Here is a 57,671-nt window from a genome sequence, read left to right on the forward strand (position 1 = left end):
ACCGTCACTCAAGCCATACCATGTACGAAGAAGCTCGGTCTTGAACAACACAAGGCTGTCATAGCTTGGACGACCAGTGGGACGGTTGCCTTTGGTGTAAGCAATTTCAATAAGTCCACGAATGGGATTCCAGTCGATTATCTGATCAATTTGAAAGAAAAAGGTCTGTTTAACCTTACGATGACCAACTATTAGGTCAGCAAAACTCGGAGAAGAAGGACGTTGTTTCATACTATAAAGGTACAAAAATATGATGAAATGAGCAAATTTTGAACAATGAGTTTTGCAGAGGTCTCACCATGTAGATTGTGCGCCAAAGTGATGCTTTTAATGCACCAATCTCATTGCTTTTCGGTTAAAAGTCGATAATTCTTCTCAAAACAACTCATTTTTGCATCCTGCCGGCCTATTGATTTTTTCTATTTTGAAAGTTTTCAAGTGCCGTTTTTGGGGCATTATTCGGTAAAAATAATACACATTCTATGGGTGAAAAATCATGTGGCGAACGTTCTGTGGAGCGATGGTTTTTACATTAAATCCCATGAAGGGAACGAATCGCAGGAGGGCTCGATGAACACAGGCATTCATGGTCTTGTTTACTTCCTCCGCATCATCTGTCGTTCCGCAACAGGCCCCTTCCGTGAATGAGCTGCGCCAGGATTGGATGAAAAATATGGAAAAAAGTTTGGCGTTTTCACAAAAACAAACTACCTTTGCACCCACATTCTGGATAAAGAATGGGCGTTTAGCTCAGCTGGTTTAGAGCATCTGCCTTACAAGCAGAGGGTCGGCGGTTCGAATCCGTCAACGCCCACACCGAGAGTCTTGTTGTTCTGAGTAATAACGAGGCTTTTTTTTATAAACCCATCTGTAGAACGTTATGGTATGTCAGACGTTTGTCATTTCTTCCAACTTCATCCCGCTGTCTTGACAATAAAACGTAAAAATGTACGTTATGCAGACGTGCAATGCAAGAAAATCACATTACTCTGTCTGCTGCTGTGGATGGTTGGGACGGCAAGGGCGCAATACGATGTGGCGTTCAGTCATTATTTTGACATGCAACCCTCGTTCAATCCTGCTTCTGTGGGCAAACAGAACAAACTCAACATCAATGCGGCTTACGCCATGAGTTTCGTTGGATTTAAGAACAACCCACGAACGATGTATGCTGCTGCTGATATGCCTTTTTATTTTCTCAAGGCATATCATGGGGGAGGTGTGCAGCTGATGAACGATCAGATTGGCCTTTTTACCCATCAACGTTTGGCTTTGCAGTATGCCCTTCGCTTCAAATTGTTCGGAGGTCGACTTGCGGTTGGCGCGCAGGCAGGCTTGTTGAGTGAGGCGTTTGACGGCACCAGGCTCAATTTAGGTGATGCCAACGACCCTGCCTTCATCAATACAAAGGCCGAAGGAAATGCCCTCGATCTCGGTGCGGGCGTGTATTATTCGCATCGGTCATGGTATGTAGGCGTGTCGGCATTGCATCTAACTTCACCACTCATTGAGTTTAATGAGAAAAATCAATTACAAATCGATCCTACATATTATTTAACAGGTGGATACAATATACACTTGAGAAATCCGTTTCTTACAATACAACCTTCTGTGTTGGTTCGCACAGACGGGGTAGCCTACCGTGGCGACCTTACAACCCGCCTGGTGTATCAGCATGAGAAGAAAATGATGTACGGGGGTATAGCCTATAGTCCCACCAACTCTGTCACGTTCTTGGCAGGCGGTAGCTTTCATGGCATCGTGCTGGGTTATAGCTATGAGTTGTACACCTCGGCCATCCAACCGGGCAACGGCAGTCACGAACTGTTTGTTGGTTACCAGATGGATGTCAATCTGGCTAAGAAGGGAAGAAACAAGCACAAAAGTGTAAGACTTCTATAATGACCATCGTGGAAAAATGAAATTCAGGTATATGAAGAGAAACATGATATTCGGCTTGGCCGTGTTAGGCTTGATGATGCTGACAGGTTGCTTCGGTAGCAAGTCTGCTTCTTTGGGTAAAGGCGGCGAAGTAGTGGGTGTCGGCGGAAAGGCCTTCACCGAACCCACGCCATACGGAATGACACGGGTAAGCCGTGGCTATTTGAAGATGGGGCTTGAAAAGCAGGATAGTCTTTGGGGCAAACAGTTTTCGCAGAAAGATATCTCTGTAGACGGGTTCTGGATGGATGAAACAGAGGTGACAAACTCTGAATACAAACAGTTCGTCGCCTGGGTTCGCGACAGTATCTTGCGTACCCGTTTGGCCGATCCGGCTTATGCGGGTGATGAGACTTATCTTATTACCGAGGACAAAAACGGTGACCCTGTCAAGCCTCATCTGAACTGGAAAAAAGCACTTCCCCGTAAGATGAATGAGGATGAGCAGCGCGCCTTGGAGAGTATGTATGTCACCAACCCGGTGACGGGCGAGAAGTTGCTCGACTATCGGCAGCTCAACTATCGCTACGAGGTGTACGACTATACGACCGCTGCCTTGAGAAAAAACAGAATGTTGCCTCAAGAGCGTAATCTGAATACCGACCTGACCGTTGATCCTGACGAAGTGGTGATGATTTCCAAGGACACCGCTTACGTTGATGACAACGGACAGATTGTGAGCGAAACCATCAACCGACCACGCTCGGGTCCATGGGATTTTCTCAATACTTATATCGTTAACGTGTATCCAGACACCACCTGTTGGGTGAATGATTTCCAAAATTCGGACAACGAAACTTATCTCCGTAACTATTTCAGCAATCCGGCATACAACGATTATCCTGTCGTGGGCGTTACTTGGGAGCAGGCCAACGCCTTCTGCGCGTGGCGAACCGATTATCTGTTAAAAGGATTGGGTGGCGAGGCTCGTTACATTCAACGATATCGTCTGCCAACAGAAGCAGAGTGGGAATATGCTGCTCGTGGCAAGGACGGCACGGAGTTCCCCTGGGAAAATGAGGCGGTAGCCACGGGTGAGGGCTGCTTCTATGCCAATTTCAAGCCCGACCGTGGCAACTATACCAAGGACGGCAACCTCATTACCAGTAAGGTCGGCATCTATGGTGCTAATTCCAATGGCTTGTACGACATGGCGGGTAATGTGGCTGAATGGACGAGTACCATATATAATGAGGCGGGTGTCGATGCAATGAACGATTTGAATCCGCAGTTGGAGTATAAGGCGGCGTTGGAAGATCCGTACAAATTGAAGAAAAAAAGTGTACGCGGCGGATCGTGGAAAGACCCAGAATCGTACATCAGAAGCGCTTGGCGTACGTGGGAATACCAAAATCAACCTCGCTCGTACATCGGGTTCCGATGTGTACGCAGCTTGGCAAACACAACCAGTACTAAACAGAAGAAAGGCAAAAGAAAATGAGTGGATATAGCAAATTCAATATGATTTATCGTCTGCAAAAGTGGATGGACAGTGTTCCGGGGCAGACGTTCTTGAACTATGCTTACAGTTGGGGTGCGTCATTGGTTATCCTGGGAGCCTTGTTCAAACTTACTCACTTGTCTGGTGGCAACCTCATGTTGTTCATAGGAATGGGAACTGAGGTCTTCGTGTTCTTTCTCTCGGCTTTTGACCGTCCGTTTGACAAAACGGCTGACGGTCGTGACATCCCGACGCGAGTGACGGAAGAGTATTTGGAAACGGGGCAGGTAACGTATGACTATGATACGACTCCCGCACAAGCTGTGAATACATCAAGGCCTGTTGCCTCAGCCCCACGACGCGCTGTTGTTGGACATTCGTCTGCTGCAGAGCAGTCTGTAGGGGAAGTATCTGCAGAGGTTCCCTTGGGAAGTCAAGTTCAACAGGTTGAGAATGGACAGCAATTGCAGACTTTGGCCGAAGCACAAAACAACTATGTTGATGCGCTGAAACGATTGACGGAGACGTTAGGGAAGGTATCAGAGCAGAGTGTAAGACTGACCCGGGATAGTGAGGAAATGGAAAACCTGAACCGTACGTTGACGGGTATATCCAAAGTTTACGAAATGCAGTTGAAAGGTGCCAGTCAGCAGATAGGCACCATTGATCAAATCAATGACCAGACCCGGAAGATGGCACAACAGATTGAGCAGCTCAACAAGATATATGCTCGCATGATTGAGGCCATGACCGTGAACATGCGCGCAGCCAATCCTGGGTTAGAGCCGTCGCAAGAGTAAACAACTCATCAACTCAGGAACTCAAAAACTTATCAACTCACGAACTCACCAACTTATAAACTCAAGAACTCAAGAACTCACCAACTCACCATGGCAATAAAGAAAAGACCGTTATCTCCGCGCCAAAAGATGATTAACCTCATGTATGTCGTCTTGATGGCAATGCTGGCTCTGAACGTTTCCACCGAAGTCTTAGAAGGATTCGCCGTGGTAGAGGAGAGCCTGAACCGTACAACGGACAACTCATCAAGGGAGAATGTGTCTATCTATCGTCAGCTCTCAGAGCAGTTCAAGTCAAATCCAGAGAAGGTGCAAGCGTGGTTTGAGAAGGCTACGACGGTGAAACGTATGAGTGACTCGCTGTATGATTTTGCGCAACAGCTCAAGGAAAACATCGTCAAAGAGGCTGACGGTCCCGACGGAAACGTGTTCGACATCAAACACAAGGATGACCTTGAGGCCGCCTCGCACGTCATGTTGGCCCCTGGGACAGGCAAAGGAAAGCTGCTTTATGAGCGAGTGAATCATTATCGAGAGCAAATTTTGAAGATGATAACCGATGAACACCAGCGCAAGACGATAGAGAGCAACCTCACAACGCAACTGTCCAAACGCGCCAAGGCCATGGGTAAGAATTGGCAGGAATATATGTTTGAAGACATGCCCGTGTCGGCTGCCGTTACGATGTTATCCAAATTGCAAAGTGATGTGCGCTATGCCGAGGGAGAAGTGCTGCACGCACTCGTGGCCAATGTCGACGTCAAGGACATTCGTGTCAATAAATTAAGTGCCTTTGTCATCCCCGAGTCACGCACCGTTGTCAGTGGTGACCGGTTCTCTGCACAGATTGTTATGGCGGCAGTGGATACCACTCGCCAACCCGAAATATATATAGGTGGACGAAAAGTAAACTTACGAAACAATACTTACCAGTTTACTGCTGGTGGTGTTGGCGAACATTCGTTCAGTGGTTACATCACAATGCGAAATGGAAGCGGCGATGTGATACGGCGTGATTTCACGCAAAAGTATTCTGTTGTGGCGCCCAGCGCAACCGTGTCGGCCGACTTGATGAACGTATTGTACGCTGGTTATGAGAATCCCATCAGCATTAGCATTCCTGGTGTGCCATTAACATCCGTTTCAGCATCGATGACTGGTGGAGGATTTAGGTCAGTAGGAGCTGGTAAGTACATCGCTCGTCCGACCGCTGTTGGTAAAGATGTCACCATTCAAGTGTCGTCCAATTATAATGGTGTGTCACGACAGGTGGGCAAATTCACGTTTCATGTGCGCAAATTGCCTGACCCTATTGCATACATTGCCATGGGAACCGATCGGTTTAAGGGCGGCGGTTTAGCCAAAGCCTCCTTGATGGGAGCCACGGGTATCAACGCTGCCATCGATGATGGCTTGTTGGATATCCAGTTCAAGGTGGTTAGTTTTGAAACCGTTTTCTTTGACAGCATGGGTAATGCCGTTCCCATGACTTCCGATGGAGCACGCTTCTCGGCTCGCCAACGTAATGAATTCCGTAAACTGTCTCGTAATCGTCGGTTCTATATATCACATGTCACGGCAGTTGGTCCTGATGGGTTAACCCGTCGACTGCCTGCGTCTATGGAAATTATCGTCAAATAAATAGGGGTGACATCACCTCGACAAGCTGTATAATCAGAAATAAAATGAAGAAGAAATTATTATTCATATCCCTGTTATTGTGTGTCGTTCAGTTCGCCATCGCACAGCCACCGGCTCGAAGAGCGCAGCAACAACGCGCACAACAGTCAAACGCCAATACGATTAGCTTGCGTGCACAACTGTCATATCCTACTGAGGCTAAGATGACTGAGGATGTGGTATGGCGGCGCGACATCTATCGTGAGCTTGACTTAACGCAAGACGCTAATGCGGGTTTGTACTATCCTGTGGAGCCTATGGGTACGCAGATGAACCTGTTTTGCTACATTTTCAAGTTGATGATGACAGGCAATATTCGTGCGTATGAATATCGATTGGATGGTAATGAAACGTTCGAAGATTCTGCCAGGGTGAAACCCTTGGCGTTTTTGGACAACTATCATGTCTACTATGAGCGCACTGATCGTGGCATTCGTATCGATGATAGTGATATTCCTTCGCGTGAGGTGACCGCTTATTACATCAAGGAAAGTGCTTATTATGATCAAGCTACGGCAACTTTCCATACCAAAGTCTTGGCCTTATGTCCCATTATGAAGCGGGTAGATGACTTCGGTGATGGTGCTACATCCTATCCCTTGTTCTGGGTGAAGTATGAAGATTTGGCTCCATTTCTGTCCAAGCAGACCATCATGACGAGCAACCTCAACAATGCAGCCGTGATGAGTGTGGACGACTATTTTACCAAAAACCTATATAAAGGAAAGATTTACAAGACCAACAACATGTTGGGACGAACATTATCTCAAGAATATCCCACCGATTCGGCCATGGCGAACGCACAGAAGCGCATTGAGGCGGAAATAAAACTCTTTGAGAAAAACATGTGGGGAGACCAGGCTCGCAAGGACTCTTTGGACAGCATAGCCAAGCTCAATCCTAAAGATGTCAAGTCGAAGCGTGTGAAACGTAATCGAAGAGCGGCCGGCAAGAAGACGACTGTCAAGAGTAGTAGAAGTCGTCGTACTTCCTCTTCGTCAAGCAGTTCGCCTGCACGTGTAACCGTTAGGCGACAACGTCATTAAATGATTGATTATTTTTTCTTATTTAAATAAATACACAAAGAAATGAAAAAAAGTATTATCTCACTCATCATGGTTATGGCCATGGTAACAGTTTTACCAGTTAGTGCACAAGTAAAGTTAGGTATCAAGGGAGGTATGAACCTCAGTCAAATGTCATTAGACAAAGATGTTTTCAACACATCCAATCGTGCTGGCTTCTTCATTGGTCCGACTTTAAAAATGGGTTTGCCTGCTCCTGGCCTTGGTTTGGACCTGTCTGCATTGTACAACAGGCAAGAAGCTAAGGTTGAAGGTGTTAACAACAAGTTCAATACCGTTCTGAAACAGCAACAACTGATAGTTCCTGTGAACGTAAAATATAGTATTGGGATGGGCAGCGCAGCCAATATTTTCGTGTTTGCAGGTCCGCAGATTGCTTTCAATATTGGTGATAAGGTGAAGAAACTCTCTGATTTTGAAGATCAAGCAGCTGAGTGGACATTGAAGTCATCTAACTTCAGTGTTAATGCAGGTCTTGGTTTGACCATCGCCACGCATTTCCAAGTTACAGCCAACTACAATGTAGGTGTCGGTAAGACGGGTGACATTACATGGAAAGGTGTGAAGGAAAGCGTAGAAAACCACAAGACCCAGGCCAACTCTTGGCGTGTAGGTGTGGCCTATTTCTTCTAAGAAAACCACGCATCAGCATAGATTGCTGATGACAATTGAGGCAAAAAGGGGAAGTTGCCAACCAGCAACTTCCCCTTTTTGCTTCTTTTATTGTTGTTTTATCTTAGTGATTCATCATCTTATATATTCTTGTCTATCACGTCCTTCATGCGTTTCAGTCCTTCAAGCATGAGGCTGCGAGGCATGGCAATGTTGATTCGGATGTAATCTGCTCCTGTGGTTTTACCGTACATGGTGCCGCGATTCACAAAGACTTTCCCTTCTTTCAGCAATTTTTCAGTCAGTTCATCGCCAGTCATGCCGGTTGCCCGAACATTTACCCAGACAAGGTATGTCCCTTCCAAGTTGATGACCTCGAGTTGGGGGAGGTTGTCCTTGAAGAATGTTTTCAGTGCCTGGTAGTTCTCCCAGAGATAGACATTGAGTTGATCAATCCAATCCTCGCCCTCGTTGTAGGCTGCCTGCAGGGCGATTACACCGAACGGATTCACGTCGCACACCTCATTGATATTGATGGCGCGGTCAATCTTTTGTCGGTCTTCCGCATTGCTGGTGATGATGTTGGCGATTTGTAATCCAGCAATATTGAACGATTTAGTGGGTGAATTAGTTGTGATGCAATTGTCCTGACACGCTTTGGAAACAGCGGCAAAGGGTGTGAATACGTGACCTGGCATGACGAGTTCGCAATGAATTTCGTCAGCAATTACCTTCACGTTATGCCTGAGACAGATATCGTTCATACGGCTTAGCTCCTCTTGTGTCCACACTCGTCCGGCTGGGTTGTGAGGATTGCAGAGCAAGAACACTTTTGTCTTCTCATCTGCTGCCTGTCTCTCAAAGTCGTCAAAGTCGATTTCATACGAGTTGCCTTTGCGCACCAGCGCATTCTCGGCGATCGTACAACCATTGTTTCGGATAGACGAGAAGAAACAATTGTATACCGGTGTCTGCACCAGTACCTTGTCTCCAGGCTCCGTTAGTGCCTTGATGATGGCCGAAATGGCTGGTACCACCCCAGATGTATAGATAATCCAATCGCGCTCGATGTGCCATTGGTGGCGCCTTTCAAACCACGAAATGATGCTCTCGTAATAGCTGTCAGGCACGATGGTGTAACCAAACACGCCATGCTCTACACGCTTTTTCAGTGCTTCAAGGATGCAGGGTGCAGCCTTGAAGTCCATGTCGGCCACCCACATGGGTATCACTCCCTCTTCTTTCGCCTCGTCCCATTTCACCGAGTTGGTGCCGCGGCGGTTCACAATCTCGTCAAAATCGTATTTCATCTTTATTTGTTGTTTGATGGTTTGTTGCGTACAATAATCTCGCAGTTGTTGGGTTGCAACACATGTTCGTCGATGGTCACCGAGCCGATGGCGTCGGCCACGATGCGTCCCGATGTGGGATTCTTGATGTTGGTCACCGCTCCGCGGATGTCGGCCACGAGGGTCGTCTCCTCAAACATGCGGTCGCAATCTGCCCCAAACGTACAGTTTTCCAAGACGAGGTCCTGGCAATAGCACAAAGGCTGCTCGCCCGTGATGTGGCAATTCACCAGTTTGAGATTTTTGGAGTGCCATCCGAGGAACTCACCGTTCAGCTCCGAATCGTACACCGTGACGTTCTCGGTTTCCCAGAACGAGTCCTTGGTAGTGATTTTGGCGTTGCGTATCACGGCGTCCTTCACATATTGAAACACGTATTTGCTGTCACTTTCCAGTCCGTCTACATCCACATGGTTGCAGAACATAAACGGATAGGTGCCGTCGTGCAGCTTCACGTTGCGCAGGGTAAGGTGGTCTACCTTCCAGAAAGTCTCGTCGGCATCGTTAATCTGCACGTTAACCAGCTTCAGTCCGTTCATTTCACGAAATAGTTTGGGTGCGTCAATGATGGTGTCGCTCATCATCATGTCGTTTGAATACCATATCGCCGAGCGCGATCCGGTCTCAAAATAGCAGTTGGTAATCACCGAGTGATCCACATGCCACCATGGATATTTGCCGATGAAGCGACAGTGGTCGGCCTCTATGTTGTGGCATTTCTTGATTCCCGACTCGCCCTCTGTTATCGTAACATCTTCGAGTCGTGTGTCGTGAATGCCGAAGAGCGGCCGTTCGCCTCCAAACTTTTTACCTTTTATCAATTCCATTTTCATCTATCATGTTTAGTTTCAAGTGCAAAGTTACCAATAATTAGCCGAATAGCCCCTGCACTCCTACTGTTTTCTTCCCGTGCGTGTTCGTCAGCCGAGATACAAATAAAAAGAAGGATGCAGCATCTTCACGGCTGCATCCTTCTGTGATAAGCGTTTGTCTGTCTGTTCAGACGATAGCGTTTAGAGATTCGGGTTGATGCTCGACCATTCCGAGATAGCCGGAACGATGTTCAGCGTTACCAGCTCGTCGCGCATCTTGCACAAGTGCTCATAGCTGGCATCCAGCTTGGCGTTCTCCTCATCTGTACCCTGTGGAACCTCATAGTGTGCGCCCGTCTTGTCGAGCGTTGTCTTCATGGCCATCATGATATGGTCATATTTGTCAGTGCTTACATAGGTGCCGACGGGGAAACGGAATGGCTCACCGCCCATCACCGAGCGAATCATCTCTACCGACAGGTAGGCTGGGCTCTGGAAAGAAGAGCGTCCGCGGAGCTCAATAATCTTGGCACCACCCTTGGTCACGTCCTTCTTCATCTGCTCCCACTCCTCGTTGGTGAACTCGGGTGTGCCGATAATCTCTGTCAGGGGCTTGCCTGAAATGGTAACATGACTGCCATAAACGGCCATCTGCTCGCCGTGTCCACCATAGGTAGCGGCTCCCTTCACCTCTGTTTGCATCACGTTGAACTTCTTTGCCAGTGCGCTCTGCAGGCGGGTAGAGTCAAGAGCTGCCAAGGTTGTAACCTGTGAAGGTTTCAAACCTGAGTAAAGAAGCGTTACCAAACCAGTGAGGTCAGCTGGGTTAAAGATAATCACAACATGCTTCACATCAGGGCAGTACTTCTTGATGTCCTTACCCAAACCCTCTGCAATCTCGCAGTTACCTTTGAGCAAATCCTCGCGTGTCATGCCTGCTTTACGGGGAGCACCACCTGAAGAGATGATGTACTTGGCATCGGTGAAAGCCTCTTTAACGTCTGTTGTCGCAACGATGTTCACTGAATCGAAGCCGCTTTGGCGCATTTCCTCAGCCACGCCCTCTGGTGAGAATACGTCATAAAGACAGATGTTGTTTGTAAGACCCATAGACAATGCTGTCTGAACCATGTTGGAACCAATCATTCCGGCTGCGCCGACGATGGTCAATTTTTCGTTTGTCAAAAATGCCATAATTTAATTTGAATATTTATAAATGTTACTATATATGTCCTATTGCTTGTGACCACAAAGTTAATAAAAAGTGGGAACATACTGGTCTTTAATTGCTTTTTAATTTGTTATTTATTCTAAAACTGGCTTTGTTTGTCATCCGTGCTTGACAATTTGAAGAATTTTATTTGTTGCTGTGCCAGCAAAAAACTATCTTTGCGATAGAATAAACAAAACAGAATGACTATGAAAACAGAGATTGCAGACCGACTTTCAGCGTTGCGAGAGGTGATGAAACGTGAGCGACTGGCCGCGTTTATCTTTCCAAGTACCGATCCCCATAACAGCGAGTATGTGCCCGATCATTGGAAAGGGCGTGAGTGGATATCAGGCTTTGATGGCTCGGCCGGCGTGGCAGTTGTCACAATGAACAATGCTGCGCTGTGGACCGACTCGCGCTACTTCATCGCTGCGGCCAACCAACTGGCTGGAACGGAGTTCCAATTGATGAAGCAAGGCTTGCCTGAGACGCCCACCATAGCTGATTGGCTGGGTACCGAACTTCAACAAAGCGACAGTACCGAAATCGGTATGGACGGTCAGGTGAACGCACACCAATTTGTGATGCAGATGAAACAGGACATGCGTGATCGGGGCGGCATCACCATTCGGACGAACCTGGACCCACTGGCAATCATCTGGAAAGACCGTCTCGACATCCCGAAAGACACGGTGCAGATTCAGCCCTTGCGGTATGCAGGCGAGCGAACTGCTGACAAACTGACCCGCATTCGTCAGGCCCTGCGCCGACAACACGCTGATGGTACCCTAGTTTCTGCCCTCGATGACGTTGCCTGGACACTGAACCTGCGCGGCACCGACGTGCATTGCAACCCCGTGTTCGTGGCCTACCTGCTGATTAGTACCACGAAAGCCACCCTGTTCATCGACCCCGACAAGCTCACGCCCGACGTGAAAGCGTACCTGAAAGGTGAAGGTGTGGAGGTGAGTGGCTATGACCAGATCAAGGATGAGCTGGCTGGCTATGGCGAATATAACATCGCATTGGATCCGCAGCAGATTAACCATCATCTTTTTGAAGGGGTGAGCGGCCCCAAAATTCTTCCTCTTACCAGTCCCATCCCCCTGTTGAAAGCAGTGAAAAACCAAGCCGAAATTGCCGGCTTCCGTGCCGCCATGGTGCGTGATGGGGTAGCGATGGTGAAATTCCTGCGATGGCTCAAGCCGGCCGTTGAGGCTGGTGGACAGACTGAGATGTCGCTTGATGAGAAGCTAACCGGCTTCCGTTCCGAGCAAGATCTGTTCAAGGGTGTGTCTTTCGACACCATCGTGGGCTACGAGGAGCATGGCGCCATCGTACATTATGAGGCTACACCCGCTACCGATGCACGCATAGAGCCGCGGGGATTGGTGCTGATAGACAGTGGTGGGCAGTACCAGGACGGCACCACCGACATCACCCGAACCATCGCCTTGGGTGAGCTGACCGACGAACAGCGTCGCGTGTACACGCTAGTGCTGCGGGGACACATCCAACTGGAGCTGTGCAAATTCCCCTCGGGGGCGTGTGGCTCGCAGCTCGATGCATTGGCACGGCAGCCCATGTGGCGCGAGGGAATGAACTTCTTGCATGGCACCGGACATGGCGTGGGCAGCTATCTCAACGTGCATGAGGGCCCTCACCAGATTCGTATGGAATGGCGACCAGCTCCCTTGCTTGCTGGCATGACCGTTACCGATGAGCCGGGCATCTACATGGAGGGCAAGTTTGGCGTGCGAATAGAGAACACGTTGCTCGTCACCCCCTACAATGAGACCGAGTTCGGCACGTTCCTACAATTCGAATCGCTCACGCTGGCACCCATCGACACCACGCCCATTCTCATGGACATGCTGCTCGAGGAGGAGAAGGCATGGCTCAACGCCTATCATGCCGAGGTGTACCGGCAGCTCTCACCCCATCTTTCTGACGAGGAGAACGAGTGGCTGGCAGAAGCCACCAAAAATATATAGGGCAAGAGGAGTGCCGACAGCCATCAAAAGTTTTGACCAACTCGTTCTTCTGCATGCGTTGTGATGACGACATGTTGTTGGCAATTATCGGTCATTCAAAGCACTGAGAATCGTGATTTGGAATCTGTGTTTTTGTCAGATTTTATGGTCAAAAAACAGGTATCTCAAAAAGTTGATTCTAGAAAATGCTGGTACTTTTCATGCAATTAAAATGCGCTATATTCGCCACTTTTAGGTGCTGAAATGATCATCGTATTGACTTTCCTGCACAAAGGCATTGAGTTTGATGTTCAAACTCAATGCCTTTGATAGGACACCTCATTGCTTTTGCAGCCGAAAAATGGACAGTTTTCGTACATTTACATAGCTTTTGATGCTTCTCGAAGGTGTAGTTGTTCTGTAAAGAGCTATCAGTCAACGATATGTATTTTTGGCGTATATGCGGCCATGTGATGGACTCGTGCAAAATATTTGAGTATTCAGAAGGCGATTGTCAAGATATTTCAGTGAAAATCGACAGTGCGGGGTAATCAAAATCCATGCCCCACTAATCGTAGTCATCTATCTCATATTCTGTGTATGTTTTTGAAATTATTTGAACAAATCTTTTTCATATTTCAAATATTCTATGTATATTTACAGCGTGGATACTATGGGATGCACTATTTGATCATAACAAGCACAGTTAAAATTAGGTTGTGCCCTGTTTGGCGTAAGTCAGTATAAACGTGAAACCTAAACATTCTTAAATTAATACGATATGAGTAAACAAAAGTTTTTTCGAGGAGCTACGCTCTTCTTGTTTAGTCTGCTTTGCACACTGAGCAGTTATGCTCAGTCTACGGTTCAAGGAACTGTGAAAGACGAGGTAGGTGAACCCTTGATTGGAGCCACCATCCAAGTGAAAGGAGAGCAGGGTGGTACGGTTACCGATATTGATGGTAACTATCGCTTGACTAATGTGAAAGAAAGCGCAACACTGGTATTTACCTATGTGGGTTACGCAACCCAAGAGATTGCCGTGAAAGGTCAAACACAAATCAATGTGACCATGGAAACTGACAGGCGCGATCTTGACGAGATTATTGTCGTGGGTTACGCCGTTGGAACCAAACGAAATGTTTCGGGTGCCATTGACCGTGTGGGAGAAAAGGATATGAACAAGGGCGTTGTGACCGACGCAACCGACGCATTGAAAGGCAAGGTGAGTGGCGTGGTGATCAGTAGTGCAGGTGGCGACCCCATGGGAACAGCCAATGTACGCATCCGTGGAACCTCTTCTCTTTCAGGTGGTAACGATCCGTTGGTCATCATTGACGGAATATTCTCTGACATGACGATGTTCAATGCTTTACAACCTAACGATATAGAGAGTATGACCATCCTGAAGGACGCATCTGAAACTGCACAGTATGGTTCGCGCGGTGCTGCCGGTGTCATTGTGGTAGCTACGAAGCGAGGCAAGAGCGGATTCTCGAATATCAGCTATAATGGAACCATTGGTATCAATTCTGTATTTAAAAATATAGAAATGCTTGACGCTTCAGCTTATCGTAACTTAGCGAAAGAACGCAACCTTACCTTTACCGATATGAAGGCTAACACCAATTGGCTGGATGCTGTAGAGCGTTCGACGGGTATAACTCAGAATCATCATGTTTCATTCTCATCGGGTAATGATAAGGGAAATTATAGAGCGAGCCTGGGTTATATACAGCGTCAGGGTGCCGTTCGTGGGTCGGGAATGGAAAACTACACTGCTAAATTAGATGCTACCCAGTTTGGGTTTGACAAGAAACTAAAGTTGGAATTAGGGCTGCAAGTTGGTGAGCGTAAGGGTAAGCAGCAGTACGACATGTACCGCATGTTTTACTCGGCAGCTGCTTATAATCCTACTTATCCTACAAGCAAGAACGAACAGGGCATCTGGGATGAGGATTACTTGGCCAATGAAGTATATAATCCCCTTGGGCAGTTGGAGATTCTGAATAAATATAGTGCGAGTAATCAGAATGTACATGGCAAAGCAACATGGACATTGCTCGATGGATTGTTCTTGAGTGCGTTCGGCAGTTACACCAAGTTGAACATAGAGCATCAGCGTTATCTCCCAAATAATATTAAACAAGGTGTTGACAACGGCAATGGCTGGGCTTATTTAAAGAATGTTAGACGCCAGGATATGATGGGAAACATTCAGCTGACATATAAGAAGGATTTTGGCGCTCATCATATTGATGCTTTGGCTTTGGTGGAAGGACAGAGTTATAAAACCTTTTGGAACAGTTCTGAAGCGCGAGGCTTTGAAACCAATTATTTTGGTGTGAACAACATGAAGGCTGGAGCCAATGTTTCATGGGGTGATAACCAAAGTGAGTCAAAAGAATATATGCTGAACTCGTATATGGCTCGTATCAATTATATGTATGCTAACCGATATATCGCAACTGTCAATGTGCGTGCAGATGGTTCATCCAAGCTTGGCAGCGGGCATAAGTGGGGTTGGTTCCCATCAGCATCGTTGGCATGGGTGCTATCAGAGGAAGATTTCATTAAACAGGCTAAATGGATTGATAACTTGAAGCTACGTGCTGGCTACGGTGTGACAGGTAATCAGGATGCCATTGATCCGTACAATTCGCTGGCTCTCTATAAACCCAATGGGGTAACGCCATACAATGGCGCCAATACAACCACTTTTGCCATTCAGAGTAATGATAACCCTGACTTGAAATGGGAGGTGAAGCATACATTTGACGTGGGCTTGGACTTTGCTGCTTTTGACAGTCGTTTGAAGTTAACACTAGACTGGTACACTTCTAAGACAAAGGACTTGTTGTATACCTATACCGTTCCTGTTCCTCCATTTACCTACAATACCCTGTTGGCTAACATGGGTGAAATGACCAATAATGGACTTGAAATTGGACTGCGCGGTGATATTGTTCGTACGAAAGACTTTACTTTCAACTCGGGTCTGAATCTTTCTTTCCAAAAGAACAAGCTCAACTCTTTGAGTGGAACGTACAAAGGACAGAAGTTGACAACCAGCGAACACATTGTAGTAGCTGACGCTGGATCCGCTGGCTTGACACAGAATACAGGTGTTACCTATCTGATTGAAGGCGAGCCGATAGGAACATTCTACATTCCTCATTGCACCGGAATCTCTAAAACAGGTCAGTATGAACTGGAAGATATCGTCAAAGATGGTAAAATTGATACCGGTGACGCTGGTGACCGTCGTGTAGCCGGACAGGCTATCCCCAAGGCTTATCTGGGTTGGGATTTCACCTTGAGTTACAAGAATTGGGATTTAACCATGCAATTCAACGGTGCCTTTGGTCACAAGATTTACAATGGAACGTCAATGACTTACAGTAACATGAACAACTTCCCGACCTATAACATATTGGCTAATGCACCTGAAAAGAATATTCATGATATTCAGATCTCTGATTATTGGTTGGAGAAAGGCGACTATGTGAACTTCGAATATATCAACTTAGGCTATACATTCACGAAAGAACAGCTGAAGATGAATTGGATTCAGAACCTTCATCTTGGCTTGGCTGTCAACAATGTATGTACATTCACAGGTTACAGCGGTCTGACGCCCATGATTAACTCTGCGTCATTGGGTCGTATAGACGAAGGAACAGGAACAACTGGGACGCTGGGTGTTGATAATAAACGAATCTATCCATTGGTACGTACATTCTCATTCAATGTGTCTGTCAATTTCTAACCGTCTAAAATAAGAAAGGAATCAAATTATGAAAAAATATATATTTGGAACATTGCTTCTTTCTACGGCGCTGTTGTCGGGATGCTCACTGGATGAAACACCGAAGAGTGCATTTAGTGAAGAAGAAGCTTTCAAGTCTTCCACGCTGATTTATGCGAATTCTGTAGCCAACGTTTATTCGTCTATTGAAAATTATATCTATGGGCAAGATGCGGGTTCAATACACACCCTGCAGCAATATTCAAGTGACGAATCAATGATACCTGGCCGACAAGGCGACTGGGTGGATGGCGGTAAGTGGCAAAATTTCTTTTTGCACAACTTCGATTCGTCTGTGGATATGTATCGAAATATCTGGAATCAGATATACACTATTATTGGGCAAAGTAATAAGGGCATCGATAAGTTAAATGGGTTACAGAATAATGAAGACGCTGCTACTTATGTGTATGAGTTGCGTGCCTTGCGTGCCATCTTCTATTATTATTTGATGGACTTGTGGGGACAGGTGCCTTTGGTGACATCATCTATAATTAATACCAATGATGTGGTTCAGAGTAATCGTGCGGATGTGTTCAAGTTTGTTGTATCTGAGCTTGAAGCCTGCTTGCCTCATTTGGCCGATGACATGAGTCAGAATGAAGGGAAATATTATGGTCGCATTACCAAACCTGTGGTTTACATGTGCTTGGTCAAGTGTGCGATGAACTCACCTTTATATACCATCAATCCTACATCGGCAACTAGTTATCAGGCTTTTGTTGGCAATGACATGAGTGGGAATAATACAGTGAGTGAAACGCTAGGAGCGAATGTTACAGAGTTGGGTAAGAAGGTAAGTATCACTGTTGATGGGAAAGCGCGTAATGCGTGGGAAACCGTGAAATATTGTGTGGAAAAGTTGGAAGCATTAGGTTATACTTTACAGCCAAACTATGCAGACAATTTCACCATTAGCAACCAGAACTCTAAGGAGAACATCTTTACACGACCTAATGATGACAAGACTTACCGGTATTATGATTATAACTTAATGCGCTCATTGCACTACAACCATGCGGGCGCTATCGGGTACAGTGCTTGGAACGGTGCCTGTGCCACTGTGTTTGCCATGAATGTTTATGGATATGGAACGGCTGATGTTGACCCTCGCCTAAAGCTTAACTATTATACGGATAAGGACTACATGGAAGATACGGGAAAACCAGTGGAGGATGGAGCTACAGGACAAGATCTTGAATATTTGCCACTCAAGCCACAGGTTGACTTCCCCGCAGGTGCCAACGCGCATGACGTGAAATGTGCGGGAGCGCGCATGAAGAAGTATCAACTTGACCTTACTTCGAGTACAAATGGTATTACAAACAATGACCTTGTGGTGTGGCGCTATGCAGATGCGTTGCTGTTAAAGGCCGAGGCTGAATATCGTTTGGGTAATACGGGTGCGGCATTGGCTGCCATCAACACTGTTCGGGCACGTGTTGGCGCCCCAGCATTGACCTCTCTTACACTGAATGTTATTTCGAATGAACGTTTGAAAGAACTAGCTTGGGAGGGTGTGCGTCGTATGGATGCCATCCGATATGGTATCTTCACGCAGCCTACAAAAGATCGGTATGAAGGTGTGTGGCACAATGCTGTAGCAGGAAACTATCTGAATGATACACAAGGTTATACCACCATCTATCCCATTCCTTACGATGTGATGAGCTTGAATAAGAATCTGAAGCAAAATCCTGGATATTGAGTAAAATCAATCTGAGTGAAGATTGTTAGTGGATTGCCTGCAAAGCCCCAGTGAATGTGTGTTTCTATGACACGGTTAGCCATTCACGGAGCTGAGCATCAATGGTTACATTCTCACGTCGATGTGGCTTTGCTGGGGTTCGCCAGTATCTTTCATGTATATATGACGCATCTCCCGAGTATATATAAAAGGTAATGGCGATAATCAACTTGCTTTATTTTAAAAGTCACACAGCATCAGGATAAGTTGTCTGTATAATCGGAATGAACTCATGAATTTACTATTAATTCATGAGTTCATTTTAAATATTCTTCCTTTTCACTATTTTTTTTCGTATATTTGCATAACAGCCTAAAGCGTGAAATGTAGGTAGCTGTTGTTGTTACTCATGTTTTAGGCGTCTAAAACAGAGGAATATGAAGCGGAAAAAATTGTTTATCGTGTCGAATCGTTTGCCTGTGAAGGCAAAGGAAATAAGTGAAGGACATTTTGAATTTGAACGTAGTGAAGGCGGCTTGGCAACGGGCTTGAACTCATTGCAAACCTCCTATGAACAGCATTGGATAGGATGGCCGGGCGTTTGTTTGAAACGGAAGGCCGATGAGAGGAAAATCAAGGAAGAGTTGGAGCAATTCAATTATCACCCGGTGTTCTTGAGTGCAACCCAATACAATAATTATTATGAGGGGTACAGCAACAGTACCATCTGGCCCTTGTGCCACTATTTCTACGAGTTCTCCAAGTACCGTAGAGGTTTTTGGCAGGCTTATCAAGACGTGAACAGACTGTTCTGCAAGGAAGTACTCAAACATATTGATGACGATAGCATGATATGGGTGCAGGATTACCAGCTGATGTTGTTGCCTGGGATGTTGCGTGATGGGAAGGCATCGTTGAAGATAGGCTATTTTCATCATATTCCCTTCCCCTCCTATGAGTTGTTTAGGGTGCTGCCCGAGCGTCGTAACTTGTTGAGAGGACTGCTGGGTGCCGACTTCATTGCTTTCCATACCCACGACTACATGCGACATTTCATCAGTGCCGTGGAGCGTACTTTGCATCTTGAATTCAAGTTAAACGAAGTCATGGTTGATGGTCGTGCTGTGCATGTGGATGCCTTACCAATGGGCATCAACTACGAGTTGTATCATGAAGCTCCAAAGAAACGCCCTGTGAAGGATGCCATAAAACGTATGAAGAGTCAGTTTGGTAAACACAAAATCATTTTATCCGTAGACCGATTGGATTACAGCAAGGGCATCTTGCATCGACTGGTGGGCTTTGAAACGTTCTTGGAAAAACATCCTGAGTATCAAAACAAGGTGACGTTGGCCATGATTATTGTGCCTTCGCGCGACAAAGTGAGCAGTTATGCTGAGATGAAACGGCGCATTGATGAGCGCATTGGTGCCATCAATGGCAAATATGCAGGCATCGGTTGGACACCCGTATGTTATTACTATCACGCTTTTCCTTTCGAAGATTTGGTGGCGATGTACAAGTTGGCTGATGTCGCTTTGGTCACTCCGCTGCGTGATGGTATGAATTTGGTGGCTAAGGAGTATGTCGCTACGAAAGACAATGACCTTGGTGTATTGATATTGAGCGAGATGGCCGGTGCGTCTTCTGAGCTTTCGGATGCCATCCAAATCAACCCGAATGATACCGACCAGATTAGCATGGCCATCTGCGAGGCGCTGGAAATGCCTGAAGAGGAGCAGAAAGAACGATTGCAGAACATGCAAGACATTGTTGGTAAGCAGAGCGTTAAGAAATGGGCAGGCGACTTTGTAGATGCGTGGAAAGAAGTTATTGAGCGCAATGAAACGCTCATGAAGAAATATATCTCTAAGAGAGTATTCTCGGACATCAAGCAAAAGTACAATGCCAGCAAACATAGACTTATCATGTTGGACTATGACGGTACATTGGCTGCTTTCCGTAGAGATCCTGAAAAAGCATCTCCTACCACCGAGGTGAAGAACATGTTGCGGAAACTGTGTGATGACGAACGCAATACGGTGGTCATCAACAGTGGTCGCGATCACCGTACACTTGATAAGTGGTTGGGCGACTTGCCGCTGTCGTTTGCGGCCGAGCATGGTGCGTTCTATAAGGAAAACGGCGAGTGGCACGAGAATGTAGAGCCTCAGGCATGGGATGAACGGCTCATGAGCATCCTTCGCGAATTTGAGGACAAAACACCTAACTCGCGTCTGGAGGTTAAAGCAACGGCCGTGGCATGGCATTATCGTAAGGTGGACAATTGGATAGGGATGTTTAGGGCGCAACAGTTGATGCATGCCTTGATACCTATATGCTCTCAAAACAACCTCCAGATTATGCGAGGCAACAAGATTGTGGAAGTAAAGCCTGCCGAATATTCAAAAGGCTCGGAAGTACAGCGTATCTTGAATCAACGTTCTTATGATTTTATCTTAGCCATTGGCGATGACGTGACCGATGAGGATATGTTCAGGGCTTTACCAGAAGAAGCCGTGACTATCAAGGTGGGTTATGCTTGTGATGATGCCCGTTATAATCTGTTGGGACAGAAAGATGTACTGCCTTTCTTGAACAATTTGCTGTCGTGAACATGAGGCTTGTGCTGAACAAGACTTTGATTAACTCATCTATAAAAAGCAGTCAGTGCTTGGTTTAAAACTAATTTGACTGTCGAAACATTATCTAAAACAAACTGACAACCAATCAAAATATGAAATTAAACTACGGCGTGATAGGCAACAGTTGTACGGCGGCATTGGTCTCTGACCGTGCCTCTATAGACTGGCTTTGTATGCCTAATTTTGACTCTCCATCGGTCTTTGCATCTTTGTTGGATCAAGAAAAGGGAGGGTCGTTTGGCTTCGAAGTAGGAGAAGAGTACGAAGTGACACAGGCCTATATACCGCATACCAATATATTGTCGACGACATTCACCTCGGATGAAGGGTCCTTCGCTGTCGTTGATTTCATGCCTTGTTACCGAAAGGATCATAGTGATGAAAACTACAACCCGGCTGAGGTGTACCGGTATATCCGGCTGCTCAGCGGGCATCCAAAGTTTGCAGTCAACTATCAACCCCGTCCTGATTATGCCCGTGGTAAGACCATCTATAACATGACGGAGCAATATATAGAATCAATGTCGTCATCCAACAACAAAGACCGACAGTATCTGTATTCTTCCCTCCCGTTGCAAGACGTCTTGGATGGAGTTGTCTTCGAACTTGAGAAAGATGAATTCTTCTTGTTGGCATCCAATGAGAAGGTGGTTAAGATAGATCTTGAACGGGAGAAGATGGATTATTGTCGGACGTTGGTCTATTGGCTGAACTGGTCGAATATGACAAAGAAGTTCACCCACTATAACGATGTCATCGAGCGAAGTTTCCTAACCTTGAAACTGTTGTCCTTTTACAATGGTGCCGTGCTCGCGGCTTTGACCACCAGCCTGCCCGAAACGCCTGGAGAAGTGCGCAATTGGGATTACCGCTTTTGCTGGCTGAGGGATGCATCGATGACCATTGAGACGCACATCAACTTGGGACATACCCGTTCTGCAAAGCGCTTCATGCGGTTCGTGGAGTCTACCTTCGTGGGCAATCATAACGGTTTTCAAATCATGTATGGCATCAGAGGAGAACGCGACTTGGTGGAAGAACATCTGGACCACTTCTCCGGCTATCTTAATTCAAAGCCCGTTCGAATTGGTAACGCGGCCTATCATCAGAAGCAAAACGACTCATTTGGCTACCTCATGAATCTGATTTACCAGTATTTCAGTCTGATACCTGGTTCGTTAGACGATGTGGAGAATCTCTGGGACATGGTGAAAAACATCATGCGAACCGTCATAGACGACTGGCGCAAACCCGATAAGGGTATCTGGGAGATTCGTGGTGAGGCTCAGCACTTTGTTTCTTCAAAGGTGATGTGCTGGGTGGCATTAGACCGTGGAGTGCGAATTGCCTCGCTCTTGGAGAAGTACGACTACGCAAAACGCTGGCGTGAAGAGGCCGATAAGGTGAAAGATGACGTGTGGGCGAACGGCTGGAATGAGCAGTTGCAGAGCTTTACGCAAGCCTATGGCAGCACCTCGCTCGACTCTTCATTGCTGCTCATGGAGCATTATGGCTTTATCAATGCCGACGACATCTATTTCCATAAAACGGTAAAAGCCATCAAGAAAGCACTCTTCCACAACGGTTTGATGTACCGATACAACGTGGAAGACGATTTCGGACAGCCCAAGTCGGCCTTTACCATCTGCACGTTTTGGTTGATTCGGGCTTTGTTTGTCACGGGTGAGAAGGAGGAAGCCCGCAGCTTGTTCGACGAGTTGCTCACTTATTCGAACCATCTGGGGCTGTTCAGTGAGGACCTTGATTTTGAAACCAAAGAGCAACTTGGTAATTTTCCGCAGGCTTACTCACATTTAGCGCTGATTAACACCGCACTGCTTTTTACCGAAGAAGTGAAAAGCATGCACCTATAGTATAAACCTTAAATAACGAAGAATGAGATGAAACGAATGACAATGTACGCCGTGGGCATGGCTCTGATGGGCCTCTCACTGGTTTCATGTAGCACCAGTTCTGGGGAAAAGCAAAATACAGTTGCCGTCATGGGGACGGGAACCGTATGGGCGCGGCCCGACATGGCGCAGATTAACGTCAGCTTCGCCCATACGGCGGCAACCACCCAGGAAGCAAAGAAGTTGGCCGATCAGACGCTGAAAGCAATAACCAAAATCTTGCAGGAGGAGAAAATTGACATTAAAAACCTGAAGACAACCGCCCTCAGTTATCAAGCTGACTATGAGTACAGAAACGGTCGGCGTGTACTCTTGGGACAGAGCGCACAGCAAAACGTCGAGATTACCGTCAGGAATATTGTCAAAGTTGGCGGACGTCTTTCAACGTTGTTGGATAAGTTGGCTGACATCAGCAACGTGGAAATCAATGACATCAGCTTTGACATCGATGAGAAAGCAGAATTGTTCAAGAAAAGTCGCGAGCTGGCTTATCGTAAAGCGCATGAAAAGGCCGAACAGTATGCGGCATTATGTGGCAGGAAGTTGGGCAAGGTGGTTACCATTGTAGAAAACAGCGTAGGTGACGTTTCGTCTGCCTTGTTGAGTAATCGTGCAAAACTTGAGTACAAATCAAACGACATGGCGACAGTTCCAACGGGTCAAAACGAAATCAGCACAGATGTACAGGTGGTCTTCTCATTGAAATAGTGAGGCAGCCCACATCCTGTGTTTGCAAACACTCTAATGATACAAATGTTTGTTGTCAAGAAAATTCGTGCATATTGAATGTCATGTTTCTTGTTTTTTAACCGTTCAACCATATACGTTGCATCTTGTTGGTGCTTGGCTACTTTTTCGTTGGGCAAACCCTATGGCTTGACGTAAATATTAAAATGTAATCTAAAAACTTTGCTGTTTGATAAATAAGTCGTAATTTTGCACCCGCATTTGGTGGCGTGATGTCACCATGCAACATAATAAACTATAAACAATTAAAAAGAACAACATGATTATCGTACCAGTAAAAGATGGTGAAAACATCGAAAGGGCTCTTAAAAAATTCAAGAGAAAATTCGATAAAACCGGTGTGTCTAAAGAGTTGCGTGCTCGTCAGCAGTACAACAAGCCGTCGGTTTTGAAGCGCCTGAAGATGGAACGTGCCATCTACATACAGAAGTTGCGCGACGCAGAAGAGTAAAATCTTCTAAAAAATTTGGTAGTTTAAATTAATTTCCTTATTTTCGTTGCAAAATCTGTTGCTGCTCTCTTTGAGAGGACATGCATTCTTTCGAGAGAATGAAGCTTCAGAAGCAATACTTCAACGGAAGGCGTCATGATAGAAGAGTTTTTGAACTACCTGAGATTTGAGAAAAATCGCTCAACGCTTACAGCTAAAAGCTACGGCGATGACCTGAGGGCCTTTGAACGCTATTTTCAAGGCTTAGGGGATCAAATCACATGGGAGTCGGTAGACTCGGATATCATCCGCGGTTGGATGGAGGATATGATGGATCGTGGGAACAGTGCCACTTCAATTTGCAGAAGATTGAGTGCATTGCGTTCCCTCTATCGCTATTCCCTTTCTCGAGGCCTGGTTCAGGTCAATCCCACCCTGCGTATAGAACGTCCCAAGATGGGTAAACCCTTACCGCAGTTTTTGAAAGAATCAGAAATGGATGAGCTGCTGGATGCCAGCACATGGGATACCAGCTATCAAGATGCCCTCGCGCGTACCATTATTATTACTTTTTATGAAACTGGTATGCGGTTGGCGGAACTGATAGGGTTGGATGATGTTTCAGTAGATTTTGTCAACCGGCAGTTTAAAGTCCTGGGAAAAAGGAATAAACAGCGACTGGTTCCATTTGGTGATGAATTGTATCAAGTTCTTCAGGAGTATTTGAATCAGCGTAACGAACAAATCGTGCGAAAGTCGAAGGCCTTCTTTTTGAGCAGAAACGGTGTACGGATGAATCATAACCAAGTAAGGTATCTTGTGAAGAAGAATCTGTCACTGGTTAGCACGTTGAAGAAACGTACACCGCACGTGCTTAGACACACCTTTGCAACCACGATGCTCAACAATGGGGCAGGACTTGAGAACGTGCAAAAGTTGCTAGGGCATGAAAGTCTGGAGACAACCGAAATCTATACGCATACGACGTTTGAGCAGTTGAAGAAAGTCTATGAGAAGGCTCATCCCCGAGCTTAACCTTTTTAAAAATAATAGGAGGTATTATGGAAATTAAGATTCAGTCAATTCATTTTGACACTACCGAGAAATTGGAAGCCTTTATAGAAAAAAAAGTAGGCAAGTTAGAAAAAACATTGGAAGATATTCGGAAAGTAGAGGTGCAACTGAAATTAATCAAGCCAGCAACTGCATTGAATAAGCAGACAGCCATAACGGTAGCCGTTCCTGGCAGTACATTGTTTGTGGAGAAAACTTGTGATACATTTGAAGAGGGCATTGACCTCTGTGTAGACGCTATGCGGGTTCAGATCTCCAAATACAAAGAAAAAATGCGGGCGCATTAAAAAAAAATCAAAAAAGCTTTGGCGATTAAAAAATAATCCCTATCTTTGCAGCCGTTTTACAACACGTCATAAGCGAGTGGTTTGACGGCTGCATAGAATCGCCTCTTTAGCTCAGTTGGCCAGAGCACGTGATTTGTAATCTCGGGGTCGTTGGTTCGAATCCGACAAGAGGCTCTCCAACAAAAGGAAGTACGAGTTGTAAAAACAAAAAAGGGTAGTTACCAGAGTGGCCAAATGGGGCAGACTGTAAATCTGCTGTCTTTCGACTTCGGTGGTTCGAATCCATCACTACCCACTCAGTAGAAGTTTTTGCGGAAATAGCTCAGTTGATAGAGCACTAGCCTTCCAAGCTGGGGGTCGCGGGTTTGAGCCCCGTTTTCCGCTCTCACTGCTGTAATAGCTCAGTGGTAGAGCACTTCCTTGGTAAGGAAGAGGTCCTGAGTTCAACTCTCAGTTACAGCTCTACTTCGGTTCTATTTTATAGATCCTTTGTAGAAAAACAGATAAAACTTTTGACTATTCATTTATATAAATAAAAAAGAAAAGCTATGGCTAAAGAAGAATTCAAACGTACCAAACCGCACGTTAACATTGGTACAATTGGTCACGTTGACCACGGTAAGACTACTTTGACAGCTGCCATCTCTAAAACTCTTCATGACAAGGGTTTCGGTGGTGAGGATGTAAAGTCGTTTGACCAAATTGACAATGCTCCTGAGGAGAAAGAGCGTGGTATCACCATCAACTCTTCACACATCGAGTATGAAACAGCTAAACGTCACTACGCACACGTAGACTGTCCGGGTCACGCCGACTATGTAAAGAACATGGTTACTGGTGCTGCTCAGATGGATGGTTCTATTCTTGTAGTTGCCGCTACTGATGGTCCTATGCCTCAGACACGTGAACACGTGCTTTTGGCTCGTCAGGTAAACGTTCCTCGTTTGGTTGTCTTCATGAACAAGTGTGACTTGGTAGAAGACGAAGAGATGCTTGAACTCGTTGAAATGGAGTTGCGCGAACTTCTTGAGCAATACGAATTCGAAGAGGATACTCCAATCGTTCGTGGTTCTGCATTGGGAGCATTGAATGGTGTTGACAAGTGGGTTGACAGCGTGATGACGTTGATGGACACTGTTGACGAGTGGATTCAAGAGCCAGAGCGTGACCTTGACAAGCCTTTCTTGATGCCAGTAGAGGACGTGTTCTCTATCACAGGTCGTGGTACCGTTGTAACAGGACGTATTGAGACTGGTAAGGTAAAGGTTGGCGACGAGATTCAGTTGCTCGGTCTTGGTGAGGACAAGAAGTCTGTTGTAACAGGCGTTGAAATGTTCCGTAAGATTCTTTCTGAAGGTGAAGCAGGTGATAACGTAGGACTTTTGCTCCGCGGTATCGATAAGGATGAGGTAAAACGTGGTATGGTTGTTGTACACCCAGGTGCCATTACTCCTCACGATCACTTCAAGGCTTCCATCTATGTATTGAAGAAGGAAGAGGGTGGACGTCACACTCCATTCGGAAACAAGTATCGTCCTCAGTTCTATCTCCGTACAATGGACTGTACAGGTGAAATCACTCTGCCAGAAGGCGTAGAGATGGTAATGCCTGGTGACAACGTAGAGATTGAGGTTACCTTGATTTACAAGGTTGCGTTGAACGAAGGTCTTCGTTTCGCTATCCGTGAGGGTGGTCGTACCGTAGGTTCTGGCCAGATCACACAGATTCTTGACGACGTAAAGTAAATTGATCACAAGCGAGTAAGGCATACCTTTTCTCGTTTATCATACAAAGTTCCCGCAATGCGGTTGCGGGGACTTCTTTTACGGGTTTAGCTCAGTTGGTAGAGCACTGGTCTCCAAAACCAGGTGTCGAGAGTTCGAGTCTTTCAACCCGTGCTAAAAAGAAAATCATATGTTTAAGAAGATTGAAAGTTTTTTCAAGAATGTGGTAAATTACTGCAAAGCTTGCTATGATGAACTTGCGCATAAAACTACTTGGCCTACAAGCCGGGAATTAACTCACAGTGCAGTGGTTGTATTATCTGCTTCCCTAGTCATTGCACTGATTGTGTTCTGTATGGACTGGTGCTTCCAGCACTTGATGGGCATTGTTTATCCAGGTTAAATCATTAGGATATGGCAGAAACAAAAAAGAATTGGTATGTACTGCGTGCTGTCAGTGGAAAAGAAGCCAAGTTGAAAGAATACATCGAGGCTGAAATCAAACACAACACGTTGTTACAACAGCATGTCTCTCAGGTTTTGATACCGATGGAGAAACTTGCAACCTTGCGTAATGGCAAGAGAGTTGAAAAGGAGAAGATCAGTCTCCCGGGATACATTTTTGTTGAAGCTTCCCTCGTGGGTGATGTGGCGCATACTTTGCGTTTCATGCCCAATTGCTTGGGTTTCCTAGGAGGTTTGGATAATCCATCGCCTGTTCCCCAGTCTGAAATCAATCGTATGCTTGGCGAAGCCGAAGATACCGAAATAATGAACGGGATTGAAGTTCCTTATGAGGTTGATGAGGTTGTCAAGGTAACCGATGGACCTTTTAGTGGATTCAGTGGCGTCATCGAAGAGGTGAATGCCGAGAAACATAAACTGAAGGTCTTGGTCAAGATTTTTGGACGTAAGACTCCGCTGGAACTAAGTTTTATGCAAGTTGAAAAAGAGGCTTAACGCAGTTACGGGCGTTAGGTTATCTTTCGTATATATTAAATTAAATATTAACAAAAAATGGCTAAAGAAGTAGCTGGATTAATCAAATTACAGATTAAAGGTGGTGCTGCGAATCCTTCTCCACCAGTAGGACCTGCTTTGGGTTCTAAGGGTATCAATATCATGGGATTCTGCAAGGAGTTCAACGCCAGAACCCAGGATAAGGCAGGGAAAATTATTCCTGTTATTATCACTTACTATACTGACAAGTCATTCGATTTTGTTCTCAAAACTCCTCCTGCAGCTGTACAGCTCAAGGAGATGGCAAAATTAAAGACAGCTTCAGCTCAGCCTAATCGCCAGAAGGTAGCTTCCGTTACTTGGGACCAAGTACGTACTATCGCTGAAGATAAGATGGCCGATTTGAACTGCTTTACTGTTGAGAGTGCAATGAGACTTGTTGCAGGTACTGCACGTAGTATGGGTATTACTGTAAAAGGGGAATTCCCTGGAAATAATTAAAACTTCAATTAGAAATGAGTAAACTGACAAAAAATCAGAAATCAGTAGCTGAGAAGGTTGAAGCAGGGAAGGCATACACATTGAAAGAGGCTTCAGAATTGGTGAAGGAAATTACCACCACCAAGTTTGATGCATCTCTGGATATTGATGTTCGCTTAGGCGTAGACCCACGAAAGGCTAACCAGATGGTGCGAGGTGTTGTTACACTTCCACACGGAACTGGTAAGGTTACTCGTGTTCTCTGTCTCTGTACTCCTGATCAGGAAGCAGCTGCCAAGGAAGCAGGTGCCGACTATGTTGGTCTGGATGAGTATATCGAAAAGATCAAAGGTGGATGGACAGATGTAGATGTAATCATTACAATGCCATCATGTATGGGAAAAGTAGGTCCTTTGGGTCGTGTGCTCGGACCTCGTGGCTTGATGCCTAACCCTAAAAGTGGTACGGTAACGATGGATGTTGCTAAGGCAGTTTCAGAAATCAAGAAGGGTAAGATAGACTTTAAAGTTGACAAGGCCGGTATCATTCATACCTCCATTGGCAAAGTAAGCATGTCAGCTGAGCAAATCTATGGCAATGCGAAGGAGTTCATCTCTACGGTTATCAAATTGAAGCCGACTGCTGCGAAAGGTACATACATCAAGAGTATCTTTATTTCCAGCACTATGAGTAAGGGTATCAAGATTGATCCTAAATCAGTTGAATAACTCTAAAAGTTTTGTAAAATGAAAAAGGAAGTAAAAGATACTATAATCGTTGAAATAGGTGAGAAGCTTAAGGAGTTTCCACATTTCTATCTTGTAGACCTTACAGGATTGAATGCTGGAGCTACCAGTGCACTTCGTCGCAAATGCTTCAAGCACGAGATCAAGATGGTCGTTGTGAAGAATACGCTTCTACGGAAAGCTTTCGACGCATCTGATGTTGACTATGAACCTTTGTACGACAGTTTGAAAGGCAGCACCGCTGTGATGTTCACACAGACAGCCAATGTGCCTGCTAAACTACTGAAAGAATATCAAAAGGAAGGAATTCCTGCCCTCAAAGCTGCTTATGCTGAAGAAAGTATCTATGTAGGTGCTGATAAATTAGCTGAGCTGGCTGCTCTCAAGAGCAAGAACGAAGTTATCGCAGAGATTGTGGCATTGCTGCAATCACCCGCAAAGAACGTTGTTTCTGCTCTCCAATCGGGTGCAAACACCATTCATGGCGTGCTGAAGACATTAGGCGAGCGTCCTGAATAATCAACGATGCTCATTCATGGATGACATCAACAGTAAATAATTAGACAAAAAATAAATTAAATTTTTAGAATAAAATGGCAGATATTAAAGCTATTGCTGAAGAATTGGTAAATTTGACAGTTAAGGAAGTTAATGAGTTGGCAACAGTCCTCAAGGACGAGTATGGTATTGAGCCCGCTGCTGCAGCTGTTGCTGTAGCTGCTGGTCCTGCTGCTGGTGCAGCTGACGCAGCTGAAGAGAAGACATCTTTTGATGTTGTCTTGACAGAAGTTGGCGCTACTAAGCTTCAGGTTGTTAAGGCTGTGAAAGAAGCTTGTGGCCTTGGCTTGAAGGAAGCAAAGGACTTGGTAGACGGCGCTCCTGCTACCATCAAAGAAGGCTTGTCTAAGGACGAAGCTGAGAACTTGAAGAAGGCTATCGAAGCAGCCGGCGCTAAGGCAGAACTCAAGTAAGCTTAAATATTTGGTACTGTATAGCCTTAGAGGTTATACGGTGCCAATTACTTTTATTACGAATGTGGTTAGGATTTGCTCAGTAAGCATGTCCTAACCATTTTGTGTCTTAAGATGACAAAATCCTAATTGGCTCACGGGATTGTTTTCCCAATCATAAAATATATGGCTACAAAAATCATTGATAACAGAATTAATTTTGCAAGCGTGCATAATCCGGTTCCTTTTCCGGATTTTCTCGATGTGCAATTAAAGTCCTTCAAGGATTTCTTACAGTTGGAAACCCCACCTGAGGAACGCAAGAATGACGGTTTGTATAAGGTGTTCGCCGAGAACTTCCCTATCACCGATACGCGTAATAATTTCGTTCTCGAGTTCCTGGATTACTTTATCGATCCTCCTAGATATTCCATTGAAGAATGTCTGGAGCGCGGATTGACCTATAGTGTGCCCTTGAAGGCGAAGATGAAACTTTATTGTACAGATCCCGATCATGAAGATTTTGGTACCTTTATCCAGGACGTGTTCCTAGGTACCATTCCATACATGACGGATAATGGTACTTTTGTTATCAATGGTGCAGAGCGTGTTGTTGTTTCTCAGCTGCATCGCTCTCCCGGTGTCTTCTTCGGTCAAGGAGTACATGCCAATGGTACAATGTTGTACTCTGCCCGAATCATTCCGTTCAAAGGTTCGTGGATTGAGTTCGCAACAGACATTAATAATGTTATGTATGCCTACATTGATCGTAAAAAGAAACTGCCTGTTACCACTTTGTTGCGTGCCATAGGTTATCAGTCGGATAAAGACATTCTTCAAATCTTTGACCTGGCTGAAGAGGTGAAGGTGAATAAGAAGAACATGAAAGCCGCTGTTGGACGACGGTTGGCTGCACGTGTTCTAAAAAGCTGGAATGAAGACTTTGTGGATGAGGATACGGGTGAAGTGGTATCTATCGAACGCAATGAGGTCATCATGGAACGCGAAACAGAAATCACTGCAGAGAATGTCCAAGACATCTTGGATAGTGGAGCTTCGACCCTTTTGTTGCATAAGGATTCTGAGTTGGCTAACAAGTTTGCCATCATCTTCAATACGTTGTCGAAGGATCCATCCAACTCTGAAAAAGAGGCTGTTACCTACATTTATCGTCAATTGCGTAATGCCGATCCGGCTGATGACGCCAGTGCCAAGGAAGTATTTAACAACTTATTCTTCTCTGACAAGCGTTATGATTTGGGAGAAGTAGGTCGCTATCGTATCAATAAGAAATTGGGCTTGGATACCGACATGGATATCCGAGTGTTGACCAAAGATGATATCATCGAAATCATCAAATATTTGATTCAGTTGGTCAACTCCAATGCGACGGTGGATGACATTGACCACTTGTCTAATCGACGCGTTCGTACAGTTGGTGAGCAATTATCCAATCAGTTCTCTATTGGATTGGCCCGTATGAGTAGGACCATTCGTGAGCGCATGAACGTGCGTGACAACGAAGTCTTTACACCTACTGATTTGATCAATGCCAAGACCATCACAAGTGTGATCAACTCGTTCTTTGGAACCAACCCATTGTCACAGTTCATGGATCAAACTAATCCATTGGCTGAGGTCACTCACAAGCGTCGTTTGTCAGCGTTAGGCCCTGGTGGACTTTCACGTGAACGTGCAGGTTTCGAGGTGCGTGACGTACACTATACACACTATGGTCGTTTGTGTCCTATTGAGAGCCCTGAAGGACCAAACATTGGCTTGATTTCTTCACTTTGCGTGTATGCTAAGATCAACGACATGGGTTTCATTGTTACTCCATATCGAAAGGTCAAGGATAAAAAAGTAGACATGAACAATGATCATATCGTGTTCATGACTGCAGAGGAAGAGGAAGATTTGCCCGTTGGACAGGGAAATGCTCCGTTGCGTAAAGATGGTTCGTTCATTCGTGACTATGTGAAATGTCGTCAAGATGCCGACTACCCAGTAGTAGATCCTGACGAAGTTGCCTTGATGGATGTTTCACCCCAGCAGATTGCTTCTGTTTCTGCTGCGCTGATTCCTTTCTTGGAGCATGACGATGGTCACCGCGCGTTGATGGGATGTAACATGATGCGTCAGGCCGTACCCTTGCTTCACAATGATGCACCTATCGTAGGAACAGGATTGGAGAAGCAGGTGTGTGAAAACTCTCGTACGATGATTACTGCCGAAGGTGATGGCGTGATAGAATATGTTGACGCTACAACCATTCGTATCTTATACGACCGCACCGAGGAAGAAGAGTTTGTAAGTTTTGAACCTGCCTTGAAGGAATATCGTATTCCCAAGTTCCGTCGTACCAATCAAAACATGACCATCGACTTGCGTCCTATTTGTGTGAAAGGTCAACGTGTGAAGGATGGCGACATCTTAACTGAGGGCTACGCAACCGAAAACGGTGAGTTGGCGCTCGGTCGAAATATGTTGGTGGCTTACATGCCATGGAAGGGGTACAACTATGAGGATGCTGTGGTTATTTCCGAACGTGTCGTTCGTGATGACGTGTTGACATCTGTCCACGTTGATGAGTATTCTCTTGATGTCCGCGAAACGAAACGAGGCATGGAAGAGTTTACCAACGACATTCCCAATGTCAGTGAAGAGGCAACCAAGGATCTTGATGAAAATGGTATCATCAGGGTAGGTGCACGTGTAGAGCCAGGTGACATCTTAATTGGTAAGATTTCTCCAAAGGGCGAGAGCGATCCTTCTCCTGAAGAGAAATTGCTTCGTGCTATCTTTGGTGACAAAGCCGGAGACGTGAAGGATTCTTCTTTGAAGGCCAATCCATCTTTGAGTGGTGTAGTGATTGACAAAAAACTCTTTACGCGTGCTATCAAGACACGTGAGACCAAGAAGCATGATAAACTGATTCTTGCGAAGATCGACGAAGAGTACGAAGCCAAGAATACAGACTTGAAGGACATCCTGGTTGACAAGTTGTTGACTTTGACTGAGAGCAAAAAGTCGCAAGGTGTGAAAGATTATACGGGTGCCGAAATTATTACAAAGGGAAGCAATTTTACAGCTGCCGCTTTGAAGAATCTGGAGTATGACGGAATTCAGTCAAACGACTGGACAGATGATGAGCATACCAATGGTCTCATCCAGACGTTGATACTCAATTATATCCGAAAATATAAGTTGCTTGATGCTGAATTGAAGCGTCGTAAGTTTGCCATCTCTATCGGTGACGAACTCCCAACAGGCGTTTTGCAGATGGCTAAGGTATACATCGCTAAGAAACGTAAGATTAGTGTGGGTGATAAACTCGCAGGACGCCATGGTAACAAGGGTATCGTGTCTAAGATTGTACGTGTGGAGGATATGCCGTTCTTGGAAGATGGACGTCCAGTTGACTTGGTGCTGAACCCATTGGGTGTGCCTTCTCGTATGAACCTAGGACAGATATTCGAAGCTATCCTTGGTGCTGCCGGTCGCAAGCTGGGCGTTAAGTTTGCCACACCTATCTTCGATGGTGCCAAGTTGGACGATTTGTCAGAATGGACAGACAAGGCCGGATTGCCTCACTTGTGTTCTACCCATCTGTATGATGGAGAAACAGGAAAGAAGTTTGACCAGCCTGCAACGGTGGGTGTCACCTATTTCTTGAAGCTCGGACACATGGTTGAGGATAAGATGCACGCACGCTCTATTGGTCCTTACTCTTTGATTACCCAACAACCACTCGGTGGTAAAGCACAGTTTGGTGGACAACGTTTTGGTGAGATGGAGGTGTGGGCTCTTGAAGCTTTCGGAGCCAGTCATGTGTTACAAGAGATTCTCACCATCAAGTCTGACGACACCGTTGGGCGCAGCAAGGCGTACGAGGCCATCGTCAAGGGTGATGCTATGCCAACACCTGGTATCCCAGAATCGTTGAATGTACTTCTCCATGAATTGCGTGGACTCGGATTGAGCGTGAAACTCGATTAGTTATGAATAGATTGTTTTCACACAATAAAGATAAAGAACATGGCTTTTAAGAAAGATACAAAAGTAAAAAATAATTTTACGAAGATAACCATCAGCTTGGCTTCTCCTGAAGAGATTCTGGAGAATTCATACGGTGAGGTGACTAAACCAGAAACCATCAATTACCGTACGTACAAGCCCGAACGGGATGGCTTATTCTGTGAACGCATCTTTGGTCCTACAAAAGACTACGAGTGCGCTTGTGGTAAGTACAAGCGTATTCGTTACAAGGGAATTGTCTGCGACCGTTGTGGCGTTGAGGTCACAGAAAAGAAAGTGCGTCGCGAGCGTTCCGGACATATCGAATTGGTGGTGCCTGTTGCGCATATATGGTACTTCCGCTCCTTGCCTAACAAGATTGGTTACTTGTTGGGTATGCCAACCAAGAAACTTGATTCGGTGATTTACTACGAAAAATATGTAGTAATCAAACCAGGACTCATGGAGGGACGTAAAGACGCTGATGGAGCCGAAGTCAATGGGTCACATGTCATGGATTTACTGACGGAAGATGAATATCTCGATATCCTCGACAATCAACTGGATCCAAACAATGATCGCTTGGAAGACACGGATCCCAATAAGTTTATTGCCAAGATGGGTGCCGAAGCAGTCTATGATTTGCTGGCCAATCTGGATTTGGATTCTATCTCTTACGAGTTGCGCGACCGTGCCAACAACGACTCGAGCCAACAGCGTAAGACTGAGGCTTTGAAGCGTTTGCAGGTTGTTGAAGCCTTCCGTACCAGTACGGATATCAATCGCCCTGAGTGGATGATTTTGAAGATTGTTCCGGTGATACCACCCGAGTTGCGTCCGCTTGTCCCATTGGATGGAGGCCGCTTCGCTACATCCGACTTGAATGATCTCTACCGTCGCGTCATTATTCGTAACAACCGTCTGAAGCGCTTGATGGAAATCAAAGCGCCTGAGGTTATTCTGCGTAATGAGAAGCGTATGCTCCAGGAAGCAGTCGACTCCTTGTTCGACAACTCACGCAAGAGCAGTGCAGTGAAGAGCGAGAGCAATCGTCCATTGAAGTCGTTGTCTGACTCTCTGAAAGGTAAGGCAGGACGTTTCCGTCAAAACCTCTTGGGTAAGCGTGTTGACTATTCAGCTCGTTCGGTAATTGTCGTTGGACCTGAATTGAAGATGGGAGAGTGTGGCTTGCCTAAGTTGATGGCAGCTGAGCTTTACAAGCCCTTCATCATCCGCAAACTGATAGAACGCGGTATCGTTAAGACGGTGAAGAGTGCCAAGAAGATAGTCGACCGTCGTGAACCTGTCATTTGGGACATCTTGGAGAACGTGATGAAGGGTCATCCGGTGCTTTTGAACCGTGCCCCTACACTTCACCGATTGGGTATCCAGGCTTTCCAGCCTAAACTGATTGAGGGCAAGGCTATTCAGTTGCATCCTTTGGCTTGTACTGCCTTCAATGCCGACTTTGATGGTGACCAGATGGCCGTTCACCTTCCTTTGAGTAATGAGGCCGTTCTTGAAGCACAGATTTTGATGCTCCAGAGCCACAATATTTTGAACCCAGCCAATGGTGCTCCTATCACCGTTCCTTCTCAGGACATGGTGCTCGGTTTGTATTATGTAACCAAGATTCGCCCAGGAGCCAAGGGCGCTGGCCTTACTTTCTATGGTCCTGAAGAAGCCATCATCGCCTATAATGAAGGACGATGCGACTTACATGCCCCTGTGAAAGTGATTGTAAAGGATTTGATTAATGGACAGCTGGAAGACCGCATGGTCGACACGTCCGTAGGTCGCGTCATCGTCAATGGCATCATCCCGGATGAAGTGGGCTATTTCAATGACATCATTTCTAAGAAGACCCTGCGCGGCATCATTTCGGATGTTATCAAGGTCGTAGGTATGGCTCGCGCATGTGAGTTCTTGGATGGTATCAAGAATTTGGGTTATCGAATGGCTTACTTGGCAGGTCTTTCCTTCAACTTGGATGATATCATCATTCCTGAAGAAAAGGCAACTATTGTGAAGAAAGGCCAGGACGAGGTAAATCAAATCAAGTCCAATTATGAGATGGGATTCATCACCGATACTGAACGTTACAATCAGGTCATCGATGCATGGACGCATGTTAACAATGAGTTGGGTGACGTCCTTATGAAGGTGATGACCGAGAACGATCAGGGATTCAATGCTGTGTACATGATGCTCGATTCCGGAGCCCGTGGTTCTAAAGATCAGATTAAGCAGCTCTCTGGTATGCGTGGTTTGATGGCCAAACCTCAGAAGGCTGGAGCAGAAGGACAGCAGATTATCGAAAACCCTATTCTTTCTAACTTCAAGGAAGGTATGTCTGTGCTCGAGTACTTTATCTCCTCGCACGGTGCCCGAAAGGGTCTTGCCGATACGGCTATGAAGACTGCCGACGCTGGTTATTTGACACGTCGTTTGGTAGACGTTTCTCACGATGTCATCATCACCGAAGAAGATTGTGGTACTTTGCGTGGACTGGTCTGCACAGCACTGAAGAGTGGGGATGAGATTATTTCGACGCTTTACGAACGTATCTTGGGACGTGTTTCTGTGCATGACATCATTCACCCGACAACAGGCGAACTGATTGTAGCAGCTGGTGATGAAATCACAGAGGACAAAGCTCGACAGATTGATGAATCTCCCATTGAGAGTGTTGAAATTCGTTCGGTGCTCACTTGTGAGAGCAAGCGTGGGGTCTGCAAAAAGTGTTACGGACGTAACCTTGCAACAGCCCGCATGGTTCAAAAGGGCGAGGCCGTTGGTGTTATCGCAGCCCAAGCCATTGGTGAACCGGGTACACAGCTAACCCTTCGTACTTTCCACGCTGGTGGTGTGGCTGGTAACGCAGCTGCCAATGCCAGCATTGTGGCAAAGAACGACTGTAAGATTGAGTTTGAAGAACTGCGTACCGTACCATTCGTTGAGAGTGACGGCGAGAAGGATGTTGAATGTATGAAAGTGGTGAGCCGTTTGGCTGAAATCCGTTTCATCGATCCCAATACCGACATCGTATTAAGTACGCTGAATGTACCTTATGGCAGCTCACTCTATTACAAACATGGTGACAAGGTGCAAAAAGGAAGCCTCATTGCTAAGTGGGATCCTTTCAACGCATTGATTGTTTCAGAATATTCTGGTACCTTGAAGTTTAATGGTGTTGTCGCTGGTAAGACCTACCATGCTGAAACTGACGAGACAACGGGTCTGACCGAAAAGATCATCAGTGACTCCAAGGATAAGTCATTGGTACCTACCTGTGACATCATCGACAAGAATGGAGAAGTGTTGGGAACCTATAACTTCCCTGTAGGTGGACACGTTGTCGTTGACGACGGGGCAACCATTAAGTCGGGTCAAACCTTGGTGAAGATACCGCGTGCCGTGGGTGGTGCAGGCGACATCACCGGTGGTCTTCCGCGTGTTACCGAGTTGTTTGAGGCTCGTAACCCATCCAACCCCGCTGTGGTTTCTGAAATCGATGGAGAGGTAACCATGGGTAAGGTGAAGCGAGGCAACCGAGAAATCATCGTCACCTCAAGAACTGGTGAGCAAAAGAAGTATCTTGTTTCGTTGAGCAAGCAGATTCTTGTTCAGGAACACGATGCCGTTCGTGCTGGTACGCCGTTATCAGATGGTGTCATCACACCCGATGATATCTTGGCCATCAAAGGTCCTACCGCTGTACAAGAGTACATTGTAAACGAGGTACAAGACGTATATCGCTTGCAAGGTGTGAAAATCAACGACAAGCACTTCGAAATCATTGTTCGCCAGATGATGCGTAAGGTTCAAATCAACGAGCCGGGTGATACTACGTTCTTGGAGCAAGAACTGGTAGACAAACTCGACTTTGCCGAGGAGAACGATCGCATCTGGGGTAAGAAGGTGGTTACCAAGGCTGGTGACAGCGAGGTGTTGAAAGTAGGACAGATTGTGACGGCGCGCAAGCTCCGTGATGAAAATTCGGCCTTGAAACGTCGTGATTTGCGACCCGTTGAGGTTCGTGATGCTCTTCCTGCTACGTCCACTCAGATACTTCAGGGTATCACTCGTGCCGCATTGCAAACCAAGAGCTTCATGAGTGCTGCTTCGTTCCAGGAAACGACAAAGGTTCTCAACGAGGCTGCCATCCGTGCGAAGGTAGACCATTTGGAGGGAATGAAGGAGAACGTGATTTGCGGTCACTTGATTCCTGCCGGAACAGGACTTCGCCAGTGGGAGAAACTCATTGTAGGATCGAAAGAAGAGTACGAGCGCATCGAAGCAAATCGCAAGAATGTACTCGACTTTTCAGAGTAACCACTAGTAGTAAACAAACAAGTGGCTGCCTCATGGCAGCCGCTTGCATTATCAGAAACCGGCTGCAGGCCTTGAAACTTGCAGCCGGTTTTTGAGTTTATAGCGATTCGAAACGTTTTTGTTGCCTGTTGTCACATGCGTCAATATTTTCGGCTCAATCGTTGTTTCACCAATGTGCAAAAAGGTTTGTCAGCAATGCTTTAAATGCACTTTCCCAATTACTATGCTATTGCCTGTCAAAGTCATTGAGTTTGAGGGTCAAAGTCATTGAGTTTGGCAGTCAATGTCAATGCTTTTAAACGCTGAGGTCTGTTTGCCCCAACAGCAACGCTTCCGCCACGACCAGTACCATCAGTGCTTGTTCGTCATATTTGCTGGCAAGAGAGCGAAGAGCACACAATACTTTTGTGATATGATATTCAACGGTCTTCACGGAGACACCAAGTTTCTCTGCTATTTCCCGGTTCAGCAAATCCTCCTCGCGGCTCATCTTGAATATCATTTTTGATTGCTCGGGCAGGGAGTCAAGAACCTCATGAATTTGCCGGTGCAACTCCTCATATACCAGTTCTTCTTCCGCATTGTGGTGAAAGATCAAGCTATATAGCTGCTCTGCCCCCTGTTGTTGAGGTAGTTCGTCAAACGAATACTGGTTGGCTACCATCTGGTGTCGCAAAAAATTGAGGCATGCGTTCCTCACCATTGTGTAAAGGAGTGAGGAGATGGAGATGTGGGTCAGCTTTTCTCGGCTTTCCCATAGCTTTACAAAACAGTCTTGTAAGATGTCGTTCAAGTCGTCCGGCTGATGGATGAAGCGAAAGGCATAGGCCTTCAGTCTGGGCTGATAGGTCTTGAAGATAAATTCGAATGCTTCGGCTTTTCCTAACCTCAAGTCATCGAACAATTCAGCGGAATTCATTGTATATCTTACCATTTCGCGCGAACGTATAGCACAAAGATAGAAAATGTCTGCATAAATAGCAAACGAATCTGAAAAATAAAGTGAATTTACTTGAAGTTTTGTTTAGGGTAAAGCGATAGTTCGGTGTTATACATATAAAGACTATTGAAAAAACAGACATGCAAAATACAGACAACCAATTGGCAGAACTGGCCCGAGGCTTCTTTGAGGGCACGCTTTCCAATGATGAAGAGCAGATGCTTTTTGGCTTTCTCCAAGAGAATGAGGAGCAGCGCACGCGCTTCGATGCGATGGAGCAGGCGTGGAACGCAACCCATGTCCCATCAGCAGCAGTTGAGGAAGAATGGCGAAGGGTCTGGTGCCGTGTCCAAGGCAGCAGTCCTATCCGCATGAGGTCACGCAAGATGTATCTTCGTCGCAAGCTTGCTGCCGCAGCCGTAGCTTTGGTTCTGGTGTCGTCACTCGTTACCTATTTTTTCAGCAGCCATCACTCTGGGCCAGAGGCTTATTACACCTGCATCGCACCACTTGGCGGCAAAGCCGAAGTGGTGTTGCCCGATGGGTCGCGCGTGTGGCTCAACGCAGGGTCAGACTTACGCTATCCTGCTTCGTTCGGTGGTGACAGCCGTATGGTTGAACTCAACGGCGAGGCTTATTTTGAGGTGGCCAAGCATGCGGGATCCAAGTTCACGGTAAACACCAAAGGATATGATGTGATTGTCCATGGAACCAAGTTCAACATTTCAGCCTATGACGACGATGCCACTGTTACGACAACCCTGTTAGAGGGAAGTGTGCAGGTGAGCCTCGACAATGAGCGTGTCATGATGGTTCCAGGAGAGAAGGTTACACTGAACCAGGTGTCAGGAGAACTGATCAAGACCAAAGCGTCGACCAAAGCTAATGCCTGGATTCATGGCAATACCGAGTACGAGAGCATTACCCTGGCCAATCTGGTTAAAGTGCTTTCGCGCAGGTTCAATATGAACATCACCGTACAGTCGCCCTCCTTGCGTGATGAGCGGCTGGCCATCTCGCTGAATAACGGCGAGGATTTTGACGGTATCATGCGAGGGTTGCAGAGAATCATCCCTATACGAGTTGTCAGACAGGGGAAAAATGTGCAAATCCTCGAACGTTAGTGCGCGTTTGTCCCATGTGATGACTGCGTCAACATGAACAAAAAAACATACATTATTTAATAAATTTATCTCTAATCTAACAGAAAAGTAAACAACAACCATGAGAGGAAAATACCTTTATTATTCGCTTCTTGCCGTGTTCCTTCTGTGTCCTGTCAGAGCCCTTTCCCAGACAGTCACGAAGGTGTTTAGTAAAACTCCACTGAAGACCGTTCTGAAAGAGGTGGAAAAACAAACCCGGATGTCTGTCATCTACAAGGTAAAGGAAGTAGATGCCAACAAGAAAATCTCAGCGTCATTCAAGAATGAGCCAGTTAACAAGGTGCTTGACAAAGTGCTTGACCCGTCATTAACGTATACGATAGAGAATAAGATGATTACCATCTATCGCCGCGGCACGCGTCCCCATGGAGCTGCAGCTGTTAGCAACAGTGTGGGACAACCGCGCAAAATCCATGGAACCGTTGTGGACGCCAGCGGTGAGCCGCTCATCGGTGTGACGGTAAGGATAAGAAACTCGAAAGAGGGAGTGGTGACCGATATTGACGGAAACTACTCTCTTACTACGAAAGAGACGGCTCCCACATTGGAGTTCTCGTACATAGGCTATGCTCCGCAGACATTGGTGGCCACTGGCGCAACACTGAATGTCACCCTGAGCGAGGAGAGCAGTACGCTTAACGAGGTGGTGGTTACCGCCATGGGTATTCAGCGTAAGGAGAAATCGCTGACCTATGCTACTCAACAGGTAAAGGCAGAAGACTTGATGCGTGTACAAGACCCCAACGCGGTGAACTCTTTGGAAGGTAAGGTTTCGGGCGTAGTCATCACGCCAAGTGCTGGTGGAGCCGGTGGTGCGTCAAAGATTATCCTCCGCGGTAACAAGTCGGTATTGGGAAACAGCTCTCCACTCATTGTATTGGACGGAGTTCCAATGAGCAATGGTACGCGTGGGCAAATCAATGGTTCGAACATCGAGTATTCAGGTGTTTCTGAAGGTGCTGACCCCTTGTCGATGATCAACCCTGACGATATTGAGTCGATGAACGTACTGAAGGGTGCCAATGCTGCTGCTCTCTACGGTTCGGCAGCCGCTAACGGTGTGGTGATGATTACGACAAAGAAAGGAAAGGAAGGAAAGCTATCAGTAAGCGTTACGTCCAACATTACTTTTGATACGCCACTGCTCACACCAGAGATACAAAACGTTTATGGCGCACGCATCAAATCAGCTGGTGGACTTGATATTGGTAGCTGGGGAGACAAGGTGGCTAACCGCCCTGCCGACCAGTTAACCTTGCAATCGACCTTTGACTCGTCGGCACCTTTTGCCCCTGGTTTCGTCAATACCGTTCATCTGCGTAATGCTGCCAAGAACGACTTGGACGACTTCTACCGCACAGGTACCACGATAAACAACTCGGTATCGTTTTCAGGAGGTACAGAGAAGATACAGAGTTACTTCTCTTTCTCTAACTCGCACGCCAACGGTATGCTGGTTAGCAATTCATACAACCGTAATACGGTGAATTTCCGACAGTCGTACAACTTCCTCAAACGTCTGCACATCAATACCGCTATCAATTATATCCAGACCATTACCAACAACCGTCCTGGTGGAGGTACGGTGATGAACCCAGTGTACCACATGTACACAGCACCACGCAACTTGGACATGGACTACTATCGCAACCATTACTATCGTGAAAATGGTACGTGGATGGCGAAGAACGTTCCTGCATACGTACAGCAAAATGGTAGTATCTACGAGCTTACCACCACTGATTTGACATTCAATGGTCCGATGCAAGACTGGGCATACTTGGAGAAGAGCCAGAACAACCCTTACTGGCTTACCCGCATGAACAATACCAAGCAGCGCACCGACCGTGTGTTTGGAACGGTGAGTGGTAAGATTGATATTTATGACGGTTTGGATTTCCAAGCACGTCTTAGCATTGACCACACCAAGTACGACAATGACGGAAAACGATACGCTACCACCTTCACCCCTGGAGGTATTGAACCTTATGGTATCTATTCAAAGACTTTGGATCGTACTTCGGAAATTTATACCGACTATTTGCTGTCTTACAACAAGACATTTGAAGACACATGGAGTGTATCGGCAACAGCAGGATGGGTGGCTCACCTCATCAAGACCAAGTTCCAGAATACTTATACCACCGCAACTCCTAAGGATGGCAACAAGATAAGATTTTCCAAACTCGTGAACTATTTTGAGACCGATGCTGCCACAGCAGGTGAAACGCGTGCTTCGGTAAACACCAACTGGGACAAGGCTGCCCTGTTCACTGCTCAAATTGGTTGGAAAGACATGGTGTACTTTGATGCTTCCTATCGTCAGGACTGGTATCGTGCCTTCAGACAGTTCAAGAATCGCGGCACTTCCGAAAGCTATGGTTACTTTGGTTTTGGTGCCAATGCCATCGTTAGCTCTATGGTCAAGCTGCCAGAGGTGATTTCTTACTTGAAATATCGTGCTTCTTATTCAGAGGTAGGTAACTCTATTCCTAACAAGGTACTGGCAAGATCATCGCGTGACACGTTCACCGGAGCTGTTCCACCGTCACCATACTCATCATTCAAGAATCCTAAACCAGAGAAAACTCGCTCATTCGAGACAGGTATTGAGTCGTCATGGTTCGGCAGTCGTCTCGACTTCGACTTCACGTTCTACCATGCCCTCTCTACCGATCAATATATGGAGGGAGCCAATGCTTCTGGAAAAATTGAACCGATGAACTCTGGAAAGATCAGAAACATGGGTGTAGAGACGACCCTTGGCTATAACTTCCGCTTTGGTAAAGACTGGCGTTGGAAGACTTCTTACAACCTGTCGTACAACGATAACGAAATTATGGAAACCACCTACAACCCCGACGGCACCGAGAAGTTGGTGTTCCAAGATGTGGCTGAGGTGCGCGTAAGATATAAGAAAGGTGGATCGATTGGTGACATGTATGTAACCGATTACAAACGCAATGCCGACGGAACACTCGTTACGACGAAAGACGGAAGACTGAGCTTTGAGTCTGAGGCTTCTAAAAAATACACGGTATATGCCGGCAACATGAACTCTAAGTGGCAAATGGGTTGGAGCAACACCCTTAGCTATAAGAACTTCCAGTTGTTCTTCCTCATCAATGGTCGCATTGGTGGTAAGGTGATTTCGCTCACCGAGTCGTACCTTGACAACTTAGGATTGTCACAGCGTACCGCAGATGCACGCTTGTATGCCGAGCAAAACAACTTGACAGCCAATGGACAACTGGCAATGCCCCTGCCCGATGGTAGTGGTCGACTGGTTCCTATTGAGAGTTATTACACAAGTATCGGTGGTGTGAAGAAGAGTCCATTGGAGTATATCTATGATGCCACTAACTTCCGCTTGCGCGAGTTGTCTATGGGCTATACGTTCCAAAATCTCTTTAAGAGCAATGCCAGCCTCAACGTGTCGTTCATTGCACGCAACCTATTCTTCTTGTACAAGGATTCACCTGTTGATCCCGATGTATCTCTGTCAACTGGCAACGGATTAGGTGCGTTCGAAATGTTCAACATGCCTTCTTCACGCTCGTATGGATTATCAATGAAACTAACATTCTAAACAATCGTTCAAACAATGAAAAGAATACAATATATTGCAATAGCAGCACTTACTACAGGGTTCATGACCCTGCAGTCGTGCTTGGATTTTGATGAGCCGACCGATGATTTCCGCCCAAATGACATCACTATTGATGAGGGAGACATCGTGGGCGAGGCTGACTCTGTAAATCTCATCAACTATAAAGCGTTGTATACAGAGAATCAAGTAGATGCGGCAGCCAAGAGCTTGGATAAGTATTTAGGTATGCTGAAAGTAGCCCAATACTGTATGCGAGGTGGAAAGGAAGGACAATATCCCGTTTCACATGCTTACCAGCGTATTTATACGTTGCCCGATGTGTACGCACAATATGGTGTTGTACCACATTCTGACTTCGCTTTTGCCAGTGAATTGATATCTTCCTATCATGCCAGTCAAGACTGGATTACTGGGCCAAATGGTCAGTTTACAGGTGCGCGTACCAGTTTAACACCATTGCTCAACCACAAGTCTTGCGATTCCATTCCTGAGGTGAAGGCGATTGCCTTGTTGTTGTACAACTATGCAGCGATTGAGAATGTAGATATGTATGGAACCATTCCTTACAATGACTTCAAGGCTAACAAGGTGGATCCACCATTCAAGTACGATGACATGAAGACCATCTACACTGGTGCCGAAGCCAATATTGATACCATTGTAAATTGTCTGCGTTATTTTGACAGCAAGCCTGCTTGGTACCAAGCCAAGGTAAAAGACATTGTTAACAAGTTTAGCGAGGTGACGCATGATCAAAGGAACGGTGTGAAAAACATGGAAACATGGGTTCGCTTTGCCAATTCGCTGAAGTTGCGGATGGCCATGCACATGGTCAAGGCAGAGCCACAGTTGGCACAAAAGTGGGCTGAAGAGGCTGTGAAGAGTGGAGTGATTGACGATTTGAAATATGAAGTAGCTCTCTTCCCCTCTATATACGGAGGTGTACATCCTTTGGTAGAAATTTGCGATGGCTGGGGTGACATGCGCTTTAGTGCCTCGTTTGTTAGTATGCTGAAGAGTTTGACGCACCCTTATCGTTTCTCCCTTTGTACGAAAAACAGTGGAGACTTGAGTAATGATCAAGGTGTCACCTTGCCTGCAGAGACAGACCAAGTAGGTATCCGTTCGGGAATACACACGGGCAAGGGACAGTCATACGGTTCTAACCAGTTTATTGGCTTTAGCCGAATCAACAAGTTGCTGATTGATAAAGCACCTTTGTACCTGTTTAAATGGGCAGAAATTGACTTCCTGCGTGCCGAAGGTGCCTTGCGAGGATGGGACATGGGTGGAAAAGCCGAGCAGTTCTATACCCGTGCCATCGAAAACTCTGCTTTCTTGGAGCCAGGTTCAGATATTTACAATGCACTAAAGCCTGTACTCTCACAATATGCAAATATTGAAGAACCGGTTGCTTATACGTATAAGGATCCCACTGGCTCATCGCCTGATATGGAAAGTGTGACGAAGATTGGCGTCAAATGGAATGAAGCGGATGACAAGGAAACAAAGTTAGAGAAAATCATCACGCAGAAATACATCGCACTCTTCCCTAACAGTATGGAGGCATGGGGCGAAATGCGACGCACTGGTTACCCAAAGGTGTTCCCCGTTCTTAACGTTGAGGAAGGAGACGGCAGTTTGAAACCTGGCGATTTGGTTCGTCGCATTCTCTTCCCCAATAGTGATGATGCTTCGTTGAAAGACATTCAGGCTACTGGACTGAAAGCCTTGGGCGGTCCCGACCAGCAAGCTACGCGTGTATGGTGGGATGTGAAAGGAAAAGGAAACTTTTAACTTATTAATAATACGGTGACAGGGAACTACCGTCTGTTCGCTGAATATGAACAGACGGTTCCCCTAACCAATAATTTAACATTTACAACTTAACCATTAAAAAACAACCAAATCTATGAAGAAAAGATTTTTACCCCTGATGCTTTTGGCTTGTTTGGCTGGATCTGCAAATGCGCAGTCTGACATGTCGCCAACGGCAACATCCACGATTTATGATTTCGCTGGATTTAATGAGGTTACTCTGCTGAACCTTTTCGATAAGGCTTTGCAGAACGGTCGCAACTATCCTACAAAGGCTGAATTTGAGGCTGCAGGTATTCAAGCTTCTGACATTGCTTTTGTGCGTTCGCATGTTAAGCAGCGTGCTATCTTGGATCGCAAAGACCGTTTGGTGAAAGACACCTACGAGAAGCGTAACCTGTTTATGAATATTCCGAGCGGTTCGGGTAAGGGCATCGGTGGCTATCCATCGTCCAACTTTGCCAATGATGTGTTCTCTATGTGGAACTACACCAACCTGTTTGGTTCTTGGAACCATGGTTTGTTCCAAGCTCCGGGAGCATGGACCGATGCAGCACACAAGAATGGTACCGACATTATGAGTGGTATCAAGTTTTTTGAAAGCTGGACAGCAGGTTCTGGTGATGGAGCTTATGTAAGCTTTATCCAAACCAAAAACTCGGATGGCAGCTATAAGTATGTTAAACCCATGCTCAACTGTCTGCTGTTCTTCGGGTTTGATGGTATCAACTACAACTGGGAGGATAACTCTTACTCTAATTCTGATGTAACAGGTTTCCACAAGGCTTTGTACAAGGAAGCAGAGAAGATGGGCTTCAATAACTTCCACGCAGCTCTTTATACGCAAGGCTCCAGCCTGTCGAGTGCGGCAGTTGACTATTTATATGGTACAAAAGCCACAGGCAAGACTTTCGACCTGTTCCTCAACTATGCTGGAGGTGACTTTGCTGTCCAGGGTTATGAAAGTTCTGTTCAGGCTGCAGAAAACGCAATGGGAACCGCAGAAGGTCTTTACGGAGGCGCTTGGATTGTTAGTATGAATCGCGATTGGCAAGGGTTGGTAGCAAAAGCAAAATACGATTTTTTCACGGGTACCTATACTTACGAACCTAACGAAACCGTGAAGCGTATTGGTATCTGCCTTTGGGGCGAGCATGGCGACAGCCGTTTCTGGAGTTACAACTCTGGTTCGGATGCGCTCAATGCACAGTACAACTACCAACGTTTGTTGGAGCGTGGCTTCTCTGGCGGTAACAGAAGTCCATTGAATCGTCCTGCTATTAAAAATACAGGACACGAGTGGGAAGGTGAAAACGCATTGAAGACATTCTGTGGTTTGGCTTCGTTCATTCCAGAGCGTTCTGCAATACAGGGCAATCTTCCTTTCTTGACACACTTCAACTTAGGTAATGGAGAGCGTTACAACTATAAAGGTAAGAAAACGGCTGGTACATGGTACAACATGGCGAACCAAGATGTAGTGCCTACTTATCGCTGGTTGGTTTATGGCGAAGGAACAGAAACTGTTTCAAATGCTTTGCAGCCAGAATTTACACATATCGACTCGTATAACGGTGGCTCATGCTTACTGTTGAAAGGACTGTCTTCAGCATCGGGTGTTGATGTAGTTCTGTTTAGAACCGACCTTAACGTGAGTGCAGCTAATCCTATTGCCAAAGTTGCTTTGAAGACAAAGGCAGCTGGCGAGTCTAACTTGTACTTGATTGTAAAGGTAAACAATCAATGGAAAGAGGTAGCAGTAGGTGCTACCGACGACAAGACATGGCAAGAGAAAAAGGTGAGCCTGCCTGTTAGCATGGGCGACCGCATTACTCACATTGGTTTGCGTGCCAAGAACGTAACAGACAAGTACAATGTGTTGGTAGGTAAGCTCGAACTCAACGACGACGTGAAGGCTACACCTGCTAATGTTAAGAATCTCATGGTAGAAGTGAAAGAAGAGTCACAGAAGAGTCTTTCTGCAAAGCTGCATTGGGATGTAGACCATTCTACAGGTGAACGTTCAGCTTATGGTATGATTTACAACAGCGATGCTAACATCGACCACTTCGAGATTATGTATAAGAATGGTAAAGACGGACGTGTTTCAGAAGTAGGTCGTACTACACAGTGGGGTACCTATATTCCTAACATTGTATTTACTGATGCTGCTAATGAAAAACCATTTATTGGTGTACGCTCCGTATCAACAGACTTGAAGACTTATTCACCCGTCGAATGGGTAGAGATTACGCGTGCCGACGCTTCTCAATTGCCAGAAGAAACAGTTGGTGGAACAGATACTTATGGAATTAGTAAGATTAATCCGAATGCAGATGGATTCAAGATAGCCGTCGAACAAAGATTCTTGACAAGCGTTACAACTACAGGTGCTGTAAAAGACTTGAATTATACAGCTACGGAATCGCCACGCGATAGCTCACAGTATGCAAATGCTCGCGACCACAAGTTGGTTGTCAAGCAAGGACAAGAAATTACGATGACCTTTAAGGCTCCCAATGAAAAAGACGGTTTGAAGTGGTGCTTTGCAGGTGGCTGGTTAGACTTAGACGGTAGTGGTACATTTAACTATCCTAAGGCTCCAAAAGACGATCCTATGGGTGAGCAGATTTTCTTTGCTGGAAAGATACGTGCGGCAACTCCTGAGATACAGGATCCTAACGGCTACACATTTAAGTTCACAGTACCACAAGATGCTCACGTAGGTACAAGTCGTTTGCGTATTGTGTTTGCTGATGCTTGGTTTGGCGGAACCTTCTTGCCAACTGGCTTGACAGCCAAAGGATTTACCATAGACTTTGATGTAGAGATACAAGGTAAGAAAGACGGACAGCGTCAATATGTGGATACACAGCATGACCAGGGTGTTGCTGAGCAGCCCGAAGGATTGAATGAAACGACTGGCGTAGACAACACCGTGTTTGCTGGTGGTGTTTCTAACGTGACAGTAAATGGTAATGACATCCTCTTTACCAATGTAGAGAAGGCTTGGATTTACACTGTTGACGGAAAGATGGTACAATATCTTACAAACCCAACATCAGTAAGCCGAAACGAGCTTCAAGAGGGGGTTTACCTTGTAAAGATGCAAAACAAGAATGTAATTAGAACGGAAAAGTTAGTGGTTAAATAATTCACATAGAACTTTAATCACATGAAATATAACCGTTAGGTAGTTGGTAGAACTTCAGTGCGATGAGCACAACAATATTGAGAGTTCCAATTACCTAACGGTTTTTTGTTAATCGTAAGCATCCAACATTGCCGCTTTTGTGTAGTTAAGTAGGAAGATAACACAAAGGCCGCAAATGTTGGATGCTTATGGTTTGACGCTAAGGGGTTGCCAGTTACAGAGAGAATCCCTGATACAAAACAGCCAACTAAATGTCAATTACACCCGAATTTTTGGTTTCATCAGGCTTTAGTTATGGTGCTCAAACCTTGCGGTTCAATCAAGCACAGTGGAACAGATATTCGACCTGAATGTCTTTGGTTAGCTCTGTGAACAACCACTCTTGCAACTTGTCGGCTCGTATCTCCGAATTTTTATCCGAACAGAGCTTTACGCTCACGTCATTAGAATATATTGCCATCCATCGCCGATTATTTGAAGACATCTATGAACAGGCGATAAGATAAGAGATTACAATATTAAAGAAGAGTTATGATACATCACCTTTTTGGTACATTATACAATAATATTTACTATATTTGCATATCATCTTATCTATATTTATGGAAAGTCCAACCAACAGAATAAAAGAGGTGTTGACCGAAAAAAGGATGAAGCAAAGATGGTTTGCAAAAAAGCTGGACGAGAGTTTTCGATAGAATACTCTTACGTTTGCAATCGTTGACTGCCAAGCCTTGAATTGCTATTCCAAATAACAGAGATCTTGCAGGTGAATCCAAAAGAATGGATTAATACTCCAAATGAATATTTTTTCATTATGGCAAAATATAAAGAACAACATAAGAAATCAATTCGCTTCTTCAACGACCGTGAAGTACGTGCCGTATGGGATGAAAAGAACAGCAAGTGGTGGTTCTCAGTGCTTGATATTATTGCTGCCATCAACGAGCAAGATGATTACCAAAAGACGAGGAACTATTGGAAGTATCTTAAGACCAAACTGCGAAAGGAAGATAGTGAAGTGGTTAGTGCTACTAACCAGTTGAAGCTCGTAGCCCCTGATGGTAAATATCGATTGACAGACACACTTGATGCAGAGGGTGTAACCCTTTTGGCAAAGCATATCAATAATACCAAGGCTATGAACTTTCTTGACTGGTTCCTCTATAGTGATAACACGATTGACGGACAGAGTAAGAAAAAGGCTTATCAGCTTTTTGATAGTGGTATCTTAAAGACTGTAGACCCAGGTACAATCAAATGTTTACAACAAATACACGCTTATCTCTTTGGTGGATTGTACGACTTTGCTGGACAAATTCGCACAAAGAATATCTCCAAAGGTGGTTTCACTTTCGCTAATTGTATGCACTTCCCTGCTACGCTGCAAACGATTGAGCGAATGCCCGAAACCACCTTTGATGAGATAATGGACAAATATGTGGAGATGAAAATTCGTGCAAACGAGTACCATGTGAACTCGTTCACTAATGGTCGAGTGCAGCCGAATTTATACAACGTAGCCCATCCTTTTATGGAGGGTAATGGCCGCAGCACTCGCATTTGGCTCGACCTCATGCTAAAGCGTTCTCTCAAGCGGTGTGTGGATTGGAGCCAAATAGACAAAAACGATTATCTCAATGCCATGCGTGAGAGTGTTGCAGACAGCACGCACATCAAAGCCTTGGTACAACCTGCCATTACCACCAAGATCAATGATCGAGAAATGTTTATGAGGGGTATTGATTATTCATATTATTATGAACAGAACGATTAATCAATAGAATGAGAAGTAACCTGCTAAGGCATTGAGCTATTACATATAAAGAGGAGAGAAGGTAAAATAAAAAATACAAACAACTTTATATGAAAAAAGAAGTAATTCAAGAACTCTACAACGATTTTGAAGCCGCAGCTGCGGAAGTAGAAGGAGTAGAGTGTTGGAGCGCACGTGAACTCCAAACTCTGTTAGGCTACTCCAAGTGGGAGAATTTTTCTAAAGTCATAGACAAAGCTAAAACAGCCTGCGACAAAGCAGGACAACAGATATCCGACCATTTTCCTGACGTCAAGAAAATGGTTAATCTCGGTTCTGGGTCAGAAAGAGAAATCAACGACATGCTATTAACTCGATACGCCTGTTATCTCATTGCACAAAATGGAGACCCACGTAAGGAATAAATTGCTTTTGCACAAACCTATTTTGCCATACAAACACGTAAAACCGAGCTAATAGAACAAAGATTACTGGAGATTGAACGCGTCAAAGCTCGTACAAAACTACAAGAAACAGAGAAGCATCTTTCTGGAGTACTCTATGAAAGAGGTATCGACAATAAAGGTTTTGCAACAATTCGCTCTAAAGGAGATCAGGCTCTGTTTCGTTTGAATACGGCACAAATGAAAAGAAAGATGGGAGTACCAGTGAGCAGACCAATAGCCGACTTTTTGCCCACAATAAGCATCAAGGCGAAGGATTTTGCAGCAGAAATGACAAATGTCAATGTGCAACAAAAAGATTTATACGGAGAGGGTCAAATCAGCAAAGAACATATAGAGAACAATAAAGCAGTTCGGCAAATAATGATTCAACGAGGAATCATCCCCGAAAATCTCCCTCCCGCTGAGGATGTAAAAAAGGTTGAAAGGAGATTGGCGAGTGAGGAGAAAAAAGCACTGATCAACAAAACAAAAAAGAAATCATGATATATGAACAACATTTATCCTTCAATTTATCGTGACTGTGTGGATTGGAGCCAAATTGATAAGAACGAATATTTGTCTGCGATGCGTGAGAGTGTTTCTGACAGCACGCACATCAAAGCTTTGGTACAACCTGCCCTCACTACAAAGATTGATGACCGAGAAATGTTCATGAAGGGCATTGACTATTCATATTATTATGAACAAAAGGATTGATTTATAAGATGAAACATCATCCTATTTTTTGATGAAATTAATTATATTTACAACAAAATTAATATTGAAAAATATGGAATGGATATTTGAAGGAATCGGCACTAATATATTAGTTCTTATAGTTACATTTTTACTTGGTGGATTTACTGGCTACAAAATAGGAATCCACCAAAAGGCTAATTTAAAACAAAGCGCAGGTGATAATGCCACACAAAGTCAAACAGGAATTATAAATAATTACTATGGAGATAAACAAAAGTGAGCAAACTGCTGGTGACAATTCTACGCAAGTACAAGCTGGGACTGTAAACAATTATTATAATACCACCACTACAAATATTATTGGGATTGATGAAGAACGTGCCCGCAATATTTGTAAGGAAGAATATGCCATTGCAAAAGCTAATTGGACTCAAGAAGCCCAAGGTATTGCCCAAGAACGCGTAATAGCATTAGAGGACAAACTAATACCAAAGATGCAACAGCATGATGAAACCTTAAAGATATTTGGTGATCCTGCTTTTCAATTTGTTTTAAGAAAAGCGCAAATATCAGCAGCATCAAGTGGAGAAGAAAAAGACTTAGATATACTTTCTGAATTAATCGTTCATAGAGCCGAACAAAATGGTAACAGAGAGCGAACATTAGGTATAACAAAAGCTATAGAAATCATAGATCAAATTCCAGAATCCAGTTTAATAGGGCTTTCAACCTTCTACGCTATACATAGATATGTGCCAGAATCCTTTGACATACATCAAGGATTAAAAACTCTTGATAATCTATATAAGAGTATCATTAATGATACAGAATTGCCTGTTGGTACACAATGGATAGAAAATTTGGATGTGCTTTCTGCAGTTCGTATGGGTTCTTCGGGGATACAATCTTTTAAGAAGATGGAAGAATTTTTATCTAATAAATTAGCATGTTTACCTATTGGAATTGAAAGATATTCAACAGAGTATAATAAGATACTCTTAGAACTTCATAATGTCAGTCTCTATGACCCAAAAGAGGAAATAACAGAACTTAATGAAGATAATGGAGATAATAAAAAGATTCTGAAAATTAAAATACCGTTATTTAAAGAGCATCCTTTAAGAGAAGGGTTTCTTATATGCACGTATCCACCTGAGGCTTTTACTGAGGGGAATAGTATTAGTTTTAAAGTAAATCTTGGAGCACAAGAGTTAGATATTCCTCTAAATCGAGAACAATTCCTTGCATTTAAGCATCTTTCAGAAATAACATACAAGGATGGGCGAAATGTTGAATCATTAACATCAAAGCTTATCAAAGAATGGGATAATTATGAAAATTTAAAAAATGTACGAATCTGGTGGAATCAACTACCAATATTTTTTACAATAACACCCATTGGAGTTGCTATTGCAAATGCATATATTAGGACTAAATATCCTGCTATCCCAAGTATGTATTAAAAGGTAAATCCATTATTTATGATGCTAAAAAATATACCATATGATAAGAGAAATTTTTTCCGATAAGTATAATGAGGAAGTGAGGATAGTTATTCGCGAGCTATTCAATATTTGCAAGCAGACAATGAAGCATCCTGGAGATTTATTGGTATGTCAGCAAAATGGCTTCATCGGCTTAGGTGCTCCTAGTTTGGGTCTTGGGATAACAGGATTAAACTATATGCAGCAACTTAATCAAATAGTTTATCCTGGAATTGGAAAAACGACAAATGATAATGAGTGCTTTATAAATTCAAGATCTATTTCTTTTAATGGCACTACGGATTTTGAACAATCCATAGAAGAAGAAATGCATAGGTATCAGTTGATTTGGGAAAATGGGTTTTTTCTAAAGACACTGAAAGAAATCAGTCATCTTCTTAATGGTGAAAATTACGATTGGGAATTAGATATTGATAGCAAGACTAGAGCTACGAGAAGCAATTATATTAAAGACGCTATTATTACCAAGTTCTCAAAAACTCCTAAATTCCAAAATTTGTTGGAAGATGCATACAACAAAGATTTAAGGAATGCAATTGCACATACACAGTACTGATTAATTCAGGGAGGTATTGTTTTGACAAGCATCAAAGGCGATAATCACCAACCATTTTATGGTATTACATTTGAGAAATGGGAAGAAATATATTCTAAGGCATGGTTCCTATTACGATATATTTTTAGTGGATTAAATAATATTATGGAACTCTATTATGTTCCACTTGCGAAAGAAACAATCTCAGGTGGAATCCCTATTCTGATACCAAATGGCAAAAAATGGAGCGAAACATATGTATACTATTTTGAAAGAGGGAACAGGTGGACTTTTCATAAATGAAATTACCTAACGCCCCTTTATAGACCCATATTTGAAATATAGATAACTTGAATAATACAGATACAGACTGATAACCTGCAAGATGTTTTCTAATCAATGCCACTCAAATTGAGGAAAGAATTTTGTATTATAAAGATATAAATTACTGATAATCAGCATAGAACATTTTTGAGGAGGAAAAGTATGTTCAAGATTAAAGTAGATGTATTCTTGTCAAGACATTTCTAAAGATTTCACGTAACAGAATCATCATAACACTAACCATAAAATACAAACAATCATGGACAAAGATTTATTGAAAAAACTAACTGCCGAACCAGGAAAAAAGCATAAGGTGTCGGATTTCGACACGAACTACACGGCAGACCTGAACAAGAAAGAGGGTAAAAAATTGTTGAAAGAAAACGTCAAGACGATGGCGGCTTTGCAAAACATGCTTTATGCACATAACCGGCATGCTGTGCTAATTATCTTCCAGGCCATGGATGCGGCGGGAAAAGATGGTACAATCAAGCATGTGATGTCGGGCATCAACCCGCAAGGATGCCAGGTGTTTTCGTTCAAACAACCTTCGGCTGTGGAACTCGACCACGGCTATCTGTGGCGCATCCAAAAGAATGTACCTGAACGGGGGCGCATCGGCATCTTCAACCGTTCGCACTATGAAGACGTGTTGGTGGGAAGAGTTCATCCAGAGATTATCCTCGGAGGACAAATTCCGGGGATGAAAAAAATGGATGATGTCAATGAGGATTTTTGGGAAAAGCGATATCAACACATCAATGATTTCGAACGTTATTTGACGGAAACTGGTACGACCGTAATCAAATTCTTCCTCAATGTTTCGAAAGAAGAGCAAAAAGAGCGTTTCCTGAAGCGACTGAACAACAAAGAAAAGAATTGGAAATTTTCTGCCAGTGATGTTGAGGAACGCCAACATTGGGACGACTATATGGACGCTTATGGCAAGATGCTCACCAAAACGTCAACCGATTATGCTCCCTGGTTCGTCATTCCAGCTGACCATAAATGGTTTATGCGTTACGCCGTTGGCGAAATTATCAGTCAACACTTGGACAAGTTGAAGATGTGTTATCCGCAACTTACCAAAGAGGAAACGGAAAATTTAAAGGTATATCGCAAGCTATTGGAGGAAGAGGATAAAGCTGAAAAGAAGGATTGAATGCCTGCAAAACGTTGATATCCCTATGAAAAAGCAGCAAATCGTGAATTATTCATGACATTTTTAATAAATATTCGTAAAAATATACTGGTAATTCATTTGTTTTTATTATATTTGTATAGATAATTAACATAAAAGTCCTACTGCCTCGATGGTTTGTAGGCATCACCTTTTAATACATAAAAATATGAAAGAAGAAGTGAAAAAGACTGCTGAAGAAGTGAAAGACAAGGCAGAAAAACAAGCAAATAAAGTTGAAAAGAAAGTAGAAAAAGCGGCAGAAAACATTGCCAAGAAGGCCGATGAAGCGAAAGATAAAGCTGAGAAGAAAGTAGAAAAGGCGGCAGACAAGATTGCCCAAAAAGCCGATGATGCGAAAGATAAAGCTGACAAGAAAGTAGAAAAGGCGGCTGACGACATCGCCAAGAAGGCCGATGAAGCAAAAGAAAAGGCTGACAAAGCTATTGACAAAGCCAAGGACAAGGTTGAAAAAGGAATTGATGACTTGGAGAAAAATGAGCATGTACAAGATGCCAAGAAAAAGGTAGAGGAAGTGGTGAACGACCACAACAAAACCGAGTGCAAGAAAGAAACTGAAAAGAAAGTTGATCAAGCAGCAAAAGACTTAAAAGAGAAAGCAAAAGAAACGGCTGACGATGTGAAGGAGAAGGTCAAAGATGCCGTTGAAAATACAAAAGAAGCTACTAAGGACGCCGTTGAAAATTTGCGAGATAAAGCAAAAGATATCACTGAAACTGTGAAAGAAAAGACGGATGAGGTGGCCGACAAACTGAAAGAAAACGAGAAGGTGCAAAACGCAGCTAAGTTTGTCAAAGAGAAGAGCGACGACCTTTCTCAGGCTGTTGACGAGGCTGCTGACAAGGTAGAACGCTCTGGCTTTTGGCAGAAACTGAAAGACATCTTTGGGTTTAAATAACCCGTAGGCGCGAATCATTCAATGATGGCAACATGCGTGACGGGACGCACGCATTGTTGCGTTTTTTGACCAATTATTGCCTCAAAAACGGCACCTGTAAACTTTCAAACTAGAAAAAAACGATAGGCAAGCAGGCTGAAAGGTGGGGATGATTTGGCCAGGAAAAGCAAATTTTAGCGGTAAAGCATTGACTTTACCCGTTAAACAGCATCACTTTGGTTGACAATCTGCATGACTTTGCTACGCAAAAGCATGCAGATATTATCCTTGCTGCAATGCTTTTGCCCTTCAAAAAGCTTGTCATGCGTGGCCAAAATCGTGTAATAGACGCTTAAATCGCTATATATTAACGATATACAAACAAGCCGCATTTTGGGCGTATTCACGGCAAGAGGCAGGTTTGTTTGCAAATTCTTCAAGCATGAAGAGATAGGTTGTCAAAAAATATTCATGTCAATAGGTCGGCATACAGTCATTCGCAACTACACCTTAGTTGCAAAGTTAGTAGGGAAGCACCAGTCGTGTTTCCCTATATTTTTCTCCCTAAAAAAGACATAGCGGTATGGATAGGCGAAACTCGTGAGGGCATGAGGACTCATGTTGCTATGCCATTTATCATTTTCTCCAATTGTTGTACAGCCTCATCCATTTCACTTGCAAAAGTTTCTGATGGCTGCAAAAAGGATTCACGTCCCCTTGCCAGAAGGGCATACAATTCTTTGTTCATGCCATTCACATACGAACTGATGGCGTATTCGATATCTTCTTTCTGCCACTGCATGGTTGAATAACGATACACCTGCCACTTTTGATGGAAAAAACTATAAGCTGTTTCTATGCTGTCTTTGGGAATCATGAGGTGAGTTGATGAGTTGGTAAGTTTATAAGTTTATGAGTTTGTGAGTTGATA

Annotated in this window: 41 protein-coding genes, 6 tRNA genes and 3 pseudogenes; 43 read left to right on the plus strand and 7 right to left on the minus strand. The window is 44.8% G+C overall.

The window, feature by feature from the left end; translation table 11 throughout:
* Nucleotides 1-231: transposase (locus HMPREF0650_RS08575; protein ID WP_004350062.1), on the minus strand; the 231-nt coding region annotated here is incomplete at its 3' end.
* Between the two features lie 508 nt (nt 232-739).
* On the opposite strand from HMPREF0650_RS08575, the gene HMPREF0650_RS08580 reads away from it, so the two are divergent.
* From HMPREF0650_RS08580 to HMPREF0650_RS08610, 7 genes are all read left to right on the plus strand, one after another.
* Nucleotides 740-814, plus strand: a tRNA-Val gene (locus HMPREF0650_RS08580).
* 71 nt (nt 815-885) lie between these two features.
* On the plus strand, nt 886-1,902 hold the full coding sequence (locus HMPREF0650_RS08585) for a PorP/SprF family type IX secretion system membrane protein (RefSeq protein WP_004350064.1): 1,017 nt from the start codon (nt 886-888) through the stop codon (nt 1,900-1,902).
* Between the two features lie 31 nt (nt 1,903-1,933).
* Nucleotides 1,934-3,382 (plus strand): T9SS ring complex lipoprotein PorK/GldK, encoded by a 1,449-nt coding sequence (gene porK / locus HMPREF0650_RS08590; RefSeq protein ID WP_004350066.1) that lies wholly within the window; start codon nt 1,934-1,936, stop codon nt 3,380-3,382.
* Nucleotides 3,379-4,182 carry a type IX secretion system motor protein PorL/GldL gene (gene porL / locus HMPREF0650_RS08595; RefSeq protein ID WP_004350067.1) on the plus strand — a complete coding sequence of 268 codons (804 nt, stop codon included), beginning with the start codon at nt 3,379-3,381 and terminating at the stop codon, nt 4,180-4,182. The genes porK and porL overlap by 4 nt, the downstream gene beginning before the upstream one ends.
* A 90-nt stretch (nt 4,183-4,272) precedes the next feature.
* Complete coding sequence (gene porM, locus HMPREF0650_RS08600) at nt 4,273-5,823, plus strand: type IX secretion system motor protein PorM/GldM (RefSeq protein ID WP_004350069.1); 1,551 nt, start codon at nt 4,273-4,275, stop codon at nt 5,821-5,823.
* 44 nt (nt 5,824-5,867) lie between these two features.
* Nucleotides 5,868-6,908, plus strand: coding sequence for a type IX secretion system ring subunit PorN/GldN (gene porN, locus HMPREF0650_RS08605; protein ID WP_004350070.1), 1,041 nt, complete (start codon nt 5,868-5,870; stop codon nt 6,906-6,908).
* 42 nt (nt 6,909-6,950) lie between these two features.
* Nucleotides 6,951-7,580 (plus strand): outer membrane beta-barrel protein, encoded by a 630-nt coding sequence (locus tag HMPREF0650_RS08610; protein ID WP_004350071.1) that lies wholly within the window; start codon nt 6,951-6,953, stop codon nt 7,578-7,580.
* A gap of 119 nt (nt 7,581-7,699) precedes the next feature.
* On the opposite strand, the gene HMPREF0650_RS08615 is transcribed toward HMPREF0650_RS08610, so the two are convergent.
* The 3 genes from HMPREF0650_RS08615 to HMPREF0650_RS08625 all read right to left on the minus strand — a co-directional run bounded on the left by HMPREF0650_RS08615 (nt 7,700) and on the right by HMPREF0650_RS08625 (nt 10,914).
* A complete protein-coding gene (locus tag HMPREF0650_RS08615; protein WP_004350072.1) occupies nt 7,700-8,869 on the minus strand; it encodes a MalY/PatB family protein in 1,170 nt (389 codons plus the stop codon).
* Nucleotides 8,870-8,871: 2 nt separating this feature from the next.
* Complete coding sequence (locus tag HMPREF0650_RS08620; RefSeq protein WP_211205583.1) at nt 8,872-9,735, minus strand: DUF3737 family protein; 864 nt, start codon at nt 9,733-9,735, stop codon at nt 8,872-8,874.
* Between the two features lie 186 nt (nt 9,736-9,921).
* The gene (locus HMPREF0650_RS08625; protein ID WP_004350074.1) at nt 9,922-10,914 is read right to left on the minus strand and encodes a malate dehydrogenase; all 993 of its coding nucleotides are present in this window, start codon (nt 10,912-10,914) and stop codon (nt 9,922-9,924) included.
* A 219-nt stretch (nt 10,915-11,133) separates the two neighbouring features.
* On the opposite strand from HMPREF0650_RS08625, the gene HMPREF0650_RS08630 reads away from it, so the two are divergent.
* From HMPREF0650_RS08630 to rpoC, 23 genes are all read left to right on the plus strand, one after another.
* Nucleotides 11,134-12,927 carry an aminopeptidase P family protein gene (locus HMPREF0650_RS08630; protein ID WP_004350076.1) on the plus strand — a complete coding sequence of 598 codons (1,794 nt, stop codon included), beginning with the start codon at nt 11,134-11,136 and terminating at the stop codon, nt 12,925-12,927.
* A gap of 760 nt (nt 12,928-13,687) precedes the next feature.
* Nucleotides 13,688-16,675, plus strand: coding sequence for a SusC/RagA family TonB-linked outer membrane protein (locus HMPREF0650_RS08635; RefSeq protein ID WP_004350077.1), 2,988 nt, complete (start codon nt 13,688-13,690; stop codon nt 16,673-16,675).
* 28 nt (nt 16,676-16,703) lie between these two features.
* Nucleotides 16,704-18,422, plus strand: a complete 1,719-nt coding sequence (locus tag HMPREF0650_RS08640; protein ID WP_004350078.1) for a RagB/SusD family nutrient uptake outer membrane protein — start codon at nt 16,704-16,706, stop codon at nt 18,420-18,422.
* 416 nt (nt 18,423-18,838) lie between these two features.
* Nucleotides 18,839-21,016 carry a bifunctional alpha,alpha-trehalose-phosphate synthase (UDP-forming)/trehalose-phosphatase gene (locus tag HMPREF0650_RS08645; RefSeq protein WP_004350079.1) on the plus strand — a complete coding sequence of 726 codons (2,178 nt, stop codon included), beginning with the start codon at nt 18,839-18,841 and terminating at the stop codon, nt 21,014-21,016.
* Between the two features lie 122 nt (nt 21,017-21,138).
* Nucleotides 21,139-22,920, plus strand: coding sequence for a glycoside hydrolase family 15 protein (locus HMPREF0650_RS08650; protein WP_004350081.1), 1,782 nt, complete (start codon nt 21,139-21,141; stop codon nt 22,918-22,920).
* 27 nt (nt 22,921-22,947) lie between these two features.
* A complete protein-coding gene (locus tag HMPREF0650_RS12480; protein WP_081454882.1) occupies nt 22,948-23,667 on the plus strand; it encodes an SIMPL domain-containing protein in 720 nt (239 codons plus the stop codon).
* A 298-nt stretch (nt 23,668-23,965) separates the two neighbouring features.
* Nucleotides 23,966-24,157, plus strand: coding sequence for a 30S ribosomal protein S21 (gene rpsU, locus HMPREF0650_RS08660; protein WP_004350084.1), 192 nt, complete (start codon nt 23,966-23,968; stop codon nt 24,155-24,157).
* A 135-nt stretch (nt 24,158-24,292) separates the two neighbouring features.
* Nucleotides 24,293-25,171 carry a tyrosine-type recombinase/integrase gene (locus tag HMPREF0650_RS08665; protein ID WP_004350085.1) on the plus strand — a complete coding sequence of 293 codons (879 nt, stop codon included), beginning with the start codon at nt 24,293-24,295 and terminating at the stop codon, nt 25,169-25,171.
* Nucleotides 25,172-25,197: 26 nt separating this feature from the next.
* On the plus strand, nt 25,198-25,497 hold the full coding sequence (gene hpf / locus HMPREF0650_RS08670) for a ribosome hibernation-promoting factor, HPF/YfiA family (protein WP_004350086.1): 300 nt from the start codon (nt 25,198-25,200) through the stop codon (nt 25,495-25,497).
* A 100-nt stretch (nt 25,498-25,597) separates the two neighbouring features.
* Nucleotides 25,598-25,671 (plus strand) — tRNA-Thr (locus HMPREF0650_RS08675).
* Nucleotides 25,672-25,709: 38 nt separating this feature from the next.
* Nucleotides 25,710-25,792: transfer RNA gene (locus tag HMPREF0650_RS08680), tRNA-Tyr, on the plus strand.
* A 16-nt stretch (nt 25,793-25,808) separates the two neighbouring features.
* Nucleotides 25,809-25,881: transfer RNA gene (locus HMPREF0650_RS08685), tRNA-Gly, on the plus strand.
* A 6-nt stretch (nt 25,882-25,887) separates the two neighbouring features.
* Nucleotides 25,888-25,959: transfer RNA gene (locus HMPREF0650_RS08690), tRNA-Thr, on the plus strand.
* A gap of 86 nt (nt 25,960-26,045) precedes the next feature.
* Complete coding sequence (tuf, locus tag HMPREF0650_RS08695) at nt 26,046-27,242, plus strand: elongation factor Tu (protein WP_004350087.1); 1,197 nt, start codon at nt 26,046-26,048, stop codon at nt 27,240-27,242.
* An 80-nt stretch (nt 27,243-27,322) separates the two neighbouring features.
* Nucleotides 27,323-27,395, plus strand: a tRNA-Trp gene (locus HMPREF0650_RS08700).
* 16 nt (nt 27,396-27,411) lie between these two features.
* Nucleotides 27,412-27,624 carry a preprotein translocase subunit SecE gene (gene secE / locus HMPREF0650_RS12815; protein ID WP_081454883.1) on the plus strand — a complete coding sequence of 71 codons (213 nt, stop codon included), beginning with the start codon at nt 27,412-27,414 and terminating at the stop codon, nt 27,622-27,624.
* Nucleotides 27,625-27,635: 11 nt separating this feature from the next.
* Nucleotides 27,636-28,181, plus strand: coding sequence for a transcription termination/antitermination protein NusG (gene nusG / locus HMPREF0650_RS08705; RefSeq protein ID WP_004350088.1), 546 nt, complete (start codon nt 27,636-27,638; stop codon nt 28,179-28,181).
* Between the two features lie 57 nt (nt 28,182-28,238).
* Nucleotides 28,239-28,682, plus strand: coding sequence for a 50S ribosomal protein L11 (rplK, locus tag HMPREF0650_RS08710; protein ID WP_004350089.1), 444 nt, complete (start codon nt 28,239-28,241; stop codon nt 28,680-28,682).
* A gap of 14 nt (nt 28,683-28,696) precedes the next feature.
* Nucleotides 28,697-29,389 (plus strand): 50S ribosomal protein L1, encoded by a 693-nt coding sequence (gene rplA / locus HMPREF0650_RS08715; RefSeq protein ID WP_004350090.1) that lies wholly within the window; start codon nt 28,697-28,699, stop codon nt 29,387-29,389.
* An 18-nt stretch (nt 29,390-29,407) separates the two neighbouring features.
* The gene (gene rplJ / locus HMPREF0650_RS08720; protein WP_004350091.1) at nt 29,408-29,926 is read left to right on the plus strand and encodes a 50S ribosomal protein L10; all 519 of its coding nucleotides are present in this window, start codon (nt 29,408-29,410) and stop codon (nt 29,924-29,926) included.
* A 74-nt stretch (nt 29,927-30,000) separates the two neighbouring features.
* Nucleotides 30,001-30,378 carry a 50S ribosomal protein L7/L12 gene (rplL, locus tag HMPREF0650_RS08725; RefSeq protein ID WP_004350093.1) on the plus strand — a complete coding sequence of 126 codons (378 nt, stop codon included), beginning with the start codon at nt 30,001-30,003 and terminating at the stop codon, nt 30,376-30,378.
* Nucleotides 30,379-30,543: 165 nt separating this feature from the next.
* Nucleotides 30,544-34,356 (plus strand): DNA-directed RNA polymerase subunit beta, encoded by a 3,813-nt coding sequence (gene rpoB / locus HMPREF0650_RS08730; RefSeq protein WP_004350095.1) that lies wholly within the window; start codon nt 30,544-30,546, stop codon nt 34,354-34,356.
* Between the two features lie 39 nt (nt 34,357-34,395).
* Nucleotides 34,396-38,709, plus strand: coding sequence for a DNA-directed RNA polymerase subunit beta' (rpoC, locus tag HMPREF0650_RS08735; RefSeq protein WP_004350097.1), 4,314 nt, complete (start codon nt 34,396-34,398; stop codon nt 38,707-38,709).
* A 295-nt stretch (nt 38,710-39,004) separates the two neighbouring features.
* Here rpoC and HMPREF0650_RS08740 read toward each other — a convergent pair whose 3' ends face one another.
* Complete coding sequence (locus HMPREF0650_RS08740) at nt 39,005-39,628, minus strand: RNA polymerase sigma-70 factor (protein WP_004350098.1); 624 nt, start codon at nt 39,626-39,628, stop codon at nt 39,005-39,007.
* Between the two features lie 161 nt (nt 39,629-39,789).
* Between HMPREF0650_RS08740 and HMPREF0650_RS08745 the strand changes: the two genes are divergently transcribed.
* From HMPREF0650_RS08745 to HMPREF0650_RS08760, 4 genes are all read left to right on the plus strand, one after another.
* Entirely contained in the window at nt 39,790-40,773 is a 984-nt protein-coding gene (locus tag HMPREF0650_RS08745) for a FecR family protein (RefSeq protein WP_004350099.1), read from the plus strand.
* Nucleotides 40,774-40,873: 100 nt separating this feature from the next.
* Entirely contained in the window at nt 40,874-44,404 is a 3,531-nt protein-coding gene (locus HMPREF0650_RS08750) for a SusC/RagA family TonB-linked outer membrane protein (protein ID WP_040563004.1), read from the plus strand.
* Nucleotides 44,405-44,419: 15 nt separating this feature from the next.
* A complete protein-coding gene (locus HMPREF0650_RS08755; RefSeq protein WP_004350104.1) occupies nt 44,420-46,222 on the plus strand; it encodes a SusD/RagB family nutrient-binding outer membrane lipoprotein in 1,803 nt (600 codons plus the stop codon).
* A 115-nt stretch (nt 46,223-46,337) separates the two neighbouring features.
* A complete protein-coding gene (locus HMPREF0650_RS08760) occupies nt 46,338-49,397 on the plus strand; it encodes a T9SS type A sorting domain-containing protein (RefSeq protein WP_004350106.1) in 3,060 nt (1,019 codons plus the stop codon).
* A 319-nt stretch (nt 49,398-49,716) separates the two neighbouring features.
* Here HMPREF0650_RS08760 and HMPREF0650_RS13750 read toward each other — a convergent pair whose 3' ends face one another.
* Entirely contained in the window at nt 49,717-49,857 is a 141-nt protein-coding gene (locus HMPREF0650_RS13750; protein WP_211205584.1) for a hypothetical protein, read from the minus strand.
* A gap of 142 nt (nt 49,858-49,999) precedes the next feature.
* Here HMPREF0650_RS13750 and HMPREF0650_RS13570 point away from each other — a divergent pair.
* The 9 genes and pseudogenes from HMPREF0650_RS13570 to HMPREF0650_RS08810 form a co-directional block, all read left to right on the plus strand.
* Nucleotides 50,000-50,202: pseudogene (locus tag HMPREF0650_RS13570) on the plus strand (transcriptional regulator); the annotation flags it as partial.
* Nucleotides 50,203-50,214: 12 nt separating this feature from the next.
* A complete protein-coding gene (locus tag HMPREF0650_RS08770; RefSeq protein ID WP_040563030.1) occupies nt 50,215-51,174 on the plus strand; it encodes a Fic/DOC family protein in 960 nt (319 codons plus the stop codon).
* 89 nt (nt 51,175-51,263) lie between these two features.
* A pseudogene (dinD, locus tag HMPREF0650_RS13575) lies at nt 51,264-52,103 on the plus strand (DNA damage-inducible protein D).
* A gap of 36 nt (nt 52,104-52,139) precedes the next feature.
* Nucleotides 52,140-52,316: pseudogene (locus tag HMPREF0650_RS08780) on the plus strand (cell filamentation protein); the annotation flags it as partial.
* A 31-nt stretch (nt 52,317-52,347) separates the two neighbouring features.
* Nucleotides 52,348-52,578, plus strand: a complete 231-nt coding sequence (locus tag HMPREF0650_RS08785; protein ID WP_245543488.1) for a hypothetical protein — start codon at nt 52,348-52,350, stop codon at nt 52,576-52,578.
* Nucleotides 52,559-53,761 (plus strand): LPO_1073/Vpar_1526 family protein, encoded by a 1,203-nt coding sequence (locus tag HMPREF0650_RS08790; protein ID WP_004350116.1) that lies wholly within the window; start codon nt 52,559-52,561, stop codon nt 53,759-53,761. The genes HMPREF0650_RS08785 and HMPREF0650_RS08790 overlap by 20 nt, the downstream gene beginning before the upstream one ends.
* Before the next feature lie 40 nt (nt 53,762-53,801).
* Nucleotides 53,802-54,359, plus strand: coding sequence for a hypothetical protein (locus tag HMPREF0650_RS08795; protein WP_040563006.1), 558 nt, complete (start codon nt 53,802-53,804; stop codon nt 54,357-54,359).
* A gap of 562 nt (nt 54,360-54,921) precedes the next feature.
* The gene (locus tag HMPREF0650_RS08805) at nt 54,922-55,824 is read left to right on the plus strand and encodes a polyphosphate kinase 2 family protein (protein WP_004350120.1); all 903 of its coding nucleotides are present in this window, start codon (nt 54,922-54,924) and stop codon (nt 55,822-55,824) included.
* 187 nt (nt 55,825-56,011) lie between these two features.
* Nucleotides 56,012-56,761 carry a hypothetical protein gene (locus HMPREF0650_RS08810; RefSeq protein ID WP_004350121.1) on the plus strand — a complete coding sequence of 250 codons (750 nt, stop codon included), beginning with the start codon at nt 56,012-56,014 and terminating at the stop codon, nt 56,759-56,761.
* A 595-nt stretch (nt 56,762-57,356) separates the two neighbouring features.
* Here HMPREF0650_RS08810 and HMPREF0650_RS08815 read toward each other — a convergent pair.
* A complete protein-coding gene (locus HMPREF0650_RS08815) occupies nt 57,357-57,617 on the minus strand; it encodes a hypothetical protein (RefSeq protein WP_004350122.1) in 261 nt (86 codons plus the stop codon).
* Nucleotides 57,618-57,671 lie beyond the last annotated feature (54 nt).

The organism is Hoylesella buccalis ATCC 35310, from assembly GCF_000177075.1.
Taxonomy (GTDB): Bacteria; Bacteroidota; Bacteroidia; order Bacteroidales; family Bacteroidaceae; genus Prevotella; species Prevotella buccalis.

Coding starts and splice junctions, on each gene's coding strand:
- rpoC (WP_004350097.1), top strand. CDS start 34,396: ATGGCTTTTAAGAAAGATACAAAAGTAAAAAATAATTTTACGAAGATA.
- HMPREF0650_RS08630 (WP_004350076.1), top strand. CDS start 11,134: ATGACTATGAAAACAGAGATTGCAGACCGACTTTCAGCGTTGCGAGAG.
- rplJ (WP_004350091.1), top strand. CDS start 29,408: ATGAAAAAGGAAGTAAAAGATACTATAATCGTTGAAATAGGTGAGAAG.
- HMPREF0650_RS08745 (WP_004350099.1), top strand. CDS start 39,790: ATGCAAAATACAGACAACCAATTGGCAGAACTGGCCCGAGGCTTCTTT.
- porK (WP_004350066.1), top strand. CDS start 1,934: ATGAAGAGAAACATGATATTCGGCTTGGCCGTGTTAGGCTTGATGATG.
- HMPREF0650_RS08640 (WP_004350078.1), top strand. CDS start 16,704: ATGAAAAAATATATATTTGGAACATTGCTTCTTTCTACGGCGCTGTTG.
- hpf (WP_004350086.1), top strand. CDS start 25,198: ATGGAAATTAAGATTCAGTCAATTCATTTTGACACTACCGAGAAATTG.
- HMPREF0650_RS08750 (WP_040563004.1), top strand. CDS start 40,874: ATGAGAGGAAAATACCTTTATTATTCGCTTCTTGCCGTGTTCCTTCTG.
- rpsU (WP_004350084.1), top strand. CDS start 23,966: ATGATTATCGTACCAGTAAAAGATGGTGAAAACATCGAAAGGGCTCTT.
- HMPREF0650_RS08785 (WP_245543488.1), top strand. CDS start 52,348: ATGAAATTAATTATATTTACAACAAAATTAATATTGAAAAATATGGAA.
- HMPREF0650_RS08760 (WP_004350106.1), top strand. CDS start 46,338: ATGAAGAAAAGATTTTTACCCCTGATGCTTTTGGCTTGTTTGGCTGGA.
- nusG (WP_004350088.1), top strand. CDS start 27,636: ATGGCAGAAACAAAAAAGAATTGGTATGTACTGCGTGCTGTCAGTGGA.
- rplK (WP_004350089.1), top strand. CDS start 28,239: ATGGCTAAAGAAGTAGCTGGATTAATCAAATTACAGATTAAAGGTGGT.
- secE (WP_081454883.1), top strand. CDS start 27,412: ATGTTTAAGAAGATTGAAAGTTTTTTCAAGAATGTGGTAAATTACTGC.
- HMPREF0650_RS13750 (WP_211205584.1), bottom strand. CDS start 49,857: ATGGCAATATATTCTAATGACGTGAGCGTAAAGCTCTGTTCGGATAAA.
- HMPREF0650_RS08790 (WP_004350116.1), top strand. CDS start 52,559: ATGGAGATAAACAAAAGTGAGCAAACTGCTGGTGACAATTCTACGCAA.
- HMPREF0650_RS08805 (WP_004350120.1), top strand. CDS start 54,922: ATGGACAAAGATTTATTGAAAAAACTAACTGCCGAACCAGGAAAAAAG.
- rplL (WP_004350093.1), top strand. CDS start 30,001: ATGGCAGATATTAAAGCTATTGCTGAAGAATTGGTAAATTTGACAGTT.
- HMPREF0650_RS08645 (WP_004350079.1), top strand. CDS start 18,839: ATGAAGCGGAAAAAATTGTTTATCGTGTCGAATCGTTTGCCTGTGAAG.
- HMPREF0650_RS08740 (WP_004350098.1), bottom strand. CDS start 39,628: ATGAATTCCGCTGAATTGTTCGATGACTTGAGGTTAGGAAAAGCCGAA.
- HMPREF0650_RS08635 (WP_004350077.1), top strand. CDS start 13,688: ATGAGTAAACAAAAGTTTTTTCGAGGAGCTACGCTCTTCTTGTTTAGT.
- HMPREF0650_RS08810 (WP_004350121.1), top strand. CDS start 56,012: ATGAAAGAAGAAGTGAAAAAGACTGCTGAAGAAGTGAAAGACAAGGCA.
- HMPREF0650_RS08755 (WP_004350104.1), top strand. CDS start 44,420: ATGAAAAGAATACAATATATTGCAATAGCAGCACTTACTACAGGGTTC.
- rplA (WP_004350090.1), top strand. CDS start 28,697: ATGAGTAAACTGACAAAAAATCAGAAATCAGTAGCTGAGAAGGTTGAA.
- HMPREF0650_RS08585 (WP_004350064.1), top strand. CDS start 886: ATGTCAGACGTTTGTCATTTCTTCCAACTTCATCCCGCTGTCTTGACA.
- HMPREF0650_RS08620 (WP_211205583.1), bottom strand. CDS start 9,735: ATGGAATTGATAAAAGGTAAAAAGTTTGGAGGCGAACGGCCGCTCTTC.
- HMPREF0650_RS08795 (WP_040563006.1), top strand. CDS start 53,802: ATGATAAGAGAAATTTTTTCCGATAAGTATAATGAGGAAGTGAGGATA.
- HMPREF0650_RS12480 (WP_081454882.1), top strand. CDS start 22,948: ATGAAACGAATGACAATGTACGCCGTGGGCATGGCTCTGATGGGCCTC.
- HMPREF0650_RS08625 (WP_004350074.1), bottom strand. CDS start 10,914: ATGGCATTTTTGACAAACGAAAAATTGACCATCGTCGGCGCAGCCGGA.
- porN (WP_004350070.1), top strand. CDS start 5,868: ATGAAGAAGAAATTATTATTCATATCCCTGTTATTGTGTGTCGTTCAG.
- porL (WP_004350067.1), top strand. CDS start 3,379: ATGAGTGGATATAGCAAATTCAATATGATTTATCGTCTGCAAAAGTGG.
- HMPREF0650_RS08770 (WP_040563030.1), top strand. CDS start 50,215: ATGGCAAAATATAAAGAACAACATAAGAAATCAATTCGCTTCTTCAAC.
- rpoB (WP_004350095.1), top strand. CDS start 30,544: ATGGCTACAAAAATCATTGATAACAGAATTAATTTTGCAAGCGTGCAT.
- HMPREF0650_RS08665 (WP_004350085.1), top strand. CDS start 24,293: ATGATAGAAGAGTTTTTGAACTACCTGAGATTTGAGAAAAATCGCTCA.
- HMPREF0650_RS08610 (WP_004350071.1), top strand. CDS start 6,951: ATGAAAAAAAGTATTATCTCACTCATCATGGTTATGGCCATGGTAACA.
- HMPREF0650_RS08650 (WP_004350081.1), top strand. CDS start 21,139: ATGAAATTAAACTACGGCGTGATAGGCAACAGTTGTACGGCGGCATTG.
- HMPREF0650_RS08815 (WP_004350122.1), bottom strand. CDS start 57,617: ATGATTCCCAAAGACAGCATAGAAACAGCTTATAGTTTTTTCCATCAA.
- porM (WP_004350069.1), top strand. CDS start 4,273: ATGGCAATAAAGAAAAGACCGTTATCTCCGCGCCAAAAGATGATTAAC.
- HMPREF0650_RS08615 (WP_004350072.1), bottom strand. CDS start 8,869: ATGAAATACGATTTTGACGAGATTGTGAACCGCCGCGGCACCAACTCG.
- tuf (WP_004350087.1), top strand. CDS start 26,046: ATGGCTAAAGAAGAATTCAAACGTACCAAACCGCACGTTAACATTGGT.